Source organism: Vibrio sp. A2-1, assembly GCF_021728355.1.
GTDB classification, from domain to species: domain Bacteria; phylum Pseudomonadota; class Gammaproteobacteria; order Enterobacterales; family Vibrionaceae; genus Vibrio; species Vibrio splendidus_K.
In genome coordinates, this window is sequence record NZ_JAKKCO010000003.1 from 230,687 (window position 1) to 288,357 (window position 57,671).

The 57,671-nt window shown below is 42.4% G+C and carries 43 protein-coding genes (2 of these 43 running past the window's edge); 7 read left to right on the forward strand and 36 right to left on the reverse strand.

Annotated features, from left to right (window positions below):
* On the reverse strand, nt 1–388 hold the 5' portion of the coding sequence (locus tag L3V33_RS12420) for a LysE/ArgO family amino acid transporter (RefSeq protein ID WP_114633473.1). The gene continues 209 nt to the left of window position 1, outside the view; the window shows 388 of its 597 coding nt (coding positions 1–388); it begins with the start codon at nt 386–388; the stop codon falls past the left edge of the window.
* 504 nt (nt 389–892) lie between these two features.
* On the opposite strand from L3V33_RS12420, the gene L3V33_RS12425 reads away from it, so the two are divergent.
* Nucleotides 893–2,611 carry a S8 family peptidase gene (locus L3V33_RS12425; protein ID WP_237290497.1) on the forward strand — a complete coding sequence of 573 codons (1,719 nt, stop codon included), beginning with the start codon at nt 893–895 and terminating at the stop codon, nt 2,609–2,611.
* Between the two features lie 182 nt (nt 2,612–2,793).
* On the opposite strand, the gene L3V33_RS12430 is transcribed toward L3V33_RS12425, so the two are convergent.
* Nucleotides 2,794–3,318 carry a GNAT family N-acetyltransferase gene (locus L3V33_RS12430; RefSeq protein ID WP_237290498.1) on the reverse strand — a complete coding sequence of 175 codons (525 nt, stop codon included), beginning with the start codon at nt 3,316–3,318 and terminating at the stop codon, nt 2,794–2,796.
* Between the two features lie 274 nt (nt 3,319–3,592).
* On the opposite strand from L3V33_RS12430, the gene L3V33_RS12435 reads away from it, so the two are divergent.
* Both L3V33_RS12435 and L3V33_RS12440 read left to right on the forward strand, forming a co-directional pair.
* On the forward strand, nt 3,593–4,888 hold the full coding sequence (locus L3V33_RS12435) for a GGDEF domain-containing protein (protein WP_171327232.1): 1,296 nt from the start codon (nt 3,593–3,595) through the stop codon (nt 4,886–4,888).
* Between the two features lie 266 nt (nt 4,889–5,154).
* Nucleotides 5,155–5,910 (forward strand): class I SAM-dependent methyltransferase, encoded by a 756-nt coding sequence (locus L3V33_RS12440; RefSeq protein WP_267136858.1) that lies wholly within the window; start codon nt 5,155–5,157, stop codon nt 5,908–5,910.
* A 132-nt stretch (nt 5,911–6,042) separates the two neighbouring features.
* On the opposite strand, the gene L3V33_RS12445 is transcribed toward L3V33_RS12440, so the two are convergent.
* The 4 genes from L3V33_RS12445 to L3V33_RS12460 all read right to left on the reverse strand — a co-directional run bounded on the left by L3V33_RS12445 (nt 6,043) and on the right by L3V33_RS12460 (nt 13,119).
* Complete coding sequence (locus tag L3V33_RS12445; RefSeq protein ID WP_237290499.1) at nt 6,043–8,088, reverse strand: TonB-dependent receptor; 2,046 nt, start codon at nt 8,086–8,088, stop codon at nt 6,043–6,045.
* 172 nt (nt 8,089–8,260) lie between these two features.
* Nucleotides 8,261–9,190, reverse strand: coding sequence for a LysR family transcriptional regulator (locus L3V33_RS12450; RefSeq protein ID WP_237290500.1), 930 nt, complete (start codon nt 9,188–9,190; stop codon nt 8,261–8,263).
* A gap of 253 nt (nt 9,191–9,443) precedes the next feature.
* On the reverse strand, nt 9,444–11,633 hold the full coding sequence (locus L3V33_RS12455) for an immunoglobulin-like domain-containing protein (RefSeq protein WP_237290501.1): 2,190 nt from the start codon (nt 11,631–11,633) through the stop codon (nt 9,444–9,446).
* Nucleotides 11,634–12,120: 487 nt separating this feature from the next.
* Entirely contained in the window at nt 12,121–13,119 is a 999-nt protein-coding gene (locus L3V33_RS12460) for a DHH family phosphoesterase (RefSeq protein ID WP_171312920.1), read from the reverse strand.
* Between the two features lie 239 nt (nt 13,120–13,358).
* On the opposite strand from L3V33_RS12460, the gene L3V33_RS12465 reads away from it, so the two are divergent.
* The gene (locus tag L3V33_RS12465; RefSeq protein ID WP_004733935.1) at nt 13,359–13,598 is read left to right on the forward strand and encodes a PAS factor family protein; all 240 of its coding nucleotides are present in this window, start codon (nt 13,359–13,361) and stop codon (nt 13,596–13,598) included.
* A gap of 140 nt (nt 13,599–13,738) precedes the next feature.
* On the opposite strand, the gene L3V33_RS12470 is transcribed toward L3V33_RS12465, so the two are convergent.
* From L3V33_RS12470 to L3V33_RS12485, 4 genes are all read right to left on the reverse strand, one after another.
* On the reverse strand, nt 13,739–15,460 hold the full coding sequence (locus L3V33_RS12470; protein WP_237290686.1) for a methyl-accepting chemotaxis protein: 1,722 nt from the start codon (nt 15,458–15,460) through the stop codon (nt 13,739–13,741).
* A gap of 623 nt (nt 15,461–16,083) precedes the next feature.
* Nucleotides 16,084–16,500 (reverse strand): MarR family transcriptional regulator, encoded by a 417-nt coding sequence (locus tag L3V33_RS12475; RefSeq protein WP_004733937.1) that lies wholly within the window; start codon nt 16,498–16,500, stop codon nt 16,084–16,086.
* The gene (dmeF, locus tag L3V33_RS12480; protein ID WP_237290502.1) at nt 16,478–17,413 is read right to left on the reverse strand and encodes a CDF family Co(II)/Ni(II) efflux transporter DmeF; all 936 of its coding nucleotides are present in this window, start codon (nt 17,411–17,413) and stop codon (nt 16,478–16,480) included. Before dmeF ends, L3V33_RS12475 begins: the two co-directional genes overlap by 23 nt.
* Nucleotides 17,414–17,693: 280 nt before the next feature.
* The gene (locus L3V33_RS12485; RefSeq protein WP_121603296.1) at nt 17,694–18,566 is read right to left on the reverse strand and encodes a LysR family transcriptional regulator; all 873 of its coding nucleotides are present in this window, start codon (nt 18,564–18,566) and stop codon (nt 17,694–17,696) included.
* 214 nt (nt 18,567–18,780) lie between these two features.
* Between L3V33_RS12485 and L3V33_RS12490 the strand changes: the two genes are divergently transcribed.
* Entirely contained in the window at nt 18,781–20,040 is a 1,260-nt protein-coding gene (locus L3V33_RS12490; RefSeq protein WP_102393905.1) for an adenylosuccinate synthase, read from the forward strand.
* 97 nt (nt 20,041–20,137) lie between these two features.
* On the opposite strand, the gene L3V33_RS12495 is transcribed toward L3V33_RS12490, so the two are convergent.
* From L3V33_RS12495 to L3V33_RS12565, 15 genes are all read right to left on the reverse strand, one after another.
* The gene (locus L3V33_RS12495; protein ID WP_146454569.1) at nt 20,138–21,079 is read right to left on the reverse strand and encodes a sensor domain-containing diguanylate cyclase; all 942 of its coding nucleotides are present in this window, start codon (nt 21,077–21,079) and stop codon (nt 20,138–20,140) included.
* A 126-nt stretch (nt 21,080–21,205) separates the two neighbouring features.
* Entirely contained in the window at nt 21,206–21,844 is a 639-nt protein-coding gene (locus L3V33_RS12500; RefSeq protein ID WP_237290503.1) for an OmpA family protein, read from the reverse strand.
* A gap of 8 nt (nt 21,845–21,852) precedes the next feature.
* Nucleotides 21,853–23,409 carry a TadE/TadG family type IV pilus assembly protein gene (locus L3V33_RS12505; RefSeq protein ID WP_237290504.1) on the reverse strand — a complete coding sequence of 519 codons (1,557 nt, stop codon included), beginning with the start codon at nt 23,407–23,409 and terminating at the stop codon, nt 21,853–21,855.
* A gap of 10 nt (nt 23,410–23,419) precedes the next feature.
* Nucleotides 23,420–23,980: a tight adherence pilus pseudopilin TadF gene (gene tadF, locus L3V33_RS12510; RefSeq protein ID WP_237290505.1), complete on the reverse strand. Its 561-nt coding sequence runs from the start codon at nt 23,978–23,980 to the stop codon at nt 23,420–23,422.
* A complete protein-coding gene (locus L3V33_RS12515; protein WP_237290506.1) occupies nt 23,967–24,449 on the reverse strand; it encodes a TadE family protein in 483 nt (160 codons plus the stop codon). Before L3V33_RS12515 ends, tadF begins: the two co-directional genes overlap by 14 nt.
* Nucleotides 24,436–25,137 carry a tetratricopeptide repeat protein gene (locus L3V33_RS12520; protein ID WP_237290687.1) on the reverse strand — a complete coding sequence of 234 codons (702 nt, stop codon included), beginning with the start codon at nt 25,135–25,137 and terminating at the stop codon, nt 24,436–24,438. Before L3V33_RS12520 ends, L3V33_RS12515 begins: the two co-directional genes overlap by 14 nt.
* A 47-nt stretch (nt 25,138–25,184) precedes the next feature.
* Nucleotides 25,185–26,027: a type II secretion system F family protein gene (locus L3V33_RS12525; protein WP_237290507.1), complete on the reverse strand. Its 843-nt coding sequence runs from the start codon at nt 26,025–26,027 to the stop codon at nt 25,185–25,187.
* The gene (locus L3V33_RS12530; RefSeq protein WP_237290508.1) at nt 26,024–26,926 is read right to left on the reverse strand and encodes a type II secretion system F family protein; all 903 of its coding nucleotides are present in this window, start codon (nt 26,924–26,926) and stop codon (nt 26,024–26,026) included. Before L3V33_RS12530 ends, L3V33_RS12525 begins: the two co-directional genes overlap by 4 nt.
* Nucleotide 26,927: 1 nt before the next feature.
* Nucleotides 26,928–28,199 (reverse strand): CpaF family protein, encoded by a 1,272-nt coding sequence (locus L3V33_RS12535; RefSeq protein WP_237290509.1) that lies wholly within the window; start codon nt 28,197–28,199, stop codon nt 26,928–26,930.
* Nucleotides 28,196–29,437 carry a chromosome partitioning protein ParA gene (locus tag L3V33_RS12540; protein WP_237290510.1) on the reverse strand — a complete coding sequence of 414 codons (1,242 nt, stop codon included), beginning with the start codon at nt 29,435–29,437 and terminating at the stop codon, nt 28,196–28,198. The genes L3V33_RS12535 and L3V33_RS12540 overlap by 4 nt, the downstream gene beginning before the upstream one ends.
* Nucleotides 29,437–29,916 carry a hypothetical protein gene (locus L3V33_RS12545; RefSeq protein ID WP_237290511.1) on the reverse strand — a complete coding sequence of 160 codons (480 nt, stop codon included), beginning with the start codon at nt 29,914–29,916 and terminating at the stop codon, nt 29,437–29,439. Before L3V33_RS12545 ends, L3V33_RS12540 begins: the two co-directional genes overlap by 1 nt.
* The gene (locus L3V33_RS12550) at nt 29,913–31,283 is read right to left on the reverse strand and encodes a pilus assembly protein N-terminal domain-containing protein (RefSeq protein WP_237290512.1); all 1,371 of its coding nucleotides are present in this window, start codon (nt 31,281–31,283) and stop codon (nt 29,913–29,915) included. Before L3V33_RS12550 ends, L3V33_RS12545 begins: the two co-directional genes overlap by 4 nt.
* The gene (gene cpaB, locus L3V33_RS12555) at nt 31,283–32,107 is read right to left on the reverse strand and encodes a Flp pilus assembly protein CpaB (protein ID WP_237290513.1); all 825 of its coding nucleotides are present in this window, start codon (nt 32,105–32,107) and stop codon (nt 31,283–31,285) included. The genes L3V33_RS12550 and cpaB overlap by 1 nt, the downstream gene beginning before the upstream one ends.
* A 21-nt stretch (nt 32,108–32,128) precedes the next feature.
* Nucleotides 32,129–32,569, reverse strand: a complete 441-nt coding sequence (locus L3V33_RS12560; protein ID WP_237290688.1) for a prepilin peptidase — start codon at nt 32,567–32,569, stop codon at nt 32,129–32,131.
* A 152-nt stretch (nt 32,570–32,721) separates the two neighbouring features.
* Nucleotides 32,722–32,934 (reverse strand): Flp family type IVb pilin, encoded by a 213-nt coding sequence (locus tag L3V33_RS12565; protein ID WP_017083532.1) that lies wholly within the window; start codon nt 32,932–32,934, stop codon nt 32,722–32,724.
* Nucleotides 32,935–33,349: 415 nt separating this feature from the next.
* Here L3V33_RS12565 and L3V33_RS12570 point away from each other — a divergent pair, with 415 nt between their 5' ends.
* Nucleotides 33,350–34,243, forward strand: a complete 894-nt coding sequence (locus tag L3V33_RS12570) for a LysR family transcriptional regulator (protein ID WP_017075064.1) — start codon at nt 33,350–33,352, stop codon at nt 34,241–34,243.
* A 351-nt stretch (nt 34,244–34,594) separates the two neighbouring features.
* Here L3V33_RS12570 and L3V33_RS12575 read toward each other — a convergent pair whose 3' ends face one another.
* Nucleotides 34,595–34,918: a helix-turn-helix domain-containing protein gene (locus L3V33_RS12575; RefSeq protein ID WP_237290514.1), complete on the reverse strand. Its 324-nt coding sequence runs from the start codon at nt 34,916–34,918 to the stop codon at nt 34,595–34,597.
* Nucleotides 34,919–35,057: 139 nt separating this feature from the next.
* On the opposite strand from L3V33_RS12575, the gene L3V33_RS12580 reads away from it, so the two are divergent.
* Complete coding sequence (locus L3V33_RS12580; protein ID WP_237290515.1) at nt 35,058–35,471, forward strand: nuclear transport factor 2 family protein; 414 nt, start codon at nt 35,058–35,060, stop codon at nt 35,469–35,471.
* 251 nt (nt 35,472–35,722) lie between these two features.
* Here L3V33_RS12580 and L3V33_RS12585 read toward each other — a convergent pair whose 3' ends face one another.
* From L3V33_RS12585 to L3V33_RS12630, 10 genes are all read right to left on the reverse strand, one after another.
* Complete coding sequence (locus L3V33_RS12585; protein ID WP_108091891.1) at nt 35,723–39,499, reverse strand: DEAD/DEAH box helicase family protein; 3,777 nt, start codon at nt 39,497–39,499, stop codon at nt 35,723–35,725.
* Nucleotides 39,500–39,525: 26 nt separating this feature from the next.
* Nucleotides 39,526–41,517, reverse strand: a complete 1,992-nt coding sequence (locus L3V33_RS12590; protein ID WP_237290516.1) for a hypothetical protein — start codon at nt 41,515–41,517, stop codon at nt 39,526–39,528.
* Nucleotide 41,518: 1 nt separating this feature from the next.
* The gene (locus L3V33_RS12595) at nt 41,519–42,772 is read right to left on the reverse strand and encodes a hypothetical protein (protein WP_237290517.1); all 1,254 of its coding nucleotides are present in this window, start codon (nt 42,770–42,772) and stop codon (nt 41,519–41,521) included.
* Complete coding sequence (locus L3V33_RS12600; RefSeq protein ID WP_048611329.1) at nt 42,750–43,289, reverse strand: HEPN domain-containing protein; 540 nt, start codon at nt 43,287–43,289, stop codon at nt 42,750–42,752. The genes L3V33_RS12595 and L3V33_RS12600 overlap by 23 nt, the downstream gene beginning before the upstream one ends.
* 18 nt (nt 43,290–43,307) lie before the next feature.
* Nucleotides 43,308–44,855, reverse strand: a complete 1,548-nt coding sequence (locus L3V33_RS23245; RefSeq protein WP_237290518.1) for a VWA domain-containing protein — start codon at nt 44,853–44,855, stop codon at nt 43,308–43,310.
* Nucleotides 44,848–46,371, reverse strand: coding sequence for an AAA family ATPase (locus tag L3V33_RS12610; RefSeq protein WP_219908776.1), 1,524 nt, complete (start codon nt 46,369–46,371; stop codon nt 44,848–44,850). The genes L3V33_RS23245 and L3V33_RS12610 overlap by 8 nt, the downstream gene beginning before the upstream one ends.
* Before the next feature lie 368 nt (nt 46,372–46,739).
* Nucleotides 46,740–47,642, reverse strand: coding sequence for a hypothetical protein (locus L3V33_RS12615; RefSeq protein ID WP_108091896.1), 903 nt, complete (start codon nt 47,640–47,642; stop codon nt 46,740–46,742).
* 2 nt (nt 47,643–47,644) lie between these two features.
* On the reverse strand, nt 47,645–49,087 hold the full coding sequence (locus L3V33_RS12620) for an AAA family ATPase (RefSeq protein WP_237290519.1): 1,443 nt from the start codon (nt 49,085–49,087) through the stop codon (nt 47,645–47,647).
* A gap of 26 nt (nt 49,088–49,113) precedes the next feature.
* On the reverse strand, nt 49,114–55,437 hold the full coding sequence (locus tag L3V33_RS12625; protein WP_237290520.1) for a DEAD/DEAH box helicase: 6,324 nt from the start codon (nt 55,435–55,437) through the stop codon (nt 49,114–49,116).
* Nucleotides 55,438–57,671 carry the 3' portion of an STY4851/ECs_5259 family protein gene (locus L3V33_RS12630; protein WP_237290521.1) on the reverse strand. It continues 1,075 nt past the right edge of the window, so the window shows 2,234 of its 3,309 coding nt (coding positions 1,076–3,309); the start codon falls outside the window, past its right edge; its stop codon occupies nt 55,438–55,440. It lies immediately after the preceding gene.

The following is a 57,671-nucleotide window of genomic DNA, read 5'->3' on the forward strand; positions in this document are numbered from 1 at the left end:
CCACAGTATCCAAATACACATGCGGATTAAGCCAAGTGAATGCCAAACACATCGCAATCGCTTTAGTTAGCGAGTCTTTGGTTTCAGCAGTGGCTTCTAAGGCGTGGTTTTCAGTAAATGCTGAACGGAAGCTTAAGAATGAATAGACACCCAAAAAGATAGCCCCACCATAACGGGCGAACTGCTCAATTTGTGGGAACTGCTTAACGATTGCGCCAAAGCCCGTCACACCAAAGCTAATGAGTAAGGCATCAGAAATCGCACATACAGCGCAAATTGCCAATACGTGTTGGTTCTTAAGCCCTTGCTTTAAAACAAACGCATTTTGAGAGCCAATCGCAAGAATCAGCGAAAGCCCCAGAGAGAAACCAGCAAAATAAGTCGTCATGGAAAAAGATCTGTAAAAGTAGTGACGGTAATAATTGACACAATACTGCCAATTAATCAGATTGTTAACAAGTGACTCTGTTGTTTATCAATGACACGTTTCGTGTATTTTTGGCCATTAGAGTAACCAAAAGACGAGGAGCAGACGCATACTTCGACTCTACTCGGAACGAGTTACCCTACCCTCCGATACAATAATTAACAATCCAATCAATTGATTTTAAACATCTTTAATTTAAATCTTTATTTTATAAATATTGCTTTTATTAATAGAATTTAGCTCAAACTTTGAGAATTAAAAATCGATCACAGTGAGATCTTCCTACCATTTCATTGACCAAGCGAATGATACAAGTCTGATTGCATATTACCTTTTAACTGCGTTTTGAGTGGGTATTTCCCTCTCACTTAACTGACTTACTGCGTGTTTTCTACACTTCGTTTCGAAGAAGTCAGTGCTAGTCGCATAACTATTTAGTCGCACAATGATAAGGATGCACCACAGATGAATCACGGACAAAGACTTACCACTATAGCCCTAGCTATTATGGCTTCAACCCACGTATCAGCTACGACTCTGAACAAAAGTAGCCCAGAGCCACAACCCATCAACTCACCTTTTATTCAAGATATAAAAGGCACGATTGTTGAGGATTACTCACGAGAAACCATTCAACCTTCGTTCTTCTCTATGAGAATGATGAGTAACGCCGATGAACAACGCGGCGATTGGTTTAACTTATCGGCGAGCTACACAAGACTTCAGGGCGTGGGGTCTGATGTGGTATACGACTACCTAATGCCCCCTCTTATGCCACAGCCCGTTATCGTTGCCGTTCTTGATTCGGGTGTCGACGTTGAGCATGAAGACCTCAAAAACAAACTTTGGACCAACGAAAACGAAATCCCAGGCAATGGTATCGACGATGACGGCAATGGGTACATCGATGATGTCCACGGCTGGAACTTTCTGGGTAACTCGTTAGGTATTAACGTTGATCAAGATACATTAGAGGTCACCAGAGAATACAAAAAGTACCTCGAGTTAAAAGAAAATGGACATTGGATTCCGCGTAAGAAACGTAAGTACTATCAAGGTGTTGAATCCGATTACTTGTCGTCTCTAAAAGATGACCAAGATGCATTGAATCGCGTAACGACAGCAACTGAACAAGCCAATGAGTACAAAGCAGAAATCCTTGAGCTCACCGATCACAAAGACTTCACCGTAAACGGATTGCAACCGCTATTGAATGACGAAAACCCGAGCATTGTAACTGCAGCTGAAGGGCTTTTGAGTGTGTTTGATTCATGGTATTCATTTGAATATCTAGAATCACGTCGTAGCCGTTATCAAGACTCTCTAGATTTCCACCTTAACTTAGATCTTGATACGCGTGGCGATATTGTATGGGATGACATTTCTAACCCTTGGGAAAAAGGCTACGGCAACAACGATGTAAAAGGCCCTGTCGGTTCGCACGGTACACACGTTGCTGGAATCATCGCTGCTGAACGCGGCAATTTTATTGGTATTGAAGGTGTCGCGGATCATGCCCAAATCATGGCGGTACGCATGGTGCCAAATGGCGATGAGCGAGACAAAGACATTGCTAACGCAGTGCGCTATGCCGTCGATAATGGTGCGAAGATCATTAACATGAGCTTCGGAAAAAGCTACTCGCCACGTAAATACATCGTCGACCACGCGTTCCGTTATGCCGCTCGTAAAGGCGTATTGATCGTTCACTCTGCGGGTAACAGCCGCAACGATAACGACATCAAACCAAGCTTTCCAAACCGCTACGCTAAACACTACCGCTCGAAGGCTATTTCAACGTGGTTAGATGTGGGCGCATCAGCGAAATACGCAGACGAAACCTTGGTCGCAAGCTTCAGTAATTTCGGTCAGAAATCGGTTGATGTATTTGCACCGGGATATCGAATTCTGTCAACCACACCGGGGAATACTTACGGTTCGAAAAGTGGCACAAGTATGGCTGCGCCTGTCGTTTCTGGCGTCGCTGCGTTGGTGTGGTCGCGCTATCCTGATTTATCGGTCAAAGAGCTAAAGGCGATGTTAATGGGTGAATCAAAAATCTACCCAGAGCTGCTTGTTAAAAAGCCATCAAGCCCAGAAGATTTGGTTCCTTTCCGTACCCTTTCTATCTCAGGCAGCGTTGTGGATGCAGAAGCGATATTTGCTGAACTAGAAACACGCTAACGCTTTCAGTTTATCTATTGATTCATAAAGAAAAAAGGTTGCTCAGAGCAACCTTTTTGTTTTCACAACAGCAAAATAGAAGTATAAGTCATCGAGATACACCCCGCCCGTCATTCCCTACAGTGAGGAACGAACGTGATAAGGAATCTTTCTTTTACTTCGATCTACAATTTCGACCGCATCTAACGCAACTCAATACTCATGAACTGGCTGTGCGGGTCCAACACATAGTCAGCAAAGGGTTCGCAGTATCCAAAGCCAAACTTTTCATACAGGTTACGCGCTGGCTTAAAGTAATCTTCTGAGCCTGTCTCTAAACTGATTTGTCGATACTGGCGAACGGTTGCTGTGTCTATTACATGCTGTAACAGTTGGCTTGCAACACCTAACTTTCGAGCAAACTGTGAGGTTCTCATCGATTTCAGTTCAGCATGTTGGGTATTTAGCTCTTTAATGGCAACACACCCAAGCAATTGGCTGTCTTTCCAAGCGCTGAAAAAGGTAATTTCTGGCGACTTGAGCCCATCCAGATCCAATGCATGAACGCTTTCAGCCGGTGACGTGGCATACATGTCAGCAAGGTGCTCTTCAAGCAATTCAACGACCTCCCCACCCGACAAGTCATCAAGCTTAATTTCTATTGATGTGCAGCTTTCCAATACTGTTCCGTTTCCCATTGAATCCTGTGCTTTTATTTCTGGTTTCATTACCTCAACTCTCCTTGTTTAGTTCGCTTATTTAGCTTGAGTGATTTGGCTTTAATTACTGGCTTGATTTCCTGATTGTTTTCTTTTCAAGAACTCGGTTTGAATCAGTAAAATTACCGATTAATCATGAAATTATAAATGCCATACTGACCTTACCTAGATAGCATATTTTTCTTATCTAGTCTCTTCATAAAAGTGTTCCACAATGCCTGTGTGGTCACTACGCCGAGGAACAACACCTGTTTCAATTTAACGAATAAGTAGCCAGGTCGATATGAGCATTCAATTAGATTTAACCACCACGACACCCTGCCAGAACTTCGATTCTGCGCAAGGGCGCATGACACTGCAAAATCACCGAATTATTGATGTCGACAACGAAATCGCTCAGATCTTTGGTTACCTAACCCGTGAAGAGCTGTTATTGAACGTTGAATTTGTTTATGCGTTAGTTCCTGACAGTTACCAAGAGTTAGCCAAGAAACGTTACTTAGAGGCCATAAAAGGAAAACTAAAAAAAGGAAAGTTGTACACCGATATTCCAGCCAATGGCCGCAACATCTCTATCTTTTGCCTATCACACATTATTGAACTCAATAGTAAACCCGCCCTCCAAGTCACTATCATCGACATCACATCCGTAGTCGAAGCTCAGCGCAAACGTAACGAAACGGATCGCATGTATCGCACGCTACTTAATACATCGAAACAAGGGATCCTGATCCATAGAAACTTCAAACCTTTAATGGTCAACCAAGCATGGGTAGAACAACAAGGTGCAGACTCAATAGAGCAAGTGCTTGCGATGGACTCTATCCTACCCATCGTACCTGAAGATCAGCGTTCAACGGCCATCAGACGCTGCGAGAACATTCTCAATGGCAATACACCCAACTTTAGTTCCGTGGTGTCTAACCAATGCTTTGATGGCACCCACAAATACTTCAACCTCTATGACAACGTGATTAACTGGGAAGGTGAAGACGCGATACAAGTGATCCTTGAAGAAGTCACCGATAAAGTATTACTAGAAAGGGAGTTGCTGCATCGTGCGATGCATGATGACTTAACGCATGTGTTCAATCGCCGTGCTATTTACGATTGGCTCAAGAAGCCGGTTAATCAGCATATGGAGATGTCATGTCTGTTGATTGATATTGATGACTTCAAATCGGTTAACGATCGATTTGGGCATACCGTGGGTGACACGGTGATTAAGCACTTAGCAGACACCATTAAAACTCACATTGAGTTGTTAGGTGGCGTAGTTGGACGTTGGGGTGGCGAGGAGTTTATTGTGTTCATTCCAAAAGCGAAATCGGCCCATACCAAAATCATCAGCGAACGAATCTGCCACACCTTCAATCAACATACCTTCTTTGGTATTAATCGCCGCGCTTTTACAGCGAGCGTGAGTATTGGCGTTACCAACCAGTGCTTGTGCCACTCTGCCAACACCATTGATATACTTATTCGTGTTACCGATGATGCACTATATCGTGCGAAAGCGAATGGTAAAAATCAAGTATCGATCAACGATGATGTGGTTTGCTATGAAGCACTAGCTTGATCGCAGTTCCCTGCTCTCCTTCATGTTCCCCTGGCTCTCCTGCATAACCCACCGGCTCTCTTTCATAATCCAACGCCTTTTAAGCTAACGCTAAATGAGTCGGCTAACCGTACAAATTGAGCACAGCCGCACATAATTAAGGTACAGCCACCGAGAATTAAAGCACATAACTTGATCGAATATTTGATTGCGATTTCGACATTTCGGTATATGATGCGCCACCCTCATTATATCAGCTAACGCTGTAGGCACTTATGTCCGCCAATATGTCAGCTACTATTTCTTCCAACGCACTTTATACCGACCTATCCGGTTACTACGATTTAATGTGTGTTGATATTGACTATCAAGCGCAAAGTAACTGCGTACGTAGGCTACATCAAATTTTCGGAAATGGTGGAAAGACTCACCTCGACTTAGCTTGTGGCACTGGTCCACACGTTCGTCACTTTATCGATTTTGGTTACCAAAGCAATGGACTCGATCTCAACGCGCCAATGCTAGATATCGCTCAGGTTCGCTGCCCCGAAGCCAATTTCTCGGTGCAAAACATGAGTAGTTTTGAAGTGGCAGAACCTCTGGATTTGATCACCTGCTTCTTATACTCAATCCATTACAACGATGGCTTCGAGAAGCTAAAAGAATGTGTTGAGAGCGTATATCGCGCTTTAAAATCAGAAGGGATTTTCTGTTTTAATGTGGTGGATAAAGACAAGATCAGCAATGATCTGTTTGTTCGACACACCACTAATCTTGAACAAAATGATTTCACGTTCAGCTCAGGCTGGTATTACTCTGGCAAGGGTGACAAGCAGGCGTTAAAACTCAGTATCGAAAAGACAACAGCTGGTGAGACACAAGTTTGGAATGATGAACACCCAATGGTAGCATTCTCGTTTAAGGAGTTGATCGAGATATTGAAGCCCTACTTTGAGGTTCATATTTTTGAGCACGATTATGACAAACTGCTGCCTTGGGATACCAAATCAGGTAATGCTCTGATCGCTTGTGTAAAAATCTAGGTAAGTCGATACAAAACGAATTGGCCAGATTCAAACACAGACAAAAAAGAACCCACACTCGCCGTACTCTTTATCGAGCATCCAGCCAGTGTGGGTTCTTTTGTATCAAGCTATCGGAGTTCGAACTCTCGATCAGAAGTCCGCAGTCATACCTACGTAGTAAGTACGTGGCTCTTCAACATAACCCATGCTCTCTAGCTCTTGTGATACCGCTTCGTCAGTCAAGTTAGTAATGCCTGCGCGTACTCTAACCGAATCATTAATGTTGTATACCCCACCAATATTTAGCGTAGTGTATGCTTCTTGGGTCAAATCAGTTTCGATATTACGCTCACCTCGGTAACGCGCACTAACAAAGGTGTTCAGGTCGTAAGTTGGGTTCCAGTTCAGTTTAACTAAACCCGAGTGCTTGTAACGCTCAAGCAGTTCTTCACCAGTAGACTTATCTTCAGTGTCTAAGAACGTGTAGTTACCAGATACGCCCCATTCATCCGTTATTTGGAATTGACCAGTAAGCTCAGCACCTTGAACCACAGCCTCAGACACATTGGTATAAGTACGTTTGCCTTTCACATAGCCAGTTGAGCTAGAACTATCGGCACACCCTTTACCCGATTCAAACATTCCGCCATTCTCGCAGTAGGTTTCATCACGATCAATAAGGTCGTTGATTTCATTGCGGAACAAGGCACCTTCAACGTTCCAACGAGGTTGGCTGTATATCGCTGCAATCTCATAGTTCCAGCTCGTTTCAGGCTTCAGCTCTTCATTGCCATATAAATCACAAGCACCTTTACAACTGTTAACTGTGTAGTCGGCTTGGTTTTGAGTCAATGTTGGTGCTTTAAATGCTTTACCCACGCCACCCTTAATGATCAGGTCATTCGTTGCTTGGTGCACCAAATACACGCGAGGACTGAACTCTTCACCGTACAATTCGTGCTTATCTAAACGACCACCGATGGTTGCTGTTAGTTGCTCAGTCATCAGCCATTGATCTTGAACAAATAACGCACCTTGATACGCTTCTGATGTGCCATTGACCAAGTTTTCTTTGTTGGTTAATTCGCTCAACTGATAGTCCATACCAAACGTTACGGTATGATTCTCACCAAGATAAGTCGTCGCTGATGCTTCTGCTATTTGAGTTAACTCTTCTACGTCACTGCTGTAGTTAGTATCAGAATCCGCAGCGTCGTTGTCAGTCACGTTTTCGCGTGAGTAGCGAACTTGTGTATCACCCCAGCTCCAAAAGCCACTGTGGGTAATCGCTTGGCTCTGACGCACTACTCGTGTGTCAGACTCGATCACAGACGATACGTTTTCTGCAGATGATTCACGTTCGTCGTCACTGTAACCAAAATCAAAGTCGATCGTTTGGTTGTCTGTCGCATTCCAAGTCAGGCTTGCGAGTAAACTTAGTGTGTCTCGTTCTTCTAAAGCCGTAACATCTGAGCGGTCGTAACCAGAGCTATGTGTACCAGAATAGGGTTGCCAAGCATCACGGCTAGTTTGGTTAACAGATAAGCGAGCAAACAATTCGTCTTCAATTAGAGCACCAGAGGTCGTGAAGCCCATTGAGTACTCTTCACCGCCATCACCATCTAACGGTGAAGACGTGTCCATACTTAGTGTTGAACTCCAATCATTTTCAGGTGCCTTGGTGATGATGTTGATTGTGCCACCCATGCCATCTGAACCATAAAGTGCAGACATTGGGCCGCGGATAATTTCAACACGTTCAATTGAATCAGCAGGAATGGTCGATAGGTCGAAGTCGTTACCTCGGATGATGGCACTCGCCGAGCTTAGACGACGGCCATTCACCATGATAAGCGTGTAATCTGAATCCATACCACGAATAGAAATCATCTGACGCCCAGCACGTGTGCTATCAAAGTCAGATTCGACACTAGTTGATTCTGCAACGATGTCAGCCAAGGTAATACCAGGGCTGTCTTCAATGTCTTGAGCGGTGATCACTGACATTGAAGCCGGCGCTTGTTTTAGTGCCATTTCAGTACGAGTTGCCGTAACAACCATTTGCTCATCTGTTGCTTGCGCTTCTTCTTGCGCCAACACGTTAGCCGAAAGTGAGGTACAAATAACAGCGACTGCGATCGAAAGGGGTTTACGAACCAAAAGAGGTTTGCGAATCAAAAGAGATCTCTCAGACATGATATTCATTCTTATATGTGATTGGTAATGATAATGGTTTGCATTAAACAACCTGGTACCATTCTTATCAACGAAAGTTTCATGCCAAAAATTGATTCTCGCTATTCAACTTTCAAATAATAAAACCAATACATATTCATTTTAATAGCATGACCTCAATAGCATTCACCACCTAGATAGATTTGGTGTATATCTCTTTAAATAAATCACGAACCCAACGACACATAGGGTCATTATGGAAACGTTTATGCCAATAGAGATAAACATCTTCTGATGGGCTTCTGATCGCTTTGGGAACGCGTTTACAAATTAAATCTCGTTGATTGGCAGCTTGTGTCGCAAATGGTGTCGGCAAGTGAAAGATGATGTCGGTCGTCTCCGCAATATCCGCAGCAATATTGAAGTTGGACAACTGAATTGGGATCGAGAGTTGGCGCTGCTTATCAATTAAACCAAGATCTTTAAATCGACTTTCAATCGAGAGCTTCTTATCCCCTTGCAGTGAGATTTGACCAAGTTGGCTATTCAACAAGTCATCAACGGTGATCTCTTTATCCGCCAGAGGGTGGTCTTTGCTCATTAATAACCGATAATCGCGACTGACTACGAACATTCGATACAGGTTTTGTTCAGAACTTAATGGCTCATGCGTCGACAACACAAAGTGCGCATCACCGGATAACAGAGGCTCAAAGTGTCGTTTAGGAATCGAGTCGATATCGACAACCATATTCGGCGCTTGCTGACGAATTTGTGCCACTACTTTTGGCAAAAGGTGTGAAACCTGAGGAACCAAACCAAAAAAACGAACCGTACTATCACTCGTTTGTGGTTCAAACACGTCTCCGTGAACCAGTTTCTCAAGGCGCGTAAGCACAGAGTTGAGGTCTTGCTTGATGACCTCTGCTTTCGGGGTCAATTCATAGCCATAAGCAGCTCGCACCAACAAATCATCGTTGAACACAGTGCGAAGTTTTTGCAGAGATCGGCTCACCGTAGGTTGGCTCATATCCAACGCCAACGCCGTGTTGGAAACGTGCTTCTCTTCAAGAAGGTGTTTAAGAATAACGAGTAGGTTTAGGTCAACTTGGGCAAGATTCATTATGCAAATATTCACAACAGAGAAAATTCAGTGTGCGCATAGTGCATCTACCACCTCATTAATACAATTGATAATCACTCTTATTTTGATCTAGAGCAAAATGCAGAACCGAGTTTGAGGTTAGGAAAGGTTTGAAGCTCTAAGTTAGAATTGTTTAAAGCTCTAAGTCAGAAATGTTTGAACATAAAATTAGAGAGGCACAATGGCCTCTCTTTGATCGTCTACTTTATATTGCTAACGTCGAGCTATCAGACTACAGCTTTGTCCAAGCATCTTGCCAGTATTGGCTTTCTGCTGGTGCGTAAGATGCGCTTGCACACCAAGCCGTGTATGGCCAAGGCTTACATTCGTACAGACCATTGTCGCTGCCTACCACAATGTCACCTGCTGCGTAATTTGTGCCTGCTTCATATGGAGGGTAATCGCCTGGAGGTGGAGTCGTTCCGCCACCGTCTTTAACAGTGAACGAATCGTTTACCATCACCATTTCACCATCGGATGCCTTGCCGACAACCTCAAGTGCATATTGCCCTTTCGCTACATCGTATAAGTCCATGGTAATAGCGCGGCTGTCCGTTAAGTTAACCTGAGTTTGCTCAACCACAGTCCCTGCACTGTTGATCACCATAGCCGTAACATCTAAAGTTTCATTTGATGTCAGTGTTAGGTCTAAACGAACATTGCCGTTATCTGGCGCATATTCTGACTGAAGGCCTGAAACTGCAAGCTCTAAGTCATCGCCCGGATCTGGGTTACCACCACATGAAGAGTCTGAAACCTTTCTCCAAACGCCCCACTCACCTGTTGTTCCTGGTTCTTCGCCGCGAGCGTACCAACCTGCTCCCCACGTTGAACCGTCATGAGAGACTTGATCACCTTCAACATAAACGGTGTCGGCATCCCATGCAGCAGCACAGTTAGAACCATCCGTCACAGACACTTTACGCTCAGCGGTTACAGTTTGGTTCGCGCTGTCTGTTACGCTATACACAAGCGTGTAGTTGCCGATTTCATTTACATCGACACTGCCAGTGTGTGTGATAGTGCTTGTTAGGTCGCCATCTTCAGCATCATTCGCCGTTACGCCTGCCATAGCATCAAATGCAGTTCCCAACACAACAGTTGTGTCAGACACACCATTAAATACTGGCTTCTGGCTGTAAACCTCTACCGTTCTCGCTTTAGTGGTTTCGTTGTTATCGCTGTCTTTCACTCGGTAAGTTAGAACGTAAGTGCCAATCACACTGGTTTCCACGTAACCTTCAACATCGATTGATGACGTTAGATCACCGTCTTCTTTATCGGTTGCCGTTACGCCTTCCATTGGGTCAAACGTTGTGCCGTGAAGAACACGGGCATTTTCGACACCTTTAAGAACTGGCTCACCCTCTACTGGTGGTGGCGTCACTTGACCGTGGACAAACGGGCCGTAATCTTTAATAAACTGCTCGTTGTATTGTTGACCGTTTTTGTTAGTACCCATATCCCAGTTGATAGACCAAGTCATTACACCACGCAGCGGTTGGCCTTGAGTTGTTAAGGTCTCGAACGCGTCGTATAAATCTTGAGGATCTTGCACAAAGCCGGTTGCTGCAGCATCAATGCTAGAAGGAATACCAAACACCAGCTTGTCATGTGGAATTTTGTGGAAACCGCGCGTTCCGTTGATCAGAGAATCAGAGATGTAGTAGATGAATTCTTCTTTTAATGCATCGTTGTTTTGAGCAATCCAGCCCACACCGTCAACCCAGATACCGTCGCCACCTTGGTTGTAGAACTGTGGGTTAATCCAGTCGTAATAACCTTCTAGATTATCGATATAAGGAACGTACTTACCGCCTGTCGTTAGATACGGGAACTCAGGCGCCATAGTAATAAGGAAGTTTTTCCCTTCGGCACGGTAGTGATCTTTTACTAGCTTAAGTGCGTCAGGAATAACCGTTTGGTTGTTTGCTGCGGTTACTGCTGCTTGTTCAAGGTCGATGTCTAGGCCATCGAAACCGTAACGCTCAGTAAGGCGGATTATCTCATCAGCAAAGGCTCTTTCATCACCCGTTTCAAGTTCTACGTGTGCATCAGCACCACCCAGCGCTATCAGTACAGAACGGCCTTGCTTGTTGAGTTCGGCAATTTGGTCAATAAATTGTTCTTCTGATAACCCAACGGTTGGGTCCAGTTTAAAAGTTGGGATTCGACCATCAGCCACATCGTAAACCTTCATGAATGACACATTCACGATGTTGTACATTGGGTTCACTTCATCCAGCGTTACACATGGCGCATTACCACCTTGGTAGCCGCCACCGTCACACCAGTTGTGCCAATAACCGACCACGACACCAGAATCTGGATTCGTCATATCTGAACCATTCGCATAAACAGCGCCAGACATTGCGGCCATGCCGACCGATACAGCTAATTGTAGAGCTTTACGTTTCAACATTAGTCCCACTTCCTTACTTAACAGCTGTGCCAATCACAACCGAACCAATTCATTGTAATCATGAATATTTATAGAGAAGTAATGGAATTTATAGGAAAAGATGACCTTTGATTTAACTTGTGATTTTAAGTCACAGATTGAATATCAGAATCAATATGATTTTGACTTTTCATTCAAAATGAAATGCTAAAAGCTGTTATTTTCTGCCGAACACATTGACCATGCAAATATTTAATTAACCTTAATTCACATAGATAATTAACCGAAAATATAAAAAATCACCAATAGGAGAAAACGAACTTTAAATCGACAAAAATCGGTTCAAACACACTGTAATTACTGACCTCAGACCAGATACCATTGCGAGTGACATCACTAAAATAGCTTGGATATAGTCGTCATACATGTGCTAGAGATACACACGTATAACGGCATATAGGAGTGAAAATTTGTGGAATTTTGGATGTATACCTCAGGGATTTTTCAGTTAACCCTCAGTACCAGATGAATAATATACATCCAATAGTGAAATAAAATTCATCTTATTTTCTTCATTGAGTTGATTGATACCCGCTGCTGCTTTTCTTCCACCACCCGTATCAAAACTAGAACAAATTTCGTCTGCGCCCGTTCTGTTTGATAATGGTGCCCGTAAGCTCACCGTGTAAGACAAGCCATCTTGGTTTTTCGTTAATACTGCTTGCGCTCGGTTTGGATCTTGATTAACGATTTCATTACCAAATACACCACTGATGCGCCTTGCCCACGTCTCACCTGGCAGTTCAAACACACGTGCGACTTCACTTTCATAAACAGGAGCAAGGTTTGATAGCTGTTGGCGATCATTTTGATAGGCAGTTCGTAGTCGATAAAACACAGAGTTTTTATCATCTAAAAGGTCAAATGGGTTCGGGTATTGATAAAGGGTTTGGTAGAGCTCAATTGGCGTGAAATGCAAATCACTGAGTGACGAACCGTAACCGTTGTAGTTAACCAAGGTACCTAGCTCTTCTAAAAACTCAGTTTGAGATTGATCGAATCCATTTTCATCCGCTAGCCGCGCGGCCACAGTTTTTAGATTGTCGCCAAAGGCAGCTGCGATTGCCCAAGCCACATGCGCACCATTCAGCTTCTGGTTTATCAGCAAGCTCGTGCAGCTCTCTGGCGCGGTATCAATCAGAGTATCTAAATGCTCAGAAGTTGGTACATCTCCTGTTCGGTGGTGATCGCAATAAAATACCTTGATGTTGGCGTCTAGCAGTGAGTGCAATGCAGGCAGGTTTTTCTCCATCGACACATCTAAAACAGTAACGGATGAAACGTCACCTTGCTTGCCCGGCTCCATCATTTGAGTAACAACTTGAGAGACCAACTTAATATCACGCTTTACACCAGTAACGAGCACGCTCTCTCTTGGCTCACTTAATCGCAGCTGTAACAACGCGATTATGCCATCTGCGTCTCCGTTGAATACGTCGTAGTGCATGTTGTTCCTCTTCCTATAGATTTAACCGTTTGCCAGAAACGCGCCAATTCGTTCGTGTGTTCGATAGTCTGTCATTATTTTAGTTATATTTCACAGATACTTAAGTCTATTTTGGAATGCCTTATTCTCATTAGATTCAAAAGATAAACACATTAATAATATTGTATGACTTATATCACAGTAAACAAACCTGAAAAGATTATAAAATAAGCGCCTCCCACTTAATGATAAAGAGACGAATGAACACTACCACCACTCTTGTTTATGACACTTTGAAAAGCCTTGCTGCTCACGCTCCTGAGCAACATGCCGAGATTAGACAGCGGTTATATGAGCAGTTGAGCCTGCCATTTAACAAGCAGCTCTCGTTATACGCTAATGTGCTTGGTCCTATCAGCTCAGGTAAGTTAGCGGGATGCGACAATATTGATAAAGCGGTTGAGCTGGCACTGGATGTGCTGGAAGGCCGAAATAAGTAATTCCCCTTTAAATGCGTAATATAACGGCCCAGATCTTCCCCCAGATCGGGCCGTTTTTATTCTCGTCATTTATCTAGTTGAATTTTAGGCACAAAAAAGGCGCAGATGATCCACGCCTTTGGTTTAGTTTACTCTAAATTTTAAGAAGTCTTGAACTGCGCCACCGCTTTATCCATGTCATGGGCTTGCTCTGCGACCTTGTCAACTTCAACTAAACAGTGCTGAGCTGATGCGTTGTTGTCGTTAGAGATGGTGTTTAACTCGGAGATTGAGTCACTCACTTGTGCCATAACAGCACCCTGCTCTTCAATTGCTGATGCGATACGCTCAGAATTACCTTGGATGCTTTCCATATCGCTTAAGATAAGCTGCAGGCTAGCATCGAGCTCTTCCGAATCTTTCAAAGTCAGTTGGCCTTGTTGGTTACATTCACCAATCTCGGTCATCGAAGCGTTCATTTGGCTTTGAATTGCCGTAACAACGCTGGTGATTTCGGTTGTAGATTGATGCGTTCTGCTTGCAAGAGCTCGAACTTCATCTGCAACCACGGCAAAGCCTCGGCCTTGTTCACCGGCGCGTGCCGCTTCAATGGCCGCGTTCAATGCCAATAAGTTGGTTTGTTCTGCAATGCCTTGGATGATGTTCACTGCATCGCCGATTTGATCAACATGATGATTCAGCGAGCTTATTGAATCTTGGCTGCTTGAAAGGCGCTCAGATAACTGGGTAATATTGCTGATCGTATCGACCACCACTTCACGGCCTTTATCGGCATTCACTTTTGCTTGATGAACACCTTCAGCCGCAACTGATGTGCTTTCTGATATTTCACCAATGGTGAGTACCATCTCTTGCACTGACGTAGTCATTGTAGAGGTGTGATTTGCTTGAACTTCAAACTGTTTGATTACTGACTCTAGCTCGTCATGCATGTTCGACGTGCTTTGGGTCAGTTGCAGTGACTTAGATTGAGATGCAGCGATCAAGCCTTCAAGCTGATCCAACAGTTGGTTGAAGTATTGACCTAACGTGCTCAGTTCATCTTTACCATCTAGGTGTGAACGAATAGACACGTCGTTCGAATCAACAATATTACGAATCACTGAAAGTAGAGATTCGATTTTACCAATAATAAAACGGACGATTAACCAGCTGAACAGAATGATCGACACGAGTAGCGTGACGCAAAGAATGTTGTTGATCAGCGATAGTTTGTCCATCTCTTGTTGGGTTTCTTGGTCCAATACCGCTGAGAACTCTTTAAATTGAGTTTCAATCGCGTGAGAACCTGAGCGTGCTTGCCCTAACAAACCTTCGTTATGCTTCAATCCAATCACACGCTTCTGCGCAACGACTTGCTTTGCAGCATCTAAAAGTGCACTTGACCTTGCATTCGAAGTAATAGAAAGAACGCTTGGGTCAAATGTGCCCTTTTCAATCAGATCGTTAAACAGGTACAGCTCTACTTTTTGCTCTGCGCCGACTGTTGCACTGATGCTGTCTAGCTCTTCATGAAACTGGCCGAGCAAACCTTTGTCACGTACTAATCCATACACTTCACTCGCTTTTACTAAGTTAACAAAGCTTGTGTGGTAGGTTTCAATATCTTCACGTAGGTGTGCGCTGTTGGCTAAACCTAAATCACTGAGCACTGCATTGAGCTCAGATTCAGACGCTAAGAATTTATTGTAGTTTGCGTCGAACTTGGCGAGGTACTTCATATCACTACGTAATAGGAAATCTTTCTCGTTACGGCGAAGATTGAGTAGTCGCACTTCAAGTTCTTTGGTGATTTGTTTGGCTTCGCTCATTTGAGCGGTGGTGTCTGCAAATTGCGATGTGGTAAACAACAGTGAAATCATGCCGAAGATGGAGAACATCCCCAACGAATAGAGCTTTTTCTTTATATTCATATACGTGGCTCGTCTTTACTAAATTAACTTTGAGTATCTAATTGATCGCATCTAAGCATGGTATACAACTCGTGCGACCTGGTTATTGTTATGGTTATGGTTTTTGTATCAGTAATGAGCACTAAATCTAGCGACTGTTCAGCCCACCAGCAGTGACATTCTCAATGGTATTCAAACAGAGAATGAATCTTTTCACTAAAGATAAAAGCATCAATAACACAAATTGAATACATGTACATTAGTTGAATGATAAAAGTGAGAGACAGCTATTTGACGGAACATAAATAGCTTGAATGCCATGGTATACAAGGCATTGAATTAAAAGACTTTGAAGCACATTTGGATGTATTATTTATGATGACATTTTTTTGGCTCTCCAGAAGAGCACGAGCGAAGCGCAATAGTGGAGGTTTTGACTTGGTTTTTAAACAGTGAATCCGTCTATTGATGATTGTACAGTAAAGCGTAAACGGCGAAAAAAATGGACCTACTCAATTCGAGTCAGGTCCATTTTTTGATTGTCTAGTCAATCGCTTTGCAGCTAAAGAGTTAGGGTGCGAACTCAAGGCTGACTAAAACGCTTTCACCATCTTGGTTAGGCACTTCAATAACACCGCTTTCTCATCTTCTTCGATGTCTTGTGTTAGTCCACTAACCAAATTCAAGTGAAGCTGATTGTGGTGAACGTGTATCTTCTGCCCTTCATCCGTCAAGGCAACCACAATCGCACGACGATCGGTTGGGTGTTCATGGCGCTCAATCAATTCAGCTTTAACCAACTTTTCGATTTGAACGGTAAGCGTACCCGTGGTGATACCCAACTTTTCAGCGAGCTCTTTCATTCTTAACGCGCCATGCATACCAAGCACTTCAATGGTATGTACTTGAGCAAGGGAATAACCTGTCTCTTTGACAACAGACTGCTCCCACGAAGACATTTTATCGTAGAACTCAGTCAGTATTTGGTTAAGCTGTTCTATATTTCGCATGGTCGTTTGAATGCACTTCAAGAGTAAGATGATTAATCTTATCAAACTTGGCGAGCATTTGTTTATATTCAGAGACGGTTTTATCACTGTTTGATTCAAGAGTAATCGCTGCTGAATAGTGATGCCCACTCACCTTCCACATGTGTAAGTCGGTTACGGTCGCATAAGGCGTTAAGGTTTTGGTCACTGAGTCACGATAATCTTGGTCGATATTCTCATCCAGCAGGATTGGGCTGGTTTGTTTCATAAGGTTCATCGTCCACTTGGCAATGACAAATGCACCAACCATTCCCATTGCTGCATCTAACCAGTTCCAGCCGTAAAACTTACCAAATAGCAGTGCGACGATCGCCAGCAGAGACGTCAATGTATCGGCCAAGACGTGCATGTAAGCTGCTCGTAAGTTGTGATCGTGATGATGTTCATGATTCTTATTATGATTGTGGCCATGCTCGTGTCCGTGATCATGATGATGATCCCCGAGCAAAAACATACTGACGACATTCACCGTCAAACCGATACATGCCACGATAATCGCTTCGTTAAACTGAATTGCTTGCGGGTTGAATAAGCGATGCACCGACTCCACCAGCATCAATAACGCCACAATTCCCAATGCGATCGCGCTGGTGTAGCCGCCTAGCACACTGACTTTGCCAGTGCCGAAAGAGAAACGTTCGCTCTCCGCATGTTTCTTCGCATAACGGTATGCAAATAAGGTGATGCCAAACGCTGCAGCGTGCGTCCCCATGTGCCAACCATCGGCAAGTAACGCCATAGAGCCGTAAATAGTACCGGCAACGATCTCGACAACCATGGTGATGATAGTTAACAAGAGAACGTAGAAAGTACGCTTTTCACCTTGGCTGTTATGTGAAGAAAAGTTGTGTTGGTGACGTGTTGGAAAACTCAAAATGGCGTCCTTAGCTCGTGTGTTCAATGTTAGGAGTCGTTACTGATTAATCTTGCTAAAAAAGTGCTTTGATTGACAAGTAGTTTGATAATCAAATCAATAAATGGAATTTAGTTTGATTATCAAACATTGTCAACGATGAATTTTAAGGCTCTGATTTGGGAGAGTAATAATTTATAGGGGGATCTAATTAGCTCGACAGCCTATTAGGTGGAGAAACAGCTGCGCTTTGCAGACACAAAAAAGCCCACACGAGGTGGGCTACTAAGATCAGATGGAGTTATTGGTTTTGCAGCAGGGTAATCTCATCATTCACCCAACCTAACAATTGCTTGGTGGCTTTCGACAACACTTGGTTCTGCCGAACAATATAACCAAGACTGGTGCTAGAAAAGTTCATCAACGGTGTCACTTTCGAATGCAAATGCTGCTTGGTGGATACCGCAAATTCAGGAACAATCGCCACACCAAATCCCGCTTCCGCCCAATCGATTTGAGCGTCGACACTCCCTACTTCCATCACCCTATAATTAGGTAGATTAAGGCTTGGTAAACCTTCATCAATGAAGTCACGCGTTCTCGTATCGTGGCCAAGTAGAATCAAAGTGAGCTCTGCATCAGAGTCTTGGATATCAAACCCATCGCCTAGCGCGCACCAAGAAAGCTCTTGCAGCTTAGTGAAATACAATGACTCGTTGTGCTGTTCTTTGGCGATAACAAAACCAATATCCGCTTGAGCATTTTTAACTAAACTCGATGCCTGAGATGAGGTGGTATTCAAGAGCGTAAGGTCAATGCCGGGATACTGCGCTTTGAACTTCTGGAACGGGCGAATTAGCAAGAATCGAGAAATGATGTCACTTACGGCAATGGTTAACGTCCCTATTTTGAGATCGTTAATCGCATTGAGATCGGCCTGACAAATTTGGAGTTCGAGTAGCGTTCTTAGGCTTGTCTCTAAGAGCCTTTCGCCTGCTTGAGTCAGTTGAAACGGACTTCGCTCTATCAACTTGATGCGTGTTTGTTGTTCCAGTTGTTTTAGGTGCAAACTCACATTAGGTTGTGTCATATGCAGTGCATTGGCCGCTTTCCCGAAATGCTTGTATTCCGCTAGCGTCACAAACGTCTTCAACAAATTAATATCGAGCATCATGTCCTCTCTCTCGTGTCACTAATATCATTCCCTAAAAGTAAAGAATGCCCCATCGTCATTCCCTACAGTGAGGAACGAACGTGATAGGGAATCTCGTTTGTAGCTTAAGACTTTAAGGATATATGAAATCCTTATCAAGATAATAAAGATAATTAATTTCTCTTATCCACTTTGTAGGCCTAACATGATTTCTCAATCAGTTAGGAGAAAAATTATGCCATCTATCGTTGTTGTGGGCGCAAACTGGGGTGATGAAGGCAAAGGCCGCATCGTCGATTTTTTAGCAGACCAAGCTTCTGCTAGCATTCGTTTTCAAGGCGGAAACAATGCAGGTCATACTGTGGTAAATGACTTCGGTACATTCAAACTGCACCAACTACCTAGTGGTATTTTTAATCCTGACTGTACAGCGGTTCTTGGCCCAGGCATGGTGATCAGCCCTGCTGCGCTGACTCAAGAGATTGCAGAAGTTCAAGAGGCTGGCATCAAAGTGAAAATGGCGATCTCAGATCGTGCGACACTGTGCCTGCCTTTACACGCCCTTGAAGATACCCTTGAAGAAGAGCGTTTGGGTGACGGCGCTTACGGTTCAACACGTCAAGGTATTGCACCAGCATACGGAGATCGCGTGATGAAGAAAGGCATTCTTGTCGGTTGGTTGAATCAACCTGAAATTTTAGAGCAACGCATTCAATTCCTACTTGATTGGAAGATGCCTCAACTTAAAGCGCTATACCCTCAATGTGACTTCTCTCAGACTGCTTCTGAAATGACAGAATGGCTACTTGAAGTAACTAAAGCTTGGCGCCCGTTCATCTGCAACGTAACTGAGCCTCTAAAAGCACTGCAATCGCAAGACGCGAACCTACTGTTTGAAGCTCAGCTAGGTGCAGGTCGTGATCTAGTTTATGGCGAATACCCGTGGACGACATCTTCAAACGTAACGGCTGCTTATGCTGGCATTGGTAGTGGTTTACCAGCCCTTCGCCCTGAACGCATTATTGCTGTTGCTAAATCGTTCAGCTCGTCAGTAGGTACTGGCACGCTAGTGACGGCAATGGAAGAGCAAGACAGCTTCCGCGAAAGCTCTAACGAATACGGTGCAACCACGGGTCGTCCGCGTGATATGGGTTACTTTGATGCAGTAGCTACTCGCAACGGTGTTGACCTGCAAGCCGCGACTGAAATCGCACTAACTAAGATTGATTGCCTATCTGGTCTATCTGAACTTAAGATCTGTACGGCTTACTCAGGTGAACACACTGAGAACCCGATTTGGCCACAAACGGCTGAGCTAAAACCTGTTTATGAAGATATGGCAGGTTGGGATGAAGACATCACTGGTTGTCGCACGTTTGAAAGCCTTCCTCAAGCGGCACAAGATTACGTAACTCGCATCGAAGAGTTGATGGGCGTGCCAATCGTGATGGTATCAGTAGGTCCAGAGCGCGAACAAATGATCATTCGAGCTTAGTTTAGAAGACTATTAGACCCACATCTACATCTACATCTACATCTACATCTACATCTAAGCCCACACTAGTGGGCTTTTTTACGCCCGTCACGAACATCTAAATCTTGTTTTTCTTATTGAGGTACATGTTTTCATCGGAAGACTTTATTAGATTTATGATGTTGAAACTGCGAGAGTCAGCGATACCACAACCATATGAAAAACCGAGTTGCACCTCATCATCACAACGAAAGCTTTCAATGAAGTCATGAAATTCAGTGTGGATTTTATTGATCAACTCAGAAACATAACCAGCCTCTTCTGAATGTATGACGACGATGAACTCATCACCACCGACCCTAGCCGATATGATGTTGTACTTTGCATTGTTTTTTATGCATGACGCAAAGCCAGAGATATAGTCATCACCTTTGAAGTGGCCATAAGTATCATTGATGTACTTCAAATTATCCAAGTCGAAATACAAACAAACGATCTCTCCATCGCTGATGTTTGCTTTGTTGAATTCATGGAAGAAGCCCCTTCGATTAAGCAGCGTTGTCATGATATCAAAGTGACTGTTTTTGTATAAAATCCGGCTCTCTTCTTTTAATAGAATTTCAGAACGCAATAGAGTCGATATGTTTTCAATCAAGCTAACTTGGCTCTCGGTATACGCTGTTGGGCTTAAATCAAAAACCAAGAGCACCGCAAACACTTCGCCATCGATATCTCTTACCGGGACGCCGCAAAACGACTTATAGGCATCCGCCCCATTCGCAGAAACGGAATCACCACCAGCATGACCACTCAAATAAACCGTGCGATTTTCGTTATGCACATACTCACAAAAGAGGCTAATTTTGCTCTTATGTTGGTTACACGATATGTTTGAGGAGCTCCACACGCTCTCAGAACCAGAGCAACTCAAATCAGAGATCATGATGATGCCCGCATTCGATGCGTCCATGATGTCTCGTATGTTATCCAATATAGATACCCAAGTATCGACATCGATATTTTTTTGCATCCCTTCAGAAGAGAACTTATCAAAAAGCATTAATATTTCTTTAGTATCAGACAGTTAAACTTAATTGAATATTCATTAGTATACGTTGTAACAAAAATTCCAAGAGCGATAGCTTAGGGTGGTTATTACGACAAAGTAACAACCAAGCCCTACATCCTAGTTTTCTAGTTCGGAAGCATCATTCGCAGAGGCCCAAATTTCTGAACGTCTATTCTTGGCTCTACCCTCTGACGTTGCGTTGGACGCAATAGGTTTACTTTCACCAAATGAGCGTATAACAAGGCGATTCTTCTCTACACCATCCGCGATTAAACCATTCGACGTAGTCAGCGCTCTTTGGAGCCCCAATGCTTGGTTATAACCTGCTTCGCCAGTGCTGTCAGTGTGTCCATCCACTGTAATCGCACTGCCGTTAGTCTTTAATTCGCCAGCTAGTTGGCTCAATGCTTTGCTGCCCATTGGTGTTAAGTTGTGTTGGTCGAAACCAAAATGAAGGCGAGCGAGCAACCCTTGACGCTCTTGGTTACTAATCCAAGTCTTACAACCTGATTGGTTCATACCGAGATTGGATTGACCTGCTAACGCTTGTTTTAGCTCACTGCTGTCAGACGGCTGCTCTATTTGTAGAAAGCCCTGTCTGTGTTGTGCAATGCCGACGACATTATCGACTCTTACACTATGTTGATATTCACTGAATGCGGTGTCGCAATAAACACTGATACCTTCTTCCGCATGAGCGATAAAACTAAGTTGCAATGTCGATAGGACGATTGAACTGATCATTAACTTTTTCATATTTTCCTCTAATACAACTTAGTGATTCCGCTTGTTTTTGAGCCTTTACGGATGAGTTCTTCTATCTTTTCAATCAATTCATCTAAGTTAGATACGTCGATGATGTCTTCATTTGGGTCGACAACGCAGTCTTGAAAACCACTTTGTTGAGATGCTCGAAAATCGATACCAATAACACCTATGTATAAGCCTGGTATTTCCTCTCTTGCTTTGTTACACATGCCTCTGTCGACTAACCCTTTGAGGATGCCGTTATTCGGACTCTCCTGCCCATCGCTTAAGATCAGCAGCATCTTGATTTTCTTGTTGTAGACTTGTTGTTCTTCTTGCTCGGAACTGTTCGGGTCACCGTCATGAAGCACCTGAGAACCTCTCAAAATACCTTGAAAAGCCGCAGTGCCACCGTCTGCCCACATCGAATTAATCGGATTCAAGTCTGAAAGCTTGTTCGATAGTTGAATGTTAGAAAACTGCGATGAATTGGAAGAACCATGCGCGTTAAATAAACTTGTTCCACTCACACTATAAAAATCAGGCTGTAACCCCGACTTATCAGTAAACATCGTCGATACTGAACTCGGGAAATCAACGTAGTTGTAGACATCGGCAACCAAGTAATTATCTTGATAAATCACATCCTGAATGCGTTTGGCGTACCGTCGATTGTCCGATTTTGGATTGGGACAATATGATTGCCAGTTCGCACAGTTGATCACCTCATTTTGCGAGTAGGTACGCCAGTAATCCCAGTTAACATCGTTGTAGGAATAAGGTGATACGTTCGTTTTATAGTTATCTTTATAACTCAACTGGCTTGTCGCCCGAGCTTGATTTCCTGAGACGATCTCCCTAGTTCGAACGTTAAAAGGCACAAAGCCAACTCGATTAAGCAGCTTGTCTCCGGTTGTATCTTCTCCGGGCTCATCACAAACGTATTTCCACTCTCCATCGACGTAGTCCTGTTTAATCGATGTGCAAAGAATTTTGCTGGATATTTCATCGATGGCTGTCTTTAGATCGTCGATTTTTATGTGTCGACTTGAACCCCACCTTTCATTCATTGAACCGGAAAAGTCCGACACAAAAACAATATCGATGTTGTTGTCACCAAGATAAACAGGGTACTTCCTCGCTAACGAGCGTCCCGCTAAGTCTTGCTGCTGATCAAACGAAGGGATAAAGCTACTCGCGAACCAAGAGTCGTGCGTCGTCTTGGCATTCACTGTGTATTGGATGTATTCAAGAACCCCAGTGCCCTCGTCTTCCGCTTGGTGGAACCGGTCGGCAGAAAGGTTGGTTGATTTGATGTCCCGCACGTAGTTTTCGACATACTTGGTCGCGAGCCCACGAGCCTGATCCGGTTGATCTTCAATGGTTACCGCTATCGCCGCAGCCTCTGCTGAATCTCGTAATCGGCTAGTCTCTTGAACATAACGTGTGCCTTCAACCGCCCAAAAAGTCATGCCCATGATTGGAACAAGCAATAAGCCCATCCAAACCGCGGCAACCCCTTGCTGTCTTTGGAGACTGAGATGCTGGCGATTGATATGGCGATCGTGCTGCATTTTCATTTCCTTATCTCCCAGGCATTATTGAAGAAGAGCCAATCTGAACCGTGGTACTGGTGCCACTGTTGAAGAAGGGTTTAAACCAAGAACTTTGCTCCTCACAAAGACTGATTCGGTACAATGGATACACAACGCCCTTTTCTACCGGAGCTAAATCTGCATGCTCGAGAATCGAATCGGTTTGGCAATTTAAGCTTCTGTACTTGCTGGTTGAGAATTCAGCGACATTAACTTTATTGGTCAATGACTCTATCTTGATCGCTACATTATCGACTGGTGTATTGAGCATTCGACTTGCCACTTTAGCCATGTCTTCTAACTCTGAATTAGTTACGGGTAGGTTTTGTCCTGCCAACACGTCCGCATCAAAGTAACGAGTACGCTCTTTGATCACATTGACTAAAGCAAAGCTGGATCGATCGAGCTTGGCACGCGCGAGTAATTGATAGCTCAAGTCGGCGCCAAACAGGTAAACGCCCCACAAGGCCACTAGAATGAAAACTAACTCAATCGTATACGATCCTTGTTGGTGTCTTTTCGAAAGCACACGTTGCTTACGGAGCGTCATCTTTCCACCCCTCGTGTTCTAAGTTCAAAACCATGGTGCTTGAAATATCCCTGTCAGCAGCGCCAGTCAGTTTAATCACTGGCGTGTAGCGGTAGGTCACGGTGATCTCGGCTAAGTTGTAATTGAAGTTCAACCCTTGATTAGAGTGTCCCCTATTCGCGATAAAATCATCATAGGTTTTGAAGTACTGACCTGCGATAGAAAACCGTGAGCTATCGATTAAAAAACTCCATAGATTGTCATCATCTTCGATTAACGATTTGAACTTAGTTTCGTACTGCTCGTTGATCCCTTTGCCTTCATATATTTTGGTATTCCTGATGGTTTCTCTCAGCGAATACTCGGTCATGTTCACAACGTAGATTTGATAGCTCGATTCGAAGATCGCAAAGGTGGCGAAAAACAGAACAAGCGCACCCAGCACAAACTCAATCGCTGTCACGCCCTTCTGCTTATTAAGAAGCTTCATCGTTAACTCCTAGCTGAGTCAATTCAGCGGCAATGCTCTGGATCTCTTCAGCAGAGAAGTCGCCTTTGAGTAGCTTTTTGGCTGAGTCGATTTGCTGAGTTTTCATTAGTGCGATAGCTAGGTTCGCTTTAACGATCTTATTCGCTGGGTCTTCTTTTAAAACCGGAGCTAACGTTTCTATCGCCTGTTGGTATTCACCATTGGCCATTTGAATCATTGCAATGTTGTTCTTAACAACGACATCGTCGTAACCGCGTAATCGGGCTCGGTTGAGTTCTTGATACGCTTCGTTGAATCTTCCAATTTTGGTGTATGACACGCCAAGCAAGACATGAATTTGACCCGTTGTATTTCCCGAGTCGATAGAGGCTAGATAAGCGGCAATGGCTCTTTCAACGTCATTTTTAGCATCAAACACTTGTCCTTCTAACTGGTACAAATTGGGATTTTCAACACCCTCTTTTTGCAAGTGTTGAACATAGAAGTCTGCCGACTCGATATCCCCTTTATGGAAATATGCCCACGCCAGTTTCTCTTTTACCTTTGGGTCTTCGGAGCCCTGCTCTAGCTCGGATTTGTAATAACTAATCAAGCCGTCATAGTTCTTCACTTTTTCCATGCTAGTGACGTCAGCAAGCTGCAAGTCTTGTGCTGAAGGGGCCGATTGACAGCCCGCTAACACGCTCATCGACAACAAAATGAGACAAAAACGTTTTCCAATCACTCGTCGTCTCCCTATATATTCAATGTCATTTGCATGATGCTCGGCGCGAGAATCAAGATAACGATCGGGAACATGATGAAGAGGATCAAAGGGACACTCATCTTCGCAGAGAGCTTACCTACCTTTTCCTCGACCGTAAGAATTTGGACTTTTCGCATGTCTTCCGCGAGGTCACTTAACACACTCGCCACGGATGTGCCGTATTGCAGGTTTTGAATGATGGTCAGTACAAAACTTCGTACTGGTGGCGTCGGGATACGTTCACTCAGATCATTGAGCGCCTTCTCTAGTCCGTGTATTTTTGCAGAATCAGATGTGCGCTTAATCTGGTAACAAAGGTCTGAGTCAAATTCAGCCAGCTCCTTGCCCAAATAAACCAGCGCCGCTTCAATCGTCATACCGGTTTGAACACATACCGACATCATGTCGAGCAAATACGGCAATTGAGCTGAGGTTCGACTGATCAACATCTTGCGGCGCATTTGAAGCATTGTATCTGGGACGACAATGACGCCAATCAGCGAGAAAATAACCACGATCAGTTTGTTGGTGGATGTCATATCCCCTAACAAAACCAAGCCTGAAACCAACGCCAATACCAACAACTTGGCCGGAAAATAAAATTTGGCCCAATCCGTGTTGTAATAACCCGCCTCTATCATTTTTTGCTCGAGTTCATGGCGATGTTCTTTACCAAAACGAACAAAAAAGCGATTTACTCGTGAAGGTGCGCGAGCCGAATTATCCCCGATATAGAGCGCAACCTTCTTATGTCGTTGCTCTTTACGAATCGAATCAACAATCAAAAACAGTAGCGAAAAAAACAACACAATAAGGGAAGCCAATAACATCATGCGCGAACTCCTCTCACTAACAACCAAACAAGAAATAGACCGAACAGTTCACTACCAAGCACGTAAAACAATACAAGCCTTCCTTCTGGATCGTAGAGAACAAACTCCACATTATCGGGATTAACGTAGTTGAGAATAAGCATAAAAATCAGAGGAATAGCCGCAACTATTTTGGCGGAAATTCGAGCCTCCGAAGTCATCGCCATTTTCTTTTTCTCTAGCGTTCGAGAGTCCACTAGCACTCTAATCAGCCGCGCCATCACGCCCTTAAGTTGCCCACCTCGAGCTATATTCGCCCTGATAGTCACGGTAAAGAATAGAAACTCTGGGTAGGGGTAGTTCTTGCACGATCGTTGAAGCACCACCTCTGGTGACTCACCCAACTTAAGTCGGTCGCCCATTAGCTTAAATTCGCGGCCTATCGGGTTGTGCATCACATCGCCTACATAACTGATGGCTTGCATTAAGCTGTCACCGGCAGTGACCGCACTCATTAGAATATTCAGCGCATCTGGGAACGTATTCTCAAATTCACGACGTCTTCTTGTCACTAGGAACCGATAACCACATAGGGTAAATACCATAGATGAGCCCAGCACTAACCACGTATTGGTGATTGATAGCAATTCAACAACGATGTACCAAGATGCGATGATGCTGCCCGTAATATAGAGCGCAATGTAAAGAGAAGAACGCGGGCCTAACACCATCAAGGTGGGTGACACCGACTCTTTGAGTTTTTGCCAGTTTTGCTTACGTACCAATGACTTAACGTTAATGGCATTGAAGTTTTCAGCTTCTACTTCTTCAATATTGAAAAACTGATTAACCTTTTTTACCTTTGAATCTCGGATCAAAAGCAGCACAAACGCAAAGAGGATTAACGAAAGCCAAAGCATGCTAGGCCCCCTTAAACGAAGCTTTCAGCTCTTCGTAGAGCCCGAAGAATTGCGCTTTTTTCACAAGCTCAGATCGTTGCATAATGCCGTCGGTGACGAATTCGCCTTTTACGGTTTCTCTGTAGTGGGCGTCGTCATAACGAAAACGGTAAATCTCTTCCATCACTACGCTATCGCCTTCTAGGCCGACGATTTCCGAGATGCTTGTGATCTTACGAGACCCGTCGCGCAGCCTGTTAACCTGAACAATCATTTGAACGGCACTCACGATCGTTCTTCTGATCGCATCAAGAGGCTGATTCAGGTTCGCCATCATGACCATCGATTCAACACGAGCAATCGCATCACGTGGCGTGTTGGCGTGCAACGTAGACATCGAACCATCGTGTCCGGTGTTCATGGCTTGCAGCATTTCGAACGCTTCAGAGCCACGACACTCACCCAGAATAATGCGGTCTGGACGCATACGAAGTGCATTGATCACTAACTCACGCTGAGTCACCGCTCCAGTTTGTTCAACACTCGAGGTACGTGTTTCCAGTCGAACTAAGTTGGGTTGTTGAAGACGCAGTTCAGCCGCATCTTCAATCGTGACAATACGTTCATCTTCGGCAATGTATTGAGATAGCGCGTTAAGCAATGTCGTTTTACCTGAGCCTGTACCGCCAGAGATCAGCACATTGATGCGGCAGCGCGAAGCGATCATCAGCACTCTCGCCATGTCTGGAGACATAGAGCCGAAGCCAATCAAATCTTCAAAGCCGATGTTCTGCTCTCTGAACTTACGAATCGAGATCGAAGTACCATCCAACGAAATGGGAGGAATCACGATATTCACACGGCTGCCGTCTTCTAACCTGGCGTCGACCGTCGGCGAAAGTTCATCGACACGTCTTCCGACACGTGAGGCAATACGCTTAGCAATGGCTAACAACTGTTCTTCATTCACAAACGAGACTTCGGACTTTTTCACCTTACCGTGTCGTTCAAAAAAGATATTGTTGGGCCCGTTGACCATGATGTCGGAAATAGACTGATCTTCGACCAAGGGCTGTAAAGGCCCTAAACCAAACAGTTCATCGATTAGGCTTTTCACTAACCCTGACTTCATCATCGAAGTGATCGGTCTTTGGTAGCTATTTGCTAACAAATCAACCGCTGCTTGTATCTGCGATTCAAGATCTCGACGGCTCATTTTCTGAACCGCTTCTGCATCTAGGGCTTCAAATATCTGGCCACGAAACGCGAGGTATAAGTCTTTGTTAGAACTCATTTAGCACGCACCTTTTTCAACCAAGAGTTCATGCCCTTCTGGTCCATAGGTTGACCATTAATCAGCTTCACCAACTGTTCCATAGAACGACTAATATGACGATCATGCTTATGCCCGCGTTTTCCATCGATAATGATGTGCGCCAACGCTTTGCAGTAGTCGACTTCGAGATCAACTTCTGCGCCTAGATACTTAATAAGATCAGGCTTTTGTAAAACGTAGGCATTTTCCGGGCGATGGTAGTTCACCAAAGTAATCACACGAGTGCGCGACGATAACGAAAGCTGTAAGTTAGAGACTTTTTCAAACAGTCGCTTTGCACTTCTTACTGAAGACACTGACGCGTCTAACACCAACACAACCACATCAAAGTTTTCTACCAAGAGTTGAGGTTCAACTTTGAAATCCACACCACCAGAAAAGTCTTCGATAATGAAATTGGTGTTGCGCGCTAACAACTCGCACAAGGTTTGGTTGTAATTAAGAACATCGCTTTGGCTCATGTCACCATCAATCGCCAACAGTCGTAAATTTTTGCGAGCGTTGATGAGGTAACTCAACGCCCCTTCTTCATCCATTTCATGCAATGGCGCAGTGAACTCATCAATGGTTCTCGGCGTAAACTCTTTGAGGCCGAGCAAAATATCAATGTTGGTATCGGCATATTGATGATCGACGAGAATCGTGTCCGAGCCTTGCGTCGACAACAGTGAGCTCAACTCAGTTGTGATAAACGATGCGCCAACGCCACCTTTTGAACCGACAATCGCCACGCGCTTAGCTTTGCGTTTTTGACTCACACCAGAGAACGTCTTCAGGTTCTTGCTAACGTGGTTTAAGAAGTCAGCAAACTCCTGCTTATTTACCGGCCAGAACACGTAGTAAAAACCCATGTCTTTAAGAGAACGAAGCGTAGAAATAGCATCCTCTTTACCAATCACAACTACCCCTTTGTGTGTGGGTAGTTTGCTGGCAAAGGCTTTAGCATCTTCAACCACATTGGTCGATTCATTAAGTTCCAGTACAACGATATGGCTACTCTGTTGCTCTGTCAGCTTGGTTAAACCGGCTTTGGCTTTGACGCATGCGGGATCATTCCACCCTTCAAATCGAAAGACTTCTTGAACAAGGTCTAAACACTCTTGAGATTGATAGAACAAAGTACATCCGGCAACACCTGTCGTTCCGGTCTGAACTGGCTTGGCCTTTGTTGTTAATGCTTTAGTCAGGTCAAACATTATTGCTCTCCTACCAATCGAGACTTATAAGCCACTTGCTTCAAACGCATCGATTCAGCAAAGCAGTCTGGCTGCCTCAACCGAACGTGAATCTGTGCCGGCGCGCATTGTTGAGTCTTCAAACGCGTTAAGGTCACCAGAATCTTTAAGTCGCTCGGTAACAACTGAGCGTTTCGATACAAGACTCTTTGTGGTGCGATGACATGCGACGGATATTGATCGAAGATCGCTTGCAACATCTGTTTGCTACGGGTTGATTTGTAATCCACGACATAAGTGGCTTCTTTGTCCGTTGATTCAATATCTTGAATCAAAGCGGTAATCTGCTTGGTGGTTTCAGCACGGTTTTTCATCGCAAACTCAAAGCTGTGATGCTCTTTGTACACCAAGGCTTCAGCACCGTGTCCGACAAAATATTGCTCAGAGGCGCAGCCTAAAAGTGACGTGGTAAATAACGCCATTAATAGTAATTTCTTCATTGGATAAACCCTCCTTGCGACAACAGACGAATCGTTGCATCGGAAGATGTCACCGACTTGCCATCCCACTTAATGTTTAGCCAGCGCGCCAATGTAGAAGTCTTCTTGATGTAAGGCAGTTGAATGTCTTTCGGTTTCATCGGTTCAACAAGATTCACAGTAGCAACGATGATCAGTTCAGTTCGTTTTCTTTCTGTGGTTGCTTTTCGGAAGGCGGCACCGAGTACTGGTATGTCGCCAACAAAAGGGATTTTTTGCATTTTTTCTAAATCAGCACTGCTCATCAAGCCACCAAGGACGAAGCTGTCACCATCGGCTAACTCTACGGTTGTCATCGCACGTCGTGAAGCCAGTTGCGGGACTTTGATGCCAGCCGTTTCTATATAACCTTCAACTTCGCTGACTTCTGGCGCTAATTGCATGCGGATTCTGTCTTGGCTAAGCACTTTCGCGGTGAGATCGAGTTTGATGCCGAACTCTTTGAAGGAAATGTTCACATTGTTACTGGTAGTAACGATAACGGGCACTTCGCCGCCCACAAGGAAACTTGCTGACTCACCGGATAGCACGGTTAGGTTGGGCTCAGCCAGAACCTCAGCAATTTGATCATTACCTAATGCAGTGATTAACGTGCTGAGGTTTGCCGCATCGAACTGGTCGAAAACAAATTCGCCAACACTTGAACCGACGGAGCTCCAATCAACACCAACAGTTTGTCCAAATGATTCGGTGACTTGAGCCACTGATATTTTGACGTTCACTTGTTGGGTCGTTGCGACTTCAATACGTTCGATGATCCCTTCCCACGTCATGTTGCGGGCAAACACCATACTTTCGGGCTCTTCATAATTTGAGTTGTCGGACTTAAACTCCAGTTTCACCGTTTTGTCCCATTTCTCTGTTTTTTCCCGTCCAAGTAGAGTGGCAACCAAACGATAGATATCGTCACGAGTCGCTTCGGAGTCAACAAGACCACTCACGGCGACTTGCTCTCCCACAGACTGAATCTTGACTTTGGCATCAGGGAAATGAAATTTAAGTTGACGTCTGATATCAGTTAAATCCAAATCAACAATAATGCGGTCTGAAAGCAGAACATCACCATCAATGCCATAGACGATCAGTCGTGATTGCCCAATAGCATTGGCGAACACAACTATCGTGTTGTCGTTGATTATTTTGTAGTCGACGATGTCAGGGTTATTAATAAACACTTGGCCAATCGGACTTTTTAGCTGGACGTGCTGACCATCGTTGAGCGTGATGGAGCGATCGGCGGCAAAAGCGTTTGTTATAGAAAGTAAGCCAATCAGCGGCACTAGAATGGAAGCAAACAGTACTTGCTTGATTCGATGGTGAATCATCATCACAAAGCCTCTCTCGGGTTGTTCTCGTTACCACGTAACTCAGCAATCCCCGTATAGTTATCGATAATATTGCGCACCTCTGCATACTCAGGTTGCGTGTAGGTTTGGCTTCGGTAAATTTCGATGTGCATTGTTCGTTGTGCGAGTGCAAGTTTTGGTAACTCGTCGGGGCTAACTTCGATGACCACCGTAGTCAGTCCATCCTCTTTACTCGGAGCGCGAGCGGTAATTGAACTGTCGCCAGTTTCGTCATTGCCAATGTTGAGTACTTTGACGTTTTTAAGAAACATTGACGCCTTCATCCCTCTAAAGCGCTTCGGCTTATCGAGGTTTCCAGCTAAATTATCGTTTGGAGAACTCACAGTGAGGATATCGATGGACGTTCCTGGGCGGATGTAATCGTTGATTAGGTTTTTGTCACTGACTTTAAGTGGGTATAACGTCATACCTTCCGCGATCAAAAGGTCGATGTATCCGAGCTGGCCAGGCGTCACTTGATATTCAGGTAGCACAACCTCACCTGCGCTAAGACTGCGATTGAGCAAAATGGAGGGTGAAAAGCTGATTTGTGCGTCTTCTCTGACGCCAAGCATTAATGCTTCACTAAGAGGGAGTTGTTGTTTTACGACACCTTGCGCATCGATCGCACGTCCTTTTTCATAAGGTTCCGTGGTCATCCAAACGGCAACATGCTCTTCGTTCTTTTTTTCCACCACTTCAGCAATCGTGGTCGCTTTGGGTTCACTCTTCAATAAATCGACAACGCCTAGCGCGCCAACTATTAAGGCAGCAATGGCAACAAGTAATACCAGTCGAGATCTCATAATGTTCTCATTCTTGGAGGTTTATATATGTGGCGTGTTTTGAGTTAAAATTACCAAGTAGAATCCAACGCTAATTGCTATCCCATATGGAATACCTTGTTGGTCGTTCGACGCTTTTCTTACTAGCCTTTTACTTATCAGCTTGTTGTATACGAGATAAATAACGGCTAGAAATCCACCGGTAAAAGCCGTCATAACAAACGCCCAAAGTAAATCACTGAGAGGTATGGTAAGTGATAGAACCGCTGCATATTTAATATCGCCAGCTCCAATCCAAATCAGGGCGTAAACAATCAACCCTCCCCCTAACACCAGCAGAAAGCTCATAATTTGAATGTCTAACGGAGACAAAAAACATTGTAAAAAGAGCAATATCAACAAGGTGTGATTTTGTATCTTTCGATAGAGAAAATCGGTAGCTGACACATATATACTCAGCATTGCCAAAGCCACTAAATACAATTCATGACTAAAAATTAGAAATACCACCTAGTCTTGGTTAAAATAAACCTTATTTTACGCTGTAAATTAATTAAGCCAGACCAATGCAAACAGAGGTCTGGTACAAATATCTTCGCCATCATCTGCGTATGAAAATGACCAAGTCCGTTTAATTAGCTACCAGTAGAAGTAGTGATGTTAGCGGCGATTTTTGCGAATGCCTTCGTAAGCGCATCGATGAAACCACCGCTGCTATCTAATGTAGCAGCTAACAACACAGCCATAGCGACACCAATAAGACCATATTCAATCGCAGTTACACCGCGCTCATCGTTCTTGAATTGTGATAAAAACATGCTTGTTTTAACGTATAGCTTAGTAATCATTATTTGTTCCTATAAGGGCTGTTTAAAATTCGTCGCCATTATAATTATCACCACCAATCTATGGAAAATACCCTCTATCGATTAAATCTATAGGCCGCGTAAAAAATGATCAAAACAAACACATCAAAAATACCACTCAAAATACAAAACCCATAAATTACAAACACTTACATTAAAAATCAATTAAAAACAAAATGAATATTTAAATTTATAAACTTAAAAAAATAAGACATACGTCAATGTTTTACTTAATCTAGAATTTATATAAGCTTTGGAACTAGCCTAATAGATAATTCATCAATATTTATTACTCCTTATAAAACATGTTGAAATACAATTATCATCACGCTATTGTTCTTCGAATCAAAAAATCATAAAAAATATAATTTCTTTGTGTCAAAAGGTTAGTCGAATCATGAAACTACATTTCGAAAATATTGTTTCGTTCATAGCAGTAGTTGAAGAAGGTTCATTTAGCTCTGCTGCACGTAAGCTTGGCAAGTCTCAGTCAACGGTTAGTACAGCTGTACAAAATCTTGAGTCAGACTTAGGTTTCAATTTATTTAATAGGCAACATTCTAAAGTCTGGTTAACTGAGAAAGGAAAGCGCCTATTCCAATTATCTTTACCTGTCGTATCTAAATATCGTGAGTTAATCACTATTGCAGAACAAATGAACCTATCCGACCAGATAGTTTACCGCGTGGGTATCGATCCATTAGTTTTCAACAAAAACGTAAAAAAGGCATTGTTGGCGTTTTCAGAGGCTTTTCCTAATGTAGACCTACTTGTTGTGACTAAACCCAGTTTCGTTTTAGGTAACTATATAAATGAAGGAAAGATAGACTTAGCCTTAGGTAACCCCTATCACAAGACAAATAACGACTTTAATATAGAAGAGCTTTTTCACGTTAACTGCTGGTGGGTAGCCCACGAAGATTTGATATCCTTGAAGTCTCACGCTTCATCGCAACGTGTTCTATTAATGGATGGATTTGAAGATCTTCTCAATTTGTCAAACATCGCCTCATATAATCTATGGCGACTGGATGATTTGGAAACTATTATCGAACTATGCAGAGCTCAAAAAGGCATCGCTTTTTTACCGGGGTTTCTCATCGAGGGAAGAGTAGAAGACAGTAAACTTAAGGTGATTACAGACCACCCCGATTTTTTTGGCAAGCGAGTTATTGCATCCCTTTTCTGGCAAATACATTCTGACTTTAGCTTGTTTAATCAATGGATTAGAGACGAGCTAAAAACGAGTGCCAGTTATAAACAAACATTTATCGCTGACTTAGCTCAATAATACTCTATTAAAATCATGACAATCACACTCTATTGAACTCTCCAGCTTCGAGTGTGATATTTCAATACGATGACTCATCCTAATATAAGTCCAAAGCAAAATATACGAAATATAAATACCAAGACCGATGTTCATTATTTAACATATGCATTGGTATTGTTTTTCATTATTTAACATTCCATATTTTTGTGACTAAATATGAAAACTAACCTGTTAAACGTATTCGATATTTAAGCTATGACCTCGTCTGTCACTAAATATCGAAAATAACCGCCTAAACCATACAAACATAAAAATCCACCATAGTAATGACGTTGGATACCAGAATAGCTTCACAATCATTACGTTAGACTAATTCCAACTATCCGATTTTTTCACGATAATATCGATAATATCTGCGAGCTCTTTTCCTTTTTCTGTCAGACCGTAATATACCGTCACCGGAACGGTTTCTTCTTGCCTGCGCCAAATAAAACCTTCTTTGCTGAGTAACTTCAATCTCTCACTAAGTACTTTACTCGACACTAGAGCCAACTGCTTTTGAATTTGTCCAAAGCGTATCTCGTTACTCTGACCTAATAACCAAACGATGTGAGCAGTCCACTTCGTAGAGATCAGTGTCAAATATTTATCAGCGCTGCAGTAACCTTCAGGTTGCTTACCCTGTTCACTCATATTTACCTCTCAGCTTTTCAAAATCATCAATTGCATAGTTACTTAAAGGTAATTAGTTACTTTTAGGTAGCTAATTTCTTTTAGTAAGCACCCTATCTATTATGGCCTCAACCCAAAACACAAACAAGCAGGTGGTTCCATGAAGATATTTCTGTTCATAGTTTTAAACTTTATAACTTTCTATTCTTACGCATCAACAGATTACAAAAAACCGCAGTCACCAACAGAACTGCATCAACTTTTCGCGGAATACTTTTCAAAACAAAACATAGACGGACTAGGCACTCTGTTCCATGAAGACGCCATATTCGTCTTGGATGCTCAGGGTAACCTTGCTAGAGGACCAAAGGCTATCAAGCCTATATTGAAAGGTTACCTTCAAGGTGACGTTGAAATGCTCACCCATCATGTATCTATCCATATTAACGGTGATACGGCTCTTATAAGGTCTGATTGGGAGATAGTTGCAGGCCCCAAAGGAACCGCTCTGGAAGTGATGAGGTATGTCGATGGAGGTTGGTTATACGTAATTGACAACCCGAATGGATTTTAAGTGGTTATTGCACTTTGGATCAATTAAGAACCTTTAAAACATAAACTTACGGACACCAAAAGCCCACGGCAGGTGGGCTTTTTTACTTGTTCATAAAGAACGAATTTGGTCGCTACTGGACTCGACTATCAACCCTATCTTTTTGATTAAATTAAAGATTATAAAAATCGAGTTTTAAGATGTTACTTCCGGTGTTACTTTAGTCACTATCGACCTTCAACTTACACATTGGCTACAGATTTTTGAAAAGACTACAGCTTATCTTGATGATCTACTATGTACTCTAATCTATCCGCTTCAACAGCTAGAGTATAAGTACAATAGACAAACTCTTCCCAACTGAAGTTATCTAGTGGATGGATAATCCGTCCACTTATACCCCCCTCTTGGTCAAGCAAAAACTCAACAACATCGATTTTCTTGTTTCTCATCCACGTATATTGAACAATTTTCTTGTCTTTATTGACACCAAACTTAGCTATATTTTCAGCTAAGACAGCCTTACTAATTAAGAGGCATAAACCATCGAGCTCATAGACCTCGACAGTATGATAACGCCGTAATGCTTCATGCCCAATATCAAACCGTAAGGCGATATGGTCTGGCTTATAAGTTACATCAACAGTGACATCTAACAGATGATTATTCAGTTGTAATGAAGAATAGCGAACATCTTTAGAATAACTAAGAAGGCATTCAGATTGAGGAAAATGCTTTTCTCCCTTAAGGCGTTGGAGTCCAAGTCTGTCAAAGGAGAACTCAATTTCCTGAGCTTGTGTAATCGTATTATCACCAACAAGCATTTCACTATTCGCATACAACTGGTAACTACCAGATCCAGTTTCAACAGCAAGAGTCCGATGCGGTTTTTGCCAGCATTCCTTTTGCATGTATTCGAACAAGCAATCGTTAGAAAGTTGGTAGTGAGCTAATTCACGTTCGGTGTGAAATAACAGATCCCCAGTCCTTTTCGCTGCACTAATTTGCGCTGTTACTTTTTCACCAATAGATTGCTCAAATTGCTCAACAAGTGATTTTACGTGCGCAACCGTATCGCTTACTGTAGTACTATGCGTTTCAATAATGCCTTGCTTTATCTCTGATAAATCAGGGAATGAAAATTCTGCATAAGGCGACTTCAAAAAACTGACTATCTGAGATGGAATATCAGACTTATCACTCAGAGCTTCGTCTGTATTTACAGTATCGAGTGGTTTTGTTGTTGGCTGTTCAAGCTCATGAAGTGATTCGATAAAATCATTCAGGTTATGACATAACTGTCTAACTTGTAGCAGTTCAATGCTTTCTTTTATGTAGGGAAAAGCAACCTGTATCAGATCATCTTCTAATGTCACTTTACCTTCAGATTCTCCATGCGAGATGAATCGACGTTGCGTAAGAGATGCTACTCGATCTACACGTCCTGTTTTTTGTTCAATACTCACAGGAGAGCCGGATAAACCGTAGTGAACCACACTGTCACAGAAGGAATGTAAATCTTCGCCCTCTTGGAATACATTCGTTGATATCAGCGCCAATGGGTATCCCGGCATCCGAAATTTACGAGCCTGGGCAGAACGAATGCCATAGGTTTCACCTGTTGCGCCAATAACAGGTGATACAGGGTTTAATCTTTTACTTAGAAACGAACGTCTCTCATCTTGTTTTTTATCGAGAACTTCAGGGATATTCACTTTAATAATGTGATCCAGTTGATCTGCTAGTGCTGATAGTTCTTGGTATGTTGAGAAGCCCGCACTCTTTTGTTGTTGCTTAATACGCGAGACTAGATCTTTTAGTAAATCAGTGCGGTCTTTTGATTTAAGTTTACCCGGGGATTGCTTCAAACGGGATAGATAGAGATCAATGATGCCATGCCCAGTTCTGAGGCATAAACTAATAACCTGACTATGAACGTCTAGTTTCTCTAGTAGCGCAACGCAATCTCCATTATTCATGAGTGCAGAGTAGAGAGCATCTTGAAGTGGGAATATAACTTGTAATAAGTTTTGTTTCTGAAGTTCAGTGTAGAAAGTTTCTCTAGATAGATGTTTCTGGAGTACATCGAGCGACACATCCCCATTATTATTAATCGATGGGGAGTAATGTGTCACTAAGCCTTGTAGTAAAGGTTCCAAGAACAAATATTGAGTATCAGAGCACATTAACCATTCAATAAAGCCCAGCTGACAAGCCCTGAATTCATCTAGCTTGTTTTTCGGTTGTTTGGAATCCCTGTACTTCCTTGCATACGTTAACAAATCATCCTGATTTTTCGTAATAAGCTTCTCTAAGTTACCCAATTCCTTTTGATACGTTAGGATAAACGCTGCCCAATTATGCTCAAAAATCAGACCAATCGCCCGATTTTTAGATGATGTCGCTTTACGAATATCGTCTGGAGTACTCAAATTCGATACCGAGTTTGCCGTAATATCAACCGCTTCTTGAGTTAATTTTCCACGGAAAAACCAAGAGAAAAATGTATCATTCTTCGGGGGTTGGTTATCATCAGGCGTCCCCTCTTTGCCTTCAATATATTCCCCTTCAGAAATGCCCTCTTCCTTGTAACGGCTGTCGTGTCTATATGCTTCAAATAATGTCTTAAACATTGAATTCATTGGCTTGTATAAGCTCAACTCTTCAGAAATGTAACTTTCTAACCACTGACTATAGTGATCATCGAGCTTGTCTTTCAGTTCTTTCACACTCTTCACACGTCTTACGAAGACAATCTGTTTTTTGTTCTGTTTAAATAACTTGCCACTTAGCTGTTCGCAAACGGTATCCATTTTGGGATGAGGTAAAGTGGTACCAAGATTTGACTCCTTGTAGCTTTCAACAATACGGTCAAGGACATTTCTATCTTGAGCATCCTTCGTGTCTCTGTCGGTATCATCATTATCGAACTGAACAGGCGATGATTTTGCTGTTTGTGCATAGCTTTCAAAACTAGCCATCATACCGATTTGAAATGCAGGGCTGTCCCCTGCTCTATTTAGGCTCTCACCAACTTTCTTTTGAACCAGTGCTGTAACCAATTTTTGATTATCACTTTTTAGCTGAACTTGTGCCGAGCCCCCATCTCTATGCTCTTTTCGATACATGTTTCGAGTATGATCACGTCCATTCACTTCAATACGGTTCAGTCTTCTCACCATAAAGAGGCGAAGGTGTTTCACTATATTTTCTTTATCGTCGTTAAATATATTGTCTGGTAGGAGGTTTTCTTTTCCTACCAATCTCAACTGATTTCTCAGCTGGTTTATATTCCGATCATATGGTGTAGCTGACAGGAGAAGTGCATTTTTTACTCTTGCCGGTAACTTACCATTGAAACCTAAAACCTTAGACAACACCTGATTGCGATCGCTGCTTTCAAAGCCATGTTTAAAGTTATGCGCCTCGTCAATAATGATAAGATCAAAAGTAGGCAAGATATAATTCAGAGCTTCAGCATATCTATCTTTAACATCATGCTTAGACTCAATGATCTTAAGCCAGGTTTTAGCTGGTACAAGCTCTTGCAACTCATCGCAGCGCTTTTTCCATAGAGATAGGTCATCATTCAAACTGATACTAAAACTGTCTTTAGAAATAAAGTAATCAGCATAATATCCACTCGAAGCAGCGTAGATCATCTCCGGAACATTGTTGCAGCTAATATGGGGAACAGCCGATTTTCCATCTGGGGTACGAATACGATACTGAGAAACTTTCACATTATGTGCAATAAAGCTTCTGTACTCTTTTAACCATTTATCCTGAACATTCTTACTCGGACAGATATAAAGAACCCTTAGCGATGGGTTGAAATAGCGCATCAAGGCCACAACACCAAGTGCTATGTAAGTCTTCCCCATTCCTACTTCATCAGCAAGATAGCCAAGCCCCACACTAGGATCTGCAATCATATTATGCAGAGCGACTGCGCCTTCTAGCTGAACTTTTCCTAAAGCTATTAGAGATTCTTGCCCTCCTGAAAAATCGATCAATTCTCGGGCATTTTCCAAATCTAGCATTGTCATAGTTGGTCACTCATTTATTGAACCGATTAAGTGTCGTAGGGATGAGAAAACTGGGTTTCAAACCAATTAAAAAATCGCTGACGATCTTTTGCTGAATTATTGTCGAGTTTGATATCGTCACTATGTTTAAGTGCTCTGATGCGCCTTTCAATTTCATTGATCAACCCTTCAACATTTGAACGACAAACAAAGTCATCGTCATTCAGAATTTCCAATGCAGAAAGGGATAATAAATAAGCAATAATTCCATCGTAATTTTCTGACTCTTTGTCATACACACATTGAATAAGCGAAGGTAAGCTATCTATACCAGCCCCTGTTAGGTAATAGTCAACTTGTTCTGAAGCATCGTTTGCAAAGGCAACTTTTAGACGTTGATTTAAAATTTTAAATGCTTGGAAAATTTCGGCATATTCGCAGAAGAACTGGTTTTCAACCTGGTCGTCATCAATGCCCGTGATCTCTCCACTGGCTTTTGTTAATACCAATCTATTGATGAAGGCGTTATCTAGTACAAGCTGACGTTGCTCTGGCTTCATACCTGAATAGATAGCGAGTATTTGTTGAGGTGTTAATGTTGGAAGTTCAATAGGTTTATGTGTCCAGCTTGTTTGTTGAATCATAATCCTATGAGTTGTAAACGGTTTATTCGTTCTCTCATTCACACCACTGACTTCCATCAGAGAACTGTTTTTTAAAGCGTCTTCAAGATTTATACTCGGCTCACAATGCGTTTCATTGTAAGTAACTTGCCACGGCTTGGTGACAACGTCACCATTGGGGCCATGAAGTTGGATCTCATACTTCATGCACTTTGATGTTCGACCAATCAGTGTTTTTTCTTTCCAGTCATACGTTAAGTAGAACTCAGGTAAGGTTTCATCACTATCAGCATCCCCCTCAGCTCCTTCTTCGATTGTCGATGGCTCAAATTTAACGAATGCTTTCTGTTGAAGAGGTTCAAGCATCGATTTGATTTTTGGTAACCTAACAAAGAACCCCGACTCCACATTTTCAGAGGTTGCCATATGGCTGAAGTTCACAGAGCCTATAAATACCCATGATTGCATTCCGTTATAAAAATGAAAAATTTTGGCATGCAGCTTACGAAAAACATCTTGATTTAACCCTAATGAAGTCTGCAGATCTTCTGTCCATTGCCCCCACTCAATATCATCACTGTCATTGATGTGTTCAAAAAATTCTTTCTGGCAAAATGCCGTTTCCTCTTCATCTTGTGGTAAAAGAATGGTTATGCTTTTAACGCCAAGAGGATAAAATTTTTGATGTAACTTACTTTTAGGATCGTCAGGAAAAAATGGCGATATAATTTCTAATTTCCAATTCTTATATTGGTTAAGTACTTCACTTTGTTTCAAAAACTGAAAAAAATTACCTTTGGTTCTTTCCAGATCAAAATAGTGAACCGTTGGAGCACGATTAAAATAAGTACAGTCTTCTAAGAAACTTTTAATAGCCGTAATTGCATCAGAGTTGATATTACGATGTCGATTTGACTCTAGGAAGGCGATGTCTGACTTTAAGTGGTTCAAAAAACGTTGTTTTACATTACCACTCGATACTTCTTCCCAATGCTGTACCTCTATGTTTTCCCACCAACCTTTTTGGGTCAGATTATTTGAACCAGAAGAAAACAGAAGTGTTTGATTTCCATCATCATCCTCACCCAGTAGGTAAATATTTTTGGCATGAAATGCACGGTTACCTGCGGTGACACCATGGCACAGGTACTCCATTTGAGGTGACTGCTCTTTCTTGAACACTTTTGCATCATAGAATACATCAATGCTTAAACCTGATTCCCTAAGTATTTCTCTAATTTGAAATAGCTTAACGCGCTCGTCAGTCGAGTAAGGTGTATGTGTTGGTAATAGTTCGGGAATTACTTCTAATTCGAAAAAATTGGGCTCAAATGTATATGAAGTGAAAACAGCTGCGATTATATGTTTATCATTGATTACCGAGGCCAATGCATTGGTGATTGAAGATTTCTCCATACTATTTTCCCTCGGAAATCATAAGATTTTGATAAGTTAATGCCATGGTTAAAAATGAGCCAATAAAATAGTCATACGCCCATTTTTTTCTTAATTCTTCAGTGTTTAATAGTTTTGCTGATTCGCTTTTGATCAACACGTCGAGTTTCTTATTTTCATCAACTCGAATCCATGCTGCGCCACCTCGCTTCTGCATGACTACTTTATTAAGATCAATGATCATCGTGATAGCATTGGTAAAATCATAAGATTTGATTTGTTTAAGGATCATTGAAATTTGATCTTTTCGCGGGTAGTTAGACTGTGGTAATTCGTCTGGCAGATAAGAAAAATCAAACTCTTTATCTTCTAAAGTCTTAATGACTTTTTCTAACTCAACACCATGCTGGGTCTGGGAGTATTGGAAAATGTTATTGATAGCTGCTAGTACTTCATCTACCAGAGTAATCTCTTTGAGCGCAGACTTTAACTGAGGTGAAATGTTTTTGTTTAGCAGTTCATTAATATAACTATCTTTGTTACTCATAAGAATTCGATTTTTAACTAGCTCTTGAGTATGACGCCATAGCTCTTGCTGTAGGCAGTTTTGCTCCTGTTCTAACTTTGTGGAGCTAGTAATACCGACTAACAGTTGTTCAAGCATGTTTAATGTGATAGCTGGATTCGCCAGCATATCCATAAATTCAGCGGAATAGCTTTCTAAACGTTGAATTGAGATTTCTTTAGCACTAATCATTTCTTGAATTGCTGGCTTATCAACAAGAGCTTCTAACTGCAAAGCAATTTGTAACCCGCTTTCGGTTAATTCCCTGTCATTACCACGAATAAGACCAGTGTCTCTCATTGCGGAAGAATAAAGCCCCCACAGCCCATAACTGGCTTGATTACTCAGTATTTGTTCTTTACCTGTACCAATCGCAATTTTATTTTGCTCATTCATGCGCTGTGAAACACGGTTAATCCCCATAATTGCATTAGATTGCCCAATACGCCTTAAATAGGCTGCAACTTGTTCATAACGTAAAAAGTATTCTCGAATTTGCTTATTGCGAGCTGTTGGCTCTGATTCACTAGCCAATTCATTTGCCCAGTAAAAACCAAGTAATGCCGTTGTGAAGTTTTCAAGAGAAGAAGTAATTGTTGTTAGATTTCCGATGACATTACGGCCTAAAGTACTCCAAACCAACTCGAAGCCCAAAGGGTCTCTGGAGCCTTTGGGCTTCGAACGGTCATCAAGAAGAGACAATAATGGCATGCTCAGTGGCCTCAACTAGGTTTTTAAAGAACTTAATGCACTTTTCAGCTTCTGGCTTACTGATCAAGTGAGATGTTTGCTTATCTGCAACAGAACGATGAACTGCATCCCCACGCTTCTGTATCCACTCATTGAGTTTAGCTCTAGTTCTGTTGGGATCTTCATAACCAGGCCACGACCAAGAACCGGTCACATCAATACCAAGAAAACGTTCAAAAATATCTTTTGTTTTTTTGCTATTCGGCGTATGGAAGAACTTTAGTTCTTTTTCCAATGAATTACTGATGAAGTGACCTATCTGAGAGCCTTGAAGTACCTTTGTCTGCAATGCAACTTCCTCACTAACCTTGTCTTCCACATAAGTTTCCCATGCGGTTAAAGACATTATCAGCGCAGCACGCTTTAATTCTTCAGGGTCACGTCCCAAATCTGGAATACTCTTCATGTGTTCATATGCTTCTAAAATCCTTTCAGCGTCTTGAATAGACACATCGAAGATATTTCTTGCTTGGTACATAACAATCCTTAATTTTTACTAACGTCTTAAGTCAGTCCACTCTGAAAAGTAATGAATGGGTTCACAAATTTTGTTCATTGATGTGTAGTGAGAGTTACCTATTTGAATACCGTGAACCTGTAACCCATGATTTTTCCTTCGGTTGCTAATTTTTCTACTTAATCCCGAAGACACAGGAAATTCACCATCGCTCACCAACAAGATATCAGCTTTGTACCACTCTTCTGAATCGCATTTTTGCAGAGCTTTATTAAGAGGCTCGTCGACATCAGTGCCACCATTAAAAGACATCGTCAAAAAGTTAAGTAAGACATTAAAGTCTGAAGCATCCAATGTTAGGTCAAGCTCACTGACTTCTCCCTTGCTACCAAACAAATAAACGTAGCAGCGACGCTTTTCCTTATATGCGACCTTTAGACATTCCAAAACACTGGCTTTGGCAATATTTTCTGGCAACCCAGCCATAGAGCCCGATGTATCCAAGCAGATCACCATCGGACCTCGGTTCTTATTACTTTTATTGCCCTGCTTTTCACTTATACTCTCTTGCTCTATTAACTCTTCTGTTTCCAGGTTCTCAGTCCCTTCCACTGAGTAAGAAAGTAAAGCATGCTCAGCGCGCTTGGCATGCCAGAGTTTTTTGAGTATAGGATTAGTTAACAGTGAAGCTTCTTGGGGCAACATTCTAGAGATCGAATCTGATCGAGTAATGCCTTTAGTTTCCATAGGGACGAGAGGTGTTACTACATGCTTCTCATGTCTAGTAGCAACACTCATTTTGATCACTATTTCTTCAAGAACTGAGCCATCTGCTTGCTCATCACGCCCTAAGTCTCGAATCAAGCTTTGCAACTTGGGAAGTTTTTTTACAAGCTTGTTCAACCGAACAATATCGAGCCAACCATGGCTTTGGAAAACGCCTTTTGATAAGTCAAAACCTAACCCTGTAATTAAAACTAGCTCCGTAAATACTTCTTCTAGCTCAGACCATACCGCCAGTCTTTCTTGCCATACATCAGGCAAGATCCCGATACCTTCCTCACTAGATAGCAACTGCTGCCAGATTTCTTCTGAAGCAGTTGCGGCAATTCTTGCTCGCTGTGCGTTGGTTAGAGAAAGAGGTTTAGCTTGCTTGCGCTTGTTCTTTTTCTTCTCTAAAGCTTGCTTGATTTGATTTAACGCTTCTTCTTCCAACTGCTTAATCAGACCAGTAACTAACGGCGATGCTTTAGATTGAAGCTTATCTATCGTAGTTAGAATGTCAGAAAGCAGCGCATCTGTGACCTCTTCACTCTGTAAGCAGTATCGACTTAATCCAGTTTCTTCTATCACTTTACTGATTGCATCTGTCAGTGACTGAGGGGCTAAGGGATTTAAACTAGTCGGACTCCCCCCCACAAGAAGTTCATTTCTGGAATTAACTAGGGACTCGCACCGTTCTACTAATTCACCATTAGTACTTGTAATTACAGCGGGAAGAAACTTCTCCGGCACGTTATCGAGGCATGTAAATTGACTATCCAAGTTGAATAACGGAGATTGAACCTGATATGACTCGCTAATCACACAGTTCTCCTTCGATTACGTCACTATTACTTGGATCTAGAATTAAAGTTGGGGATTCTTCTAGAGGAAGGTTTTTAAAATCTGATTCCAACGAAGCAACCCTTTTAAGTAATTTATCACCCTCTTTTATAGACGCTTGAAGAGCATTCGTAACTTCAGACAATAAGCTTTTTTCTAGCCAGAGGTGTTTATCAAAGTAGCCAGAGACTTCTGATAGCTCTTTGTTCACATGATTGTAATTGGATTCTACACTACTTCTTAGACTTTGGATTTCTCTAACTCGCCCTTCAATATGAGCTTTGGAAAAAGAGCTATTCAGGGGTATTGAAGTATTTTTGACCGCCTCCATGATTGGCTCATTCTTCTGTGAGCCAGAGTAATGTCGATTTTGTTCTGTTGTCTCATCTCCGTAACGATCTGTATAAAGTAACTTACCGCGATAATCTTTTTTATGATATTTACTCACCTCTTTCGTTGTTTCTTCTCCATCTCTGTCGAGGTATAAGGGGCGACCTTTCGCATCTTGTTTATGCGTTTTTTGATCTTCTTTAAGCTTACCTTCCCAAGCCTTTATCACTTTTATTAGTCGTGAAGGCGGTTCTTTTCCATCAACTGTCACCAAGCGTTTATAAAGGTCCTGAAGACCTTCAAACTGTTCAGGTTGTTCCCATAAGCAATGAGGAAGAATCCACGCGTCGTAGATACTTGTTTCGTTATAACCGGAGGTTAAAGCTGATACTTTCATCAACTTCACCAATTTACGCCAACGACGATCAGATACGTAAATCTCTTGTGCGGTTAAGTAATGTCGAAACTCTTTGCAAGCTTCTAATGTCGCAGGAGTTATAACTACTTTCTCGGCGAGATGCTGTACCTCATTTAAATCTTCTATTTTCAAACGGATATTGAGTTCTGGATCAAAATCCACTAATGCACCGCACAATAGTTTGTCAAATGAACCATTAGAAACAGGTGACACGTAAGAGCGCAGAATAAATCTATCGTATAGTGCACTTAGTTCCTGACCATCAGGTAGTTCATTACTCGCTGCAACTACAGAGACTAAGGGAACATCAACTCTTCGATTTCCATTGTCGAACTGGCGTTCATTCAGCAAAGTCAAAAGACTATTTAATATCGCACTATTGGCTTTGAATATTTCATCAATAAACGCAACGGATGCTTCTGGTAAATATCCACTAGTTAACCTGTTGTATCGGTCTTCTTCTAACGATTTAATCGAAAGGGGGCCAAATAACTCTTCAGGTACAGAAAAACGTGTCACTAGACGCTCGAAGTAATTAGCTTCAACAAACGCACTCTTAAGGCGTTTCGCTAATTCACTCTTTGCCGTACCGGGAGGCCCTATCAGCAATACATGCTCCCCTGATAAAGCAGCAAGCATCATGAGCTTTACTTGATGCTCTCTTTCTAATAAACCGCTATTCATTTGAGCCATTAGTGTTTGTATTTTTTCTTTTCTATTTGGATTAACTGCACTTACCAACGTTGTCATAACTGACTCCTTCTAATTTAGTTTTCATGCCAAGAGAAACGCATAATTTCTCATTCAGAAAATCACATTCGTAGTTCTTCTTATTCGTGTTCTTAACGAGCATTTCTGTGTACCCGACGAGCAAAGCATTGAGTTGTTATTGTTCTTTTCTCGCTCCCGCCTTCAATGACGTACAACTATAATGGCATCAACAAACATGCCAACGCTAACACTTTGATTTCATTGAATCTAAGTGGAAAATCACAAATCTTTGTAGTAAATAAATTTATAATTCGTAAAAATAATTACCGAATCATTGATTTATTTTGGGTATAAAAAAGCCGCCAAGTACAAGTACCTAACGGCTGAGGAGTTAATCTACTAGTGAGCTATGAGCCAACTACAATTATTGGGTCACCTTGACGCACGGCTGTATTTGAAAACTTTCGATACTCAGACTGGCGGGCCGTTTCTGCCACCCTATTAACATTGACATCAATGGCCCCTTGATAAGTAGCTTCATCCAAACCATGCCCAAATGAATACCCTACTTGTTTAGTTAACACAAATCGGTCATGCATTTGATTCGGCGGCCAGAGAGATAACTCCACTTCAAACCCAGCAGGCAATAGAGGTTGCACATGTTCAGTTAAGCCTCTTTGCAAATCCGCTCTCGTCTTTCCTTCATGGATTGCTGTATACACCAACGCTCTTCGACATGGCCGGCGGCCCGCAGAAAGGCGGTTAACAAACTCAATAAAGGGTAGCCTGTATCTATCATCTGAGGGGTGAAAATATGGGTCAATAAACATAGCGACTTCAGCTAATGAAAGCGACACTGAAAGTGCGTCTGCTAGCGATTGTGCATTTCTCGGTACGCTAATAGTTTGGCCGACATTCCAATTTTTCGGCTCGTTAAACATCAACTCAGCGTAATCAAATTCACCGTTTGGTTCGTCGGTATTGCATGTAATGATGGCCTCTGTACCCAACTCCCCTTTTACATGTCTTGCCTGTTCTATCCATAAATTTAGGTTTGCTGGTATTTGTATACCTGGCATCAATGAGCTGCTTGCCAATTCAGAAATTTTGTCAAAACACTTTCTACGTTGTACTGGGGGTAACTGCATAGCTCTAATACTATCTTGTTGCGCCCTTACCCAGTTACGCTGCAAATTTGGGATAGCGGTAACAACTCGCCCTTTTTCTGCTCTAAAGTCTGTAAAGAAACGCTGTAAAGCATCTAAGTTTCTTGTGTAGGCATCAGGGTCCACGGCATATTCTCTAATCATTCTTACACCTCCCCGTAGCGCTCTTCAAAGAAACCTTCCGGCCAGTCAAGTTCGAAATCCCCACTGTCTGTAATACGCTGGCGTTGATAATGAATTTCATCGTCGTTTTTAAACACATTAATAACACTAATCTCATCAGGCGTTATTGAAAGCGTCCCTTCATCAATCGTTCTTCTTAAAAGACGTAACATCAAGTGCTCACTATGAGTCTCGATGAGAAACATTTTATCTGGGTTGTTCTTAACTGCTTCGATCATCATATCCCCTAAAGCTAACTGCCATTTGGGGTGGGTATGTAGTTCAGGTTGCTCACACGAAACGATAAGGTCTTGTTCAAGTGATGTGGCAACAACGAATGGGAATACTTGTGATATACCAACACCGACGCTTGACGGCAATAAAGGGATATCAGTATGAGAGTCCTTAAGCATGATTGATTTTTCACTCAAACTTGCTTCGCCGTAAGCTGGAGACTCAAAACAGTAATTAGTGCCGAAGAACTGGCTACCGACGAACTTTTCATTAGTTTTGTTTTTTACCCTTTCATTCGAGTAAGCGAACGTCTCCCAACCAGCAGTCCCATCATACCAACGCTGTGGACTGGTTTTATTGTTTAACACCATCGAACGATTTGGCACAACACGTAGTGGCCCGATATGAATGAAGTCTTCTAACTTTTTCACCAACAATTTCATGGGCGCTAATATCGCTTGAGAAGATGTCGCTTCTGCAAATAACTTTGCAGCTAAAGGATGATCAGGAAACACATTATTCCAAGAGAATGGAGCATTAGATAGATCTAGACGAGTATAGATATTAGGTAATGCATCCTGACCTTTCAGGAACATTTCTTCCCATTCTCCCGAATCAAATAAGTTGTTTAATGAGAACGATTCATCTACTTGCCAATGAGGTAACGGTTGATAATGAGTGATGCTACTTTGTTGTTTACCTGGTTGCGATTCTATGCGACACAACTCATTTCCTTTACTGTTACATTCATAACGGCTGACGAATGTCTTCTGCTTAAGGTGATCCCATCTAATATCTAATTCGAAATTAAATTCATCCGCTTCTGAATCAGGAGTAAAGCCTAAATAAGATTCGAGTAACCAACGCTCAGAATCGGACAAATACTCATCCCAAATATCCGTTGCACCATCCCTAAAATCAAGAGTGGCACCTATAGTGATAGTGCCATTTAAGTCTTTGCCATGAACTAGGTTTTGAAATCCACCAAAATAGAGGGCTTCGCCCGCTATTGAGCTATATTGTGCATCAAAGTTCCGCTTCGCGACTACTTCGTACAAATATAATAATGCATGCAGAACAGTACTTTTACCCGTACTGTTCGCACCAAAAAAAAGCGTGATCGGTGCCAGCGGAATGACAGCCTTTGTCTTTATTCCCTTAAACCCACCAACAGTCAGTGACGTTATTTTCATATTTTACCTTTTAACATTTGAAATGCTTACAACACGTTAACTGCTATCCAAGTAGACCAGTTGGCACTATTAGACACCTTCGCCAATTTATAAACCTCAATTAGCCTCTTTATCTGATCGTGTGTATCTCTCATGAAATCAAATCGATGCATCCCGCCAGCGAGATCTAAACGCCAATATCCAAAGCCTTGATCTAGAGTTACTTCAACGATATCACCAGTAGAAAAATGCAATTGTATTGCTCTTCGGTGCGGTACTTCTCGTTTGTTATCAATTATGTTGGTATTTACTTTTTTGCCGGCCATATGAGTCAACCACGCATTAAATATAGCGTCATAATCGTAGCGATCGTTCCAATCATGATTAACAGCAAATGGATTTCTATTTTGTTCATCAAAGCAGCTGTTGACTTCTATTTGGCAATCCGATGTTTCTCCTAGTACTTTGAGAACCTCTGCTAACAACAACAAAGAAACGGGACTTTGGAGATACCTATCCGAATATGAAACACTTTTCAACTCACCTTCTTTAAGCAGCTTTGCTAATCGCTCGTCTTTACTTTTCAATAGCTTAATAAAGCCACTACCGAAGTTTGATAGCGGTCCATTTAATTCAGTCGTGAGATCAACATGAACAGCTCCTAACAAGTGAGTTGGCTCCATGGAGTCTAATTCGAAAGGAGTTGTCGCTATTTCTGGTTCACTATAAGAAATAATGGAAATATCTTCCGCTGTAAGCCAATACTCTCCAGGGGTGGTTGCTTTAATATCAAGGTTAGCCAGTGTTAACCAACCGCTACCAGTTAAGCCTTGAAAAACAATCGCCCCACATTCTTTTCCATATCTAAGTTGAACCCCGATTTTTTGTATTTCCCTTAAAAAACTCAGAATTTCTTCAGGAAAATCAACTTTCGGGACGACTATTGAAACAGCTATATTCTTCGCCAATAGTTCATGCAATTTCGATTTCATCAAGACAAGAGATGTATCCCAACTTTCGACTTCAGAAGAAAGAACAAACAAACATTCCGATACTTTCTCATTGAGTAAATCGGTTAGTTGCGCCTCAATAGTTTGAGGGCAGTATTTTCCATCATTGATAAGGTTTTGGTGCTTAGTAGCAAGTGATACGTAGTGCTTAAAATCATCTCCTAACCATTCTATTGCTAACATGCGATCGAGTTTATCGGTATCGTGTCTCGAATCCGACTCTAAAAGACATTCAGGACAAAACGCGTCACAATGCTTCCTACAATCAAGTTTTCCAACTAATCCATTTAATATCTTAGAGATATGAAATGGCGCGGAAGTCGAAAATCCGGCACCGCCGCCCACGCTGTCGAACAGTTGTAGCACTAATGCGTGTTGATTCTCACCAATAACTGTTGGCCTAACGCTATACTGGACCTCATTTGTAGACACTCCAAGTTGCTCGATTAAACACTTTCGTAATGCCACAGCTAATGTAGTCGCTACTTTCCGACCCTGCTCATTATCAGGTATATATTCACCCGTTTTGGGGTTTTTAACCACCAGCTCAAATACATCGGTTCGAGAGTTAATACCTAAATGAATTGAAGACATTATCTTGGCTGACCCATCACAATCAGCGTGTCGACCTACTTCATCTTTATCGAACTTACTAGGACGCGGGGGCTTATGTGTTTTTTCAAAGTTAAGCGCATTTGGCAACTCACCTTTCGCTGTCATCGACTCTGCGCGGCCACAAGCCATACATAACGCGTATCCTTTACCGGACAACCCAGAACTATGATGGAAGACCTTTCCATTAGTATCCGCCACCATATAACCAAGTGCAGGCATGGGTAATGGTGTCGCTGTACCGGATGCAATAACCCAAGAAGGTTGTACTGGAACATAATTATTATTCGAAATATTATTTGTTGGCTCTCGATAATAATCAGTGACAAAACCTGTAGGTTGAATCACTTTTTTTCTACAGTCAGTATTATCAGGGATACTTTGTCCACAAGCGATATTGGTACACACGAGAGAATTTGAATCAGATTGTATTTCCAGATCCGTTTCGTAACCTGTCTGGCCACAACCAGGACAACGCCAAGCTAAGTCAAATTTCTGTGAATCCTTCGCGCCATCAACGTGAATTTTCTGCCAGTTAAGAGAAATGCCTGCCGCCCGATGTACTCGCCCATCAAGAACTATTTCTGAACCTGGGGCATATTCTCGAATTGCAACAGCTAGATTTCGGCTTGGTAACCCTCGATTGATAGAAACATTATCCTCTCGATCAAGTTTGCTTAGATTCCTAAATTGAAGCTGCCTTCTAAAATCGACGATATTATCGGTATCCAAGTTTACGACATCAGTAGGGAATCCATATCCAGGCAAAAACGCCCTTGTCGCTAAATCCCGTAGTAAGTACTCTCTACATAAACGGGACTTTTCACTATTTAGCTTAAAAGCGTAAGGTCCATCTGGATCAACACCGACCAATTCATTTTCTATGTATTGATACTCTTTTAGCCAACGCGTGGTTATTTCCTCTATTTTCTTTGCCGAGCGCTTACAGATTTGTGTCAAAGGAATTTTTTTCAACTCAGTACCTTCAATTAAAGTAGATAAAGCTGATTCAAATCTCTTATCACACGTTTTTAGCCAATTAATATAACGTTCTGCTATAGATTTTTCACCGTTAAGCTTCGCATTAAACCACTCAAGATCTAAGTTAAATTTCTCTTTATTCGTTAATCCAACCTCTTCAATTAAGAAGCGTCCCATCAAAAATGAATTCACATGGCGCTGCACCAATTTCTCAGACGAAAATTCAACATGAGGAGCTGGTATAACGGTAGTAAATGGCCATTTCGGGTTATTAAAAACCAACGTATCATGCGGGTTACTTTTACACAGCGTATAACTTATCGCTCTAGATTCTTTAGATCGACCAGCGCGACCTGCTCGCTGAAGATAGTTCGCAGGGTGTGGCGGCACATTGTTCATCACTACCGCTGTAATACCTCCGATGTCAACGCCCATTTCCATTGTTGTTGAGCAATTGAGGACATTTTTCCTGCCAACTTTAAACTCATCCTCATAGGTTTTAAGTCGCTCAGCGGATTGTTGCGCAGAGTGTTCTGCTGAAGCATAGTAAAAACCACCCTCTACTGTTCGGTCATTAATGTCCGTCCACAAATTCTGCTCTCTAAGTGATCTCACTTCCGATGATTTTTCAATATCCTTGCGCGTTAGAATCAATGAAAGTAAGAAGTCGTCACTTCCTTCAAAAGCCCATACTGCGGGAAGTTTCACTTTTTCACATAGGTTGCTATCTAACTGGCCTTTAAACGGAATATAAGGAGTGATCCCTTTAAACGTAGTGTCCAACAGCTTGTTCGTAATCGGGCATATATAAGCCGAATTCATCAAAGAAAAGCTGACATTAGTCAGGTTCAAACTATATTGTTTGTCTGCTGTTGAATCTTGTAAAATTTTTGATCCAGTTAATGCATTCCATGCAGAAATCAACCAACCATTAACCGTGTCTTCCCCTAATGTACTCGTAATATCAATTCCTGTGGCAACAGTGAGCAGAGTGATTATACGTTGTTGACGTTTACTGCCTTTTCGCACTAACGGCCAACTCTTCGCTCTGTTTTCATCGACATCACTAGCATCTGGCCCTAATAATGTTTTAGGTGAAAAGTGCATACCGATCCAACGAATCCATTCACGATCAATGGTTATATAAGAGTTTTCACGGACAAAAAAATCCAAACAAACTTTAAGGTAATCACGCCAATCTTTTACCGTTAGGCCGTAATTCTCCCAAAGCTCCGGGACAACATCGATTTTATCCAATCCTGGGTAGACTATTTTGACCAACCCCTGAGTCTCGAGACTGTTTCTATTTTTTGGCCGTCTCGCAAACTCTCTCGTCAATAGCATTTGAGTGAGTCGTAAAGGTCCTGTCGAGTCATCGAAAATTTCTGGCGATAGCCGCTTGTTCTCTTTTAACATCGACTCTTTTAGATCGTTATCTTGCTTAATAACAGCTGCCAATTCAGACCAAGGGATCGTTTGAGGCAAAGGTATGGCAACCGAACTACTGACAACATCAATATATTCTTTTAGCGCCTTTGCATCTTCAGGCATGGATTGTTCGATGGATGGCAACATGACTCGTAATTTGTCGATAGGCATACTCAAGTAGTCCTTTACGCTGTCGAGTAACGCCTCATCTATAACGACTTTCTCTTCAACATGCCTGCGAAGCTCCTTAAATACTAAACCTCGCAATCGAGAGCGCTCTGCTTCTTGCTGCATTCGAATGGACATTTTTGCCGTTCCTTGTCGGCTATCGGTAAAAGTAATTAACCGACGCCCTCGACCCGGAACAGAATTCGGACCTATTTTGGATTCTTTATCGACTTCAATATCCGGACAGTATTCTAATACTGTTGGTACCGCATTTGCTGTATAAAATGGTGCACCCAACAACCCTCTTCGTAACGCTTTACTGTACTGACCTCTACCTGAGTAACCACATTCGCAACATTGTTGTGATTCATTCATCGACTTCGATAAGTGAATTGAACTATTATCCAAAAACTCTTCACGACCTGCATTATCAAAGCCTGTTAGTAGGTAATCATCATTCTGCTTTGAGCCAATAACGACTTGAGTATCACTTGCCGTTGTCTTTTTGGAAAACTGATCTGAGCGCTCCTCATCTACCTCTTTTTCTTCTTCATCAAGTAGCGAAAATTCATCGCTTATTTTCCCGGTACATTGTTGCAACTGACCATCTTGGTCTATGGCTAATAGGTGTGGTTCATTACAATCATTGCAAAATGTCAATTCAAGTACTGCAGACCCACAATGACATTTCTGACGATGTTCACTATAAACAAGACCAAATGGCCATGCGCCATTCAGTTTAGACTCTTTCTTATTCTCACAGTTTGGGTCAATACAGCACCACAAACCATGCAATGTGCGCTGAAAATAGTGAGCTCTAAGCTTTAAAAATGCCTCACTGCTATGAAACTGCTTGGTTCCGGTACAGATATCTAGCCATCGGCATAATTCTGCTTCGTTTAAATCATAAGGTTGTAATTTATCAAGCAATTCAGCGTAATGTACCGGACCTATATTGTCGCCAGCTAACAACTCTCGTATTCTAACGGCTAGTTTGGAACTCGCTAAAGCAAAGTATCGACGCTCTGATACTTCCGAGTTTTGACTTAGCTTCTTCTCTTTAGGTTGTTCACCTTCTGGATCTATCGCTTCTATTTCACTGATGGTTAAGTTTGCTGGTGTTACTTTGGGTAAGCCTGGAACAACGCGTCTCCCCCCAATGACGGCTACCTGCTCTACACCGACATTAGCTAGCCTAGCGAGGTATTGTTTAAGTTTCGTTTCTGCTTCAGCGCCCGCAATTGTTGCGGACGTAGCAATAAATCGAATATCCTTTGGCTTAACATCAAAAGCTTGCATCACACGTCTTAGCTGCAAAGCAAGTTCAGCGGCTTGGGAACCAATATATGTATGCGCTTCATCTAATACGATCCAACGCAGCTTGCCCTGCGATTGCCGGATAATGGGAGCATCTGCTTGCCTCACCAACATATACTCCAACATGGTTCCGTTGGTGACCAAAATAGGAGCCGGGTTGTCTCGCATCAACTTTCTCGAAAGCACTTCCTGAGGCTGATTTTTTTGCCTTTGCCTATCTTGAGCTTTAAGGTCATTAGGCGTATTACCGTTATACAGACAAAAACGAATATCACCGTTAAAGTGTGTCGTCCAAGCATTCAGTCGTTCTTTCTGCGAGTTTATTAACGCATTCAAAGGATACAAAAATAGCGCTCTCACCCCGGTTAGCGAACTGTTGGTCTGTTGTGTTTCTCGATACAAATCTTCGAGAACTGGTACCATGAAACACTCTGTTTTACCCGAACCTGTACCACTGGTGATAATTTGGGATTGGGGGCGAGGGTCAAGCAAACCTCTCCATGCTTCTAGTTGATGTTTGTACGGCTTTATCTCTCGATTCAGAACATACTTACACTTGCAGCTACTGTCTTTTTTACACCCCTCTTTATGCGGTGCGACATCTAGCGCGTCTAGTAGCTCTGGGCTGAGTAGGTTGTTATAATCGGGGTTAGAAAGGTCTTCTATCGTTATTTCGTCTGCTTCCCAAGAGAACATTTGCTCAAACACCGGGCCGTGAACAAATTTTTCATCCGTTTCCATTCTCTCGCTTAAATGGTTTCTAAGCGCCGGGTTATTGATACCCAAAATACTTAAAGTTGACTCTTTTGCTCGGCTATTAGCTTGTTGTTTTAGCGTGGAAAAATATTGCTTCATTTAAGCTTCCTCTTGGGAAAATACGCACAATGCACTCTGAAATACGGGGTTAAACCAATGACGGTCAAACTCGACAATCTGTCGTAGATGGAAATAATCTATGGGATAAAGTGACGGTGACAATTCTTCCAGTTGCACTTTTCCACACGCCACTGCAGCGGCAAAAATAGGGAAATAAAGCACACTTTTGTGTGAACTTCGGTTTACTTCAAAATGAATAAGCGATTCGCAATGTTTCTGGCACCATGTTTCTAAGTCATAGCCAAATGCTTTAGGCCATTCACGGTCAGACAAGTGAACTCGCATCAAGTCTTGGCTCCATTGTGGTAAAAAGTATTGAAACACAACTGATAAATTAGTTGTTTGCTGAGTAAATTGATCGTCAATTAGTGCTCGGCACTGCTTTTCAAACAATGGGGTAAATTCAGAAAGAGTTTCTAGCTTGCTCTTAACTTTGTTATCCACCACTTTTTCAGGCAGCCCTATATCTAGCAACATCTTGCGATACTTAACAGTATGTGACCGCCAAATACTCAGCGGTATAAGCTCCCAAATAACATTGAATTCAACTTTCAAACGTTCCATTAACTGAGCGGGGTTATCGGCTTTAAACGCAAGAGCCGATAAGCAAGTAGTATTCGTCACTATTGCTTTCCACACTTCAAAGGTCGCCATTGGAAGGTGCGAGTAATTAGCAAACAAATCGTTGATAAATCGCCAGCTACTGTGATTAAAGTCATTCGCTAACATTGGGAGCACATCGGCTATCGCGTTTGGATTAGTTACTGGATGAAATAACGCAACCGCCTTATTTAAAGTTTTAACATCACTAGAATGTTCAATAGGCTCACGACTTGGAATAAACTTCGCGCGAAAAGCCAACTGAGTCTTGTTTGAAGGAACGATTAACGCTGGCTGAGATAATTTTGTATTTAGCTCGAATACGCCTGTCGCTACGCCATTGGAATATCTTTGTTGAAGGGCGTGCGGTTTTTCTGCTGGGTCAGCCAAATTAATCAATTCTGGCTTAATAATGAGCTCTTTTTCCAGTTTTACATTAAAGCTCACAGTGTCATTTAGCTGTTGAGCTTCTGTGGCATATCGCCCAATGATAGTTTGTTGCTCTCTACAACCCGACCCTCCAATAACCATTCGGATTTCATCATCAAGTTCACCAGATGCTGCCAATAGTTCGCGAATTCGATGGCGAAACTCATATAAGCTGACCTCTAGCACCTTATCTGCAACCTTGTACTCCCAATAATAAGACGCATCACGAGACCTCGTCGGCCCTTTCAATTCAATATGGTAACTTGCCGCTACATCTACACGCGGGAAAAACTGAATACGTGCACCTAATAAATCATCGATGGTGATACGATTGGCTAGACCGTTACCATGTTTGTCAAAGGTTAACGCTCCTGAGGCTGGAAAAGGTACCCGTACTTTTATCGGGTCAGCCATCAAGTTAGCACTGATAGAGAGAATAATATCCGCTGGGGGTGACCCTTCAGCTGTCACCGTTATTCTCTTGCCACCTTCTATATTGGTTTGTTTATAGGAGACCTGTTCGCCTTCTATGGATACAAATAAGTTCCTTTCACAATGAAGTTCGACAAAACCACTATTAGCCTGCTTAGACGGCTTAAGTTCAATGCCGAATGATTGCGGAAGAATAGCGAGGCGTTTACGAAGCATTGTTCGATTACCACTTGCCTTTAAACGTACTGATTGGATACCAAACAAGCCAGCTTGATGCGTTTCTCCTAGTGGTTTATTACCTAACCATAATTCTGTATGCGCTTCTTGGCTGGTAATGGTTGGCAACCCCAGATAGATAGGTTGTCCAGTACTTGAGTAATATTGTAATTTGACACCTCGAACGCTCACTTGCTCTGCTAACACTGCAGACTGTCGCGTTGATATTACATAAGTATCACGCTCATCATCTTCAGTATAATAATCAACCTTAATTTCCCCACTAAAGTGGACAAACTGGCAGTATTCTGTCGTTACTGATGTGCACAATTCTGGAAACTCGGCAGTGTACGTCGAACTTTTTGATAAGATAGCCTTCAGTTGATCTGCTTTAACATTTACACTTCCTTGTCCAACGACCCAATCATGTTCACCGTCTGACTTAAGCACAATGGGCATCTCATTAATAGCGAGATCAGAATTAGCGATTTCTTCACGATGAAGCTCAACACCGGCTTGCAATACGACTAAGTACA

Coding starts and splice junctions, on each gene's coding strand:
- L3V33_RS12425 (WP_237290497.1), top strand. CDS start 893: ATGAATCACGGACAAAGACTTACCACTATAGCCCTAGCTATTATGGCT.
- L3V33_RS12430 (WP_237290498.1), bottom strand. CDS start 3,318: ATGAAACCAGAAATAAAAGCACAGGATTCAATGGGAAACGGAACAGTA.
- L3V33_RS12435 (WP_171327232.1), top strand. CDS start 3,593: ATGAGCATTCAATTAGATTTAACCACCACGACACCCTGCCAGAACTTC.
- L3V33_RS12440 (WP_267136858.1), top strand. CDS start 5,155: ATGTCAGCTACTATTTCTTCCAACGCACTTTATACCGACCTATCCGGT.
- L3V33_RS12445 (WP_237290499.1), bottom strand. CDS start 8,088: ATGTCTGAGAGATCTCTTTTGATTCGCAAACCTCTTTTGGTTCGTAAA.
- L3V33_RS12450 (WP_237290500.1), bottom strand. CDS start 9,190: ATGAATCTTGCCCAAGTTGACCTAAACCTACTCGTTATTCTTAAACAC.
- L3V33_RS12455 (WP_237290501.1), bottom strand. CDS start 11,633: ATGTTGAAACGTAAAGCTCTACAATTAGCTGTATCGGTCGGCATGGCC.
- L3V33_RS12460 (WP_171312920.1), bottom strand. CDS start 13,119: ATGCACTACGACGTATTCAACGGAGACGCAGATGGCATAATCGCGTTG.
- L3V33_RS12465 (WP_004733935.1), top strand. CDS start 13,359: ATGAACACTACCACCACTCTTGTTTATGACACTTTGAAAAGCCTTGCT.
- L3V33_RS12470 (WP_237290686.1), bottom strand. CDS start 15,460: ATGATTTCACTGTTGTTTACCACATCGCAATTTGCAGACACCACCGCT.
- L3V33_RS12475 (WP_004733937.1), bottom strand. CDS start 16,500: ATGCGAAATATAGAACAGCTTAACCAAATACTGACTGAGTTCTACGAT.
- L3V33_RS12485 (WP_121603296.1), bottom strand. CDS start 18,566: ATGATGCTCGATATTAATTTGTTGAAGACGTTTGTGACGCTAGCGGAA.
- L3V33_RS12490 (WP_102393905.1), top strand. CDS start 18,781: ATGCCATCTATCGTTGTTGTGGGCGCAAACTGGGGTGATGAAGGCAAA.
- L3V33_RS12495 (WP_146454569.1), bottom strand. CDS start 21,079: ATGCTTTTTGATAAGTTCTCTTCTGAAGGGATGCAAAAAAATATCGAT.
- L3V33_RS12500 (WP_237290503.1), bottom strand. CDS start 21,844: ATGAAAAAGTTAATGATCAGTTCAATCGTCCTATCGACATTGCAACTT.
- L3V33_RS12505 (WP_237290504.1), bottom strand. CDS start 23,409: ATGCAGCACGATCGCCATATCAATCGCCAGCATCTCAGTCTCCAAAGA.
- tadF (WP_237290505.1), bottom strand. CDS start 23,980: ATGACGCTCCGTAAGCAACGTGTGCTTTCGAAAAGACACCAACAAGGA.
- L3V33_RS12515 (WP_237290506.1), bottom strand. CDS start 24,449: ATGAAGCTTCTTAATAAGCAGAAGGGCGTGACAGCGATTGAGTTTGTG.
- L3V33_RS12520 (WP_237290687.1), bottom strand. CDS start 25,137: ATGAGCGTGTTAGCGGGCTGTCAATCGGCCCCTTCAGCACAAGACTTG.
- L3V33_RS12525 (WP_237290507.1), bottom strand. CDS start 26,027: ATGATGTTATTGGCTTCCCTTATTGTGTTGTTTTTTTCGCTACTGTTT.
- L3V33_RS12530 (WP_237290508.1), bottom strand. CDS start 26,926: ATGCTTTGGCTTTCGTTAATCCTCTTTGCGTTTGTGCTGCTTTTGATC.
- L3V33_RS12535 (WP_237290509.1), bottom strand. CDS start 28,199: ATGAGTTCTAACAAAGACTTATACCTCGCGTTTCGTGGCCAGATATTT.
- L3V33_RS12540 (WP_237290510.1), bottom strand. CDS start 29,437: ATGTTTGACCTGACTAAAGCATTAACAACAAAGGCCAAGCCAGTTCAG.
- L3V33_RS12545 (WP_237290511.1), bottom strand. CDS start 29,916: ATGAAGAAATTACTATTAATGGCGTTATTTACCACGTCACTTTTAGGC.
- L3V33_RS12550 (WP_237290512.1), bottom strand. CDS start 31,283: ATGATGATTCACCATCGAATCAAGCAAGTACTGTTTGCTTCCATTCTA.
- cpaB (WP_237290513.1), bottom strand. CDS start 32,107: ATGAGATCTCGACTGGTATTACTTGTTGCCATTGCTGCCTTAATAGTT.
- L3V33_RS12565 (WP_017083532.1), bottom strand. CDS start 32,934: ATGATTACTAAGCTATACGTTAAAACAAGCATGTTTTTATCACAATTC.
- L3V33_RS12570 (WP_017075064.1), top strand. CDS start 33,350: ATGAAACTACATTTCGAAAATATTGTTTCGTTCATAGCAGTAGTTGAA.
- L3V33_RS12575 (WP_237290514.1), bottom strand. CDS start 34,918: ATGAGTGAACAGGGTAAGCAACCTGAAGGTTACTGCAGCGCTGATAAA.
- L3V33_RS12580 (WP_237290515.1), top strand. CDS start 35,058: ATGAAGATATTTCTGTTCATAGTTTTAAACTTTATAACTTTCTATTCT.
- L3V33_RS12585 (WP_108091891.1), bottom strand. CDS start 39,499: ATGACAATGCTAGATTTGGAAAATGCCCGAGAATTGATCGATTTTTCA.
- L3V33_RS12590 (WP_237290516.1), bottom strand. CDS start 41,517: ATGGAGAAATCTTCAATCACCAATGCATTGGCCTCGGTAATCAATGAT.
- L3V33_RS12595 (WP_237290517.1), bottom strand. CDS start 42,772: ATGCCATTATTGTCTCTTCTTGATGACCGTTCGAAGCCCAAAGGCTCC.
- L3V33_RS12600 (WP_048611329.1), bottom strand. CDS start 43,289: ATGTACCAAGCAAGAAATATCTTCGATGTGTCTATTCAAGACGCTGAA.
- L3V33_RS12610 (WP_219908776.1), bottom strand. CDS start 46,371: ATGACAACGTTGGTAAGTGCAGTTAATCCAAATAGAAAAGAAAAAATA.
- L3V33_RS12615 (WP_108091896.1), bottom strand. CDS start 47,642: ATGATTAGAGAATATGCCGTGGACCCTGATGCCTACACAAGAAACTTA.
- L3V33_RS12620 (WP_237290519.1), bottom strand. CDS start 49,087: ATGAAAATAACGTCACTGACTGTTGGTGGGTTTAAGGGAATAAAGACA.
- L3V33_RS12625 (WP_237290520.1), bottom strand. CDS start 55,437: ATGAAGCAATATTTTTCCACGCTAAAACAACAAGCTAATAGCCGAGCA.